Consider the following 57,671-nt stretch of genomic DNA (forward strand, 5'->3'; position numbering starts at 1 on the left):
GCCAGCTTCCGAACCAGCTGGTCGATTTCAGCCTGTCTGGCTTCAATGGTCATTTTTTCTGGCTGAGAGCTTTCCTGTACAGGCGCAGAAAGAGGAACAGGAAAAGCAGCCCGTGCAGGCGCAATCAATATATACAGAGTAATAAAAAGTGAAATCGATAATCCTTTCATATAGGGTCTCCAGTCCGCTGGAAAAGTCAGAACTGCATGCAAGGATAGTTCAGGAACTACCATTCATCACTGACAAAGTGGTCAGGAATACTAACCCCACAAACAATCAGCCCCCATCGTATTATCAATGCCATCTCCCATACCCTGAAAACAAATTGCCAGTAGCTGCACTGCCTAATGATTTCCCAATTCAGTTTATACATCCACGAATGTAAAAGTGGCGCAAAAAGACCTTTTTTCTCCTCTACAGCATGGATAAGATTCAAACCAATCCTTTGTGTTGTGGGTTAATAAATACTGGCAGGACGCTGCGATAAAAGGGGAAAGCAGGCTGTACTCCATTTACAGTGTTACTGGATTCATCACTGCCAGCCTGACAAACCCTGTTACAAGGTCAAAATGCAATTAATATGTGGCATATTTGCCACTTTTTTTTGCCTGATTGTTTTCGCATAAATTCTAACTTTATTTTTAACTTTCTAATTAGCCAATATGAAAAAAATTGTCATTAAATCTACCACATGTGCTTTTTTAGGCCTGCTCTTATCGGGCTGCGTTGGCAGTAATGCTGTTACCGGGAAAGTAACTGAATTCAATATAAAGACAGTTGATAACCGCTATGCCCGTGCGGGTGTTAACTTTCTGCTGGCTCCGGTTTATGGCATTTCAACTGCAGCTGATTATGTTGTGTTTAATGCCCTGGAGTTCTGGACAGGGAAAAACCCGATTAACGGATCTCCACATATTTTTGACACAGAGACTGAATCGTTTATTGAGGTCAACGATAAAATTGACCCAAATTTAAGAGATGCTCCAATAAAAACATCCTCCAGCCATAATGTTATTCGCTCCAGCCAAATAACAGAAATAGATGAAAATTCATTCGAAATGACCTTTAACTATGAATCGGGAGAAACTACAACACTTAAAGGAGTAAAAAGCAATGACATGGTCAGCTTTTACATGAACGAAGAGCTTGTTTCAATAACGACTATAGAAAGGCTGGAAGATTTTATTGGTAAACAGGCGTAAGTGGCTCTATTAATGAATATGCCCACATCAAATAAATTTTCACTCCTGGTGACTGCTGCTGCCATTCTTTGTGGACTGACTGTTCATTTGCAGGCCTCACCCGATACTACTCATATAAGCAGTGCTGAAGTAAAGACAGGGCTTGATCACGCTACTGACAACCCGGTCAAGTTGGAACCAATCGCAGCCTGCCTCAAGAATCCTGATGGAGAGTGGCTGCCCGGACATAATGAGTGTGAGTTTATGTCAGAACAAACCTGTCAGGAACTCAATGGTGAAATGGACGAGTGCGCTTCAGCCTGCCGCCACCACCCTGAATCAGAAATGTGCATCAGCCTGTGTGTACCAGTCTGCAAGTTCGGTGAATAATCTTACCCTCCTACGTTGACGCCAGGCTATGACGGTACTGTGGTGCCGTCATGCCACTCCATGAGCGGAATGCCCGGTTAAAATTTGATAAGTCCGTGTAACCACAGAGATGTCCGACTTCAAGAACGGGCAGATCTGTTGATGTCAGTAATAACTTCGCTTTTTCGCACCGGGCTATTCCCCGTAATCGCGACAGACTCGTACCCTGTTCCCTCAAACGACGCTGCAGGGTTCTGGAAGACATGCCAATCATCTGTGAAAACCAGAATACTGAAAACCTTGGAAGTGTTGCATAGGTTGTAATCAGTGCTTTAACCTTCGTCAGCCAGTCAAATCTTTCCAGATGATTCTGCATGGGTTCGTAGTCTTCTGCAAAAGGTAAAGGAATACCGCCAAATGGCTGACCGAAGATGATATCAGTGTGCTTTAGAGCCTCTGGACAGCTAAGTGCCAGATATTGCGGCATACTCATCCACAAAGTTTCTGGCTGCCAGTTTGCCCCAAGATAATGACGACACAAGGTAAGCAGCCCTAATGTTCTATACCACTCAATTTGATTAAAGCCGGGCATTGTGGAGGGAAAGGCACTGCGGTGGCAAAGCAGCCACTGGTTTTGATATTTTTCTGTCCAGATGTGCAGGTGGCTGCTAAATGCTGACTGGCTTATCTCAACATAGATATCGACAGCTTTCTCAAGGCAGTAAACGTCTTTCAGAGCTTTATCCAGTTGGGGAAAATGTGACAGCGTAAGGCTTTCACCAACATTAATGCCAACAGGTTCCGTAGTGCTTAAAAACAGCTTTGCCAAAAAAGCCAGAGTATTCCGGGTAGGTAACCAGTGTCCACTGTCCAGTGAGTGTTCAGGAATATGGTACTGTCTGGCAATTTCTCTCCAATGGATACCTTTGTCATCAAAATAAGTCAGAAAAGGCTGTAGATTATCATAGGTGCAGATAAACAGGGTGTCATTATCGGGAAGGGCAATCATAATCAAAAAAATGCAGTGAGGATATATTGATCATTGTACTCCTGAAGCTGGAAATAAATCTGACCTGAAAAGTAATTGGCGTAAACTGACCTGTTTAGGCTTATTCTTAAGGGGTAGATTCATTGCTCAGTATCCGCAATGAAAACAGGCCCCTTCATGAAGTTTGACCTTCCATCACTTACCTTATCCACTGTTGCCGCTGCACTGTTACTAGCCCTTTCATCCTCTATGGTGAGGGCCAACCCTGTAGAAAAAGCTCTGGAAGTAACCGGCGCTAAAGTCAATCAGCCGGTCAGTTCAGCTAAGCAGCCTTTCTCTAATGAGTTCGTTAGTGAGGCAAGAGATAACCTGAACAACTTTCACTGGCAGATGGGAGGAGACCATAGCCTTTATTACAACCTGCGGATGTCCGAATTCCTGCCCACGGCTATTGCGTCTCCGAATGATGAGTACCAGGCTTTGAGTCGAGATATTAACCCGAAGCTGGGAGAACTCAGGCAGATGACCAGTCTGGGAGAACTGACCCTTGATGAGTACATGGTTCATCCACAATTCCGTACACAGGGATTAATCCTGATACATAAAGGGAAGGTCGTCTATGAAAGTTACCCTGGCATGAAATCAACAGATCGCCATATCTGGGCATCATCTGCCAAAACCACCGTTGGCCTGATTGTGGCGATGCTGGCTGAAGAGAACAAAGTAGACCACAGCAAATCCATCACCCATTATGTACCCCAACTCAAAAAAACGGTATGGGATGATGTGACGGTACTGGATGCCCTGAACCATACGACGGGGCTTGATAATGAAGAAACGCTGGAATCGATTCTTGATCCGGATTCAGCCGTAGTCAGATTCTTCGGAGCAGGCTTTGGATCACCGAGGGAGGCTACCGGCGAAGTCGAAAGCTGGCTGGATGTTGCGAAGGACCAGAATAAGATAAACGGAGAATCAGCCGGTAAACGATTCCGCTATGCGTCATTAAATACGACAGTATTGACCCTCATGATTGAAAACATTGAAGGTAAACCATGGGTCGATGTGTTTGAGGAGCGGGTCTGGTCAAAAATGATGGCCCGACAACCTGCGCTTTTCAATCTTACACCCGACGGTACCGCCCTGCCGGTAGGGCTGATGTCATCAACGCTGGAAGACATGGCCCGATTTGGACTGCTGTTTACCCCCAGCTGGGAAACCTCAGCTGTTGAACCTGTCGTCAGTAATGAGATGTTGAATCGCATTTATAACAGTGGGAATCAGGCTTCCTACAAAGGAAGCAGTAAGTATGAAAGTGCGCCTTCCATGTTTAATGATCAGGCAAAGTATCAGTCTTACCAGTTTGATTTTGTCTTTTCCGACGGAGCCATAGCAAAAAGCGGTAACTTGGGACAAATGTTGTATATTGATCCAGTCAAAGACTTTGTGGGTGTTGTATTCTCGACTAATCCCTACCATTCTGGATTTGGCGAGTTCAAAGCTGCGGCCTATATGAGAGCAGCATCCCAGATGCTGAGTACTCCCTGAGATCATCCAACGAATGATCGCATATTCGTCAGCATACTCATCTGACAAACCTGAGAAGAATAGCTCCCGGAATACATCCGGGAGCTATAGGCGTAAATAAAGCAAATATTACTTCATTTTAACAACCAGCAGGTCGTCAGCGCCTTCAGATACGGAGCCGGAAGACTTTTCCAGAGACTCAACGTCGTCCATGTTGGAGATAACTACTGGAGTGATAACGCTCTTGGCGTTCGCTTTCAGGAAATCCAGGTCTACTTCGATGATAGTGTCGCCCGCCTTAACGGTCTGACCTTCAGAAGCGATACGCTTGAAACCTTCGCCTTTCAGTTCAACAGTGTCGATACCGAAGTGTACGAACAGCTCAACACCGGATGGAGTCGCCATGCTGAACGCATGGTTGGTTTCGAAGATTTTGCCAATTTCACCGTCGCAAGGAGCAACCATTTTGTTGCCAGTCGGGTTGATTGCGATACCGTCGCCAACTACTTTCTCAGAAAATACCGCGTCTGGCACTTCTTCGATAGCTACGATCTCACCCGTCAGAGGTGACTTGATCACAGTGCCTTCATCGCCACCGAGACCCATGCTTTTCTTGATTGAATCAAACAGACCCATACTACTTATCCCACATAATAAGATGGATTGGATTTTAGACGGTTAATGACCGTTTCTGTAAATTAATGGCTGGAACCGGCACGACAGCTTTAAGCCCGACAGGTTCCTATATAGCTGCATCTATATGCACCATTAACAAAAAACGCCCCGCCAGAGCGGGGCATTTCTTTAATAACTCTCTATTTATCAGACAGTCACAATATCTGCAACCCTCAGTAGCGCATCATCAATGGCATTATGCTTGCTGATGGCTTCCTCCAGAGGCGTTGTCACGATTTTCTGGTCACGAACACCGACCATTACGCCGCTGAGACCTTCACGCAGTTTCTCAACAGCTGCAACACCCAGACGACTAGCCAGTACACGGTCTGAACAGGTTGGCTTACCACCACGCTGAATGTGACCCAGAACAGTGACCTTCACTTCGTACTCCGGGAAGCTTTCTTCGACTGCGCGACCCAGCTCAACCACACCGCCAATCTTTTCACCTTCAGACACAACAACAATGCTGGAGGTTTTACCGGCACGACCGCTGTTTTCCAGAGAATCCATCAGCTTTTCTACAGAGTGGTCTTCTTCCGGAATCAGGATCTCTTCAGCGCCTGCTGCAATACCACTGTTCAGGGCGATAAAACCAGCATCACGTCCCATGACTTCGATCAGGAACAGACGGTTATGAGAGGTTGCAGTGTCACGAATTTTGTCGATGGCTTCTACCGCTGTATTCAGGGCAGTGTCATAACCGATGGTAAAGTCAGTACCAAAGATATCGTTGTCGATAGTACCCGGCACACCAATGCAAGGCAGGCCATGTTCTTTTTCAATCAGCATGGCACCGGTGAAGGAGCCATCACCACCAATAACAACCAGTCCGTCAAGACCAGCAGCTTTGGCATTTTCAAACGCTTTGGCACGACCTTCAGGGGTACGGAACTCTGCACAACGGGCAGATTTCAGGAAAGTACCACCCTGGTTAATAATGTTGGCAACGGAGCGGGCATTAACCTCTTCCAGGTTATTTTCAATCAGACCCTTATAGCCTTCATGAATCGCTACCGGCTGAACGCCGTAGTAAATGCAGCTGCGTACAACGGAACGAATGGCAGCATTCATACCCGGAGCGTCGCCACCCGAAGTTAGAACGCCAATTTTTTTCATCTCTGCCATGGTTCTGTTCGTCTCCCTAGTCTTGAAACTTGTCTGAAACTTGCGTTAAAACTCGCGCCAGAACTCGCTCAAAAAAGCCTCTTCCGGAATAGGTGTGAAGATGACTCACAGCGCTTTCAGTGCGACAGACTTATTTAACAGTAATGATCTGCATGGTATTGGTGCCTCCTTCAACCTCTTCACTCTCACCTTTGGTCAGAATGATACGGTCGCCTGGCTCCAGCAAACCACGCTCTTTCAATTCTTTAATAGCACGGTCACTGACTTCAGAACCGTACCTGGTGCCACTGTCAAAAGCGACAGCCTCGACCCCTCGATACAGAGCGACACGGCGCTCGGTCGTTTTGTAACGGGTCAGCGCAATAATAGGCAGCTCGGTGTTAATGCGAGACACCCATAAAGGTGTTGCTCCGGATTTGGTCAGGCAGACAATGGCCTTGACCCCCAAGTTGTTCGCTGCATAGGTGGCTGCAAGCGCGATGGCTTCGTCAGTTTCTTCAAAACTGCCAACAGCTTCACGATCAACATGGGCAATCAGTTCCGGGTTTTTCTCAGCACCGACACAAATGCGTGCCATTGCCCTGACCACCTCATGAGGGCGTTTTCCCGTTGCTGTTTCACCGGACAGCATCACTGCGTCAGTGCCGTCCAGCACAGCATTGGCCACATCAAACACTTCCGCACGGGTCGGCTGAGTGTTGTGAATCATAGACTCCATCATCTGGGTCGCAGTAATCACCGGACGGTTCAGACGGCGCGCTTCATTGATCATATTCTTCTGAACACCAATCAACTCAGCATCGCCGATCTCTACGCCCAGATCTCCCCGGGCCACCATCACGGCATCGGATGCGCGTATAACCGCTTCGAGCAATTCCGGATCAGATACCACTTCGGCCCTTTCGATCTTGGACAGAATGGAAGCACTGCCACCGGCCTGATTCATCAGTGTGCGCGCCAGTTCAATATCTTCAGGATTGCGGACAAAGGATACCGCCAGGTAATCGACGCCAATATCGGCTGCCAGCCTGATATCATCCTTGTCCTTATCGGTCAGCGCATCTGCCGACAAGCCACCACCGGCCAGGTTAATACCTTTGTTGTTCGACAGCTCACCACCATCCAGAGTGGTAGTCACGATACGGGAGCCATCAATGTTTACGACCTGCAGGCTTAAACGACCATCGTCGAGCAACAGGACATCGCCCACCTTGCAGTCATTTGGCAAGTCTTTGTAGGCAAGCCCAACCTGAGTCTCATCCCCTGCATCAACAGGCAGCTCTGCATCCAGAACAAATTCAGCCCCGTCGGGCAAATGGATTTTACCGTTCTGGAAGCGCCCTATACGTATTTTTGGTCCCTGAAGATCACCCAGTATGGCGATACTGCGTCCAAGGCGGGTAGAAATGGTACGAACCTGCTCCGCACGGGTTCGGTGGTCTTCTGCATCACCGTGTGAAAAATTCAGGCGGACAACATTGACACCGGCCTCAATCAGCTTTGTTAACTGCTCATCGGTCTGAGTAGCAGGACCGAGTGTAGCGACTATCTTCGTGCGTCTGAGCTGCGTGCGTCTGAGCATGTTATCCTCTCAAGTTTGACCTGTATGTGGGTCACCTGTGTGGCAGTTTGTACCGGGACAGCTAACTCTCAACTCACGATCACTTCATGATTTATTCATGGTGACCACATGATGAATACACGATACGTCAAACAACAGAAAAAAGAAGGCAGTCTCCCTGGACAGTATAGCCCTTGACCTAACGAGCACCGTCTTCTTTTTACTACTGCTTTTACGACAAAAACACAGGCCCACAAAGAGCCTGTGTTTTTAGTCAAACATCACTTAGGCGTTCATGAAAGCCTTAGCGGTGTCCAGCATACGGTTGGAGAAGCCCCACTCGTTGTCGTACCAGGACATTACCTTAACCAGGTTGCCTTGTACGCGAGTCTGGGTCGCATCGAAGCTGGAGGAGAACGGGCTGTGGTTGAAGTCCATGGAAACCAGAGGCTCGTAGTTCACGTGCAGAACCTTGCTCATAGCTTCGGAAGACTTGGCAGCAGCAGCAACGATTTCGTTAACTTCTTCAACAGTGGTTTCGCGGCCAGCAACGAAGCTCAGGTCAACCAGAGATACGTTGATAGTAGGTACGCGAACAGCCATGCCGTCGAACTTGCCTTTCAGTTCTGGAACTACCAGACCAACAGCAGCAGCAGCACCAGTAGCGGTTGGGATCATGTTCTGTGCAGCAGCACGGGCACGATACAGGTCGCTGTGGTATACGTCGCTCAGACGCTGGTCATTGGTGTACGCGTGGATAGTGGTCATCAGACCTTTGTCGATACCCAGAGCGTCGTTCAGAGGCTTGGCGATTGGAGCCAGGCAGTTGGTGGTGCAAGACGCGTTAGAGATAACGGTCATGTCGGAAGTCAGAGTCTCGTGGTTAACACCGTAAACGATAGTAGCGTCTACGTTAGAACCAGGAGCAGAGATGATTACCTTCTTGGCACCAGCGTCCAGGTGAGGCTTACAAGCATCCTTGGAGCGGAATACGCCAGTACATTCGAATACTACGTCCACACCCAGGTCAGCCCAAGGCAGGTTAGAAGGATCACGCTCGGAGAAAGTTTTGATTTCGTCGCCGTTTACGAACAGCGCGTTCTCACCTTCTTCAACCTGAGCGTTGAAACGACCGTGTACAGTATCGTACTTGGTCAGGTGTGCATTAATTTTTGCATCGCCCAGGTCGTTGATAGCAACGATCTGGTATTCATCACGGCGACCTGCTTCATACAGTGCGCGCAGAACATTACGGCCGATACGGCCATAGCCGTTGATAGCGATTTTGATCATGACGTCTCCAATACCCTTAGTCACAGCGGACAAGCCGCTATAGCCTTTAGTAAATAGGATTTTTTGTGCGAATACAGCCTAGTGAAAATACCTACAAAACTCTATGAACACCTTGAAACACAAGGGTTTACAGATCTTGTCAGGCTCGCAAAACAAATATTCACACATCAGGACAGCGCCCGGCAGGCCGTTCACAGGATGGACAACAAACACCCAAACCCACTCCGATCATTACAGCAAAATGCACTACAAGATACAGATGTGAACACGCTATACCACCCAACTCAAAAAACTGATCCTGATCAATAAAATCAACTATTGATAAACTCCTGGGCCTGTATCGCAAACATACTCAAAAGACATCACCCTCCGGTACACTTTTGTCAGGCTTTTCGTCATCAACAGCTGTCTGCCGAAAGAGCTGTCTATCGAAAGAGCTGTCTATCGAAAGAGCATTGTTCCCAAACGACAAAAGCCGAGCTTCCCTGCAAAGCATCAGCGATAAGACAACATCATGTCGCTACCTGACACTTCCCAGTTTGCTCAGCTTATTCCAGAGGCCTGCCGGACTTAAAACGACCCAACAGGCTCCTGATAATTTCTTATTGCTTCGCCAGCAGACTGAAATATAGCCACCAATAGCAGCTATACCTAACTTTTGATGAATTTCAACGATAAATCAGTCTTTGAAAAAGCCATCAAACATCTGCAGGCAGATCCAGGAAATCCCGGACCGCAAAAGTTTTTACTTCAGGGTAGTGATGAACTCAGCCAGGTGAGATACAGCACCTTCAGCGCCTTCACCTTCACCGATAATGGTCACAGTAGAACCCTGAGTCAGGCCCAGAGTCTGCAGCTTGAACAGACTCTTGGCGCTGGCCTGCTTACCGCCTGCTTCCAGTTTAATGTCGCATTCGAAGCCTTTGGCTTCTTTTACGAACTGAGCAGCTGGACGAGTGTGCAGGCCATTTTCAGCAGTAATAACTACGTCTTTTTTAAACATTGTATTTCTCTCAATAACGTGGAGATCTTGCGAGCGATGAAGAAGCTGAATTCCAGAAGGATAAGCCAGCCTCTTCGGATGCTCAAATTAAAACCAGTGGGGTTGCACAACGGCAACCCCTTACAATTCTATTGGAATAAAAAGCGAAACGAATTGATATAGCGGTTTATCGCTATTGCTATTCTCCACGCCAATTACCCAAAACAAGCGCTAAGCCATCTCCAGCTTGATTTCACCGGCAATAATTTCAGCCTGTGGACCAAGGATTACCTGAAGATTATTGGAACCCAGCTTTACAACTCCCTTCGCCCCCATGGCTTTAAGGCCTGACTCATCAATCCTGTCACGATCTGCCAGAGTCAGTCGCAAGCGGGTAATGCAGGCAGAAACAGACTCAAGGTTATCTTTACCACCCAGCAGTGCAATGTAGTGTTTCGCCCGGTCGGAGTCCGAAACCACCCTGACCGGTTTCTGCTCAACCTCATCGTCATCACGACCCGGAGTTTTCAGATTGAACACCTTGATCGCAAAATAGAAGGTGCAGAAGTAAACCACAGCAAAGGCCAGGCCAATAATGACCAGGGTTACGGGCTTGGTGGCCAGTCCCCAGTTAAGTACCATATCAAAGGCACCCGCTGAAAAACCAAAGCCATGCAGTACTCCAAACAGATTGGTCACGACCAGTGACAATCCTGTCAGCACAGCATGAACGGCATACAGCCCTGGCGCCAGAAAGACAAACAGGAATTCCAGAGGCTCAGTGACGCCCGTAAGGAACGCGGTCAGTCCAACCGAAAAAAGCAATCCGCCCACTTTTGCGCGATTCTTCCCGGGAGCAGCAAGATACATCGCCAGGGCAGCTGCTGGCAAGCCAAACATCATAACCGGATAAAAACCAGCCATGAAGACACCGGCGGTAGGATCGCCAGCAAAGAAGCGTGGCAGGTCACCATTAACGATTTCACCTGCAGCATTGGTAAATTCGCCAAGACCAAACCAGAAAATAGAGTTAACCACATGATGCAGGCCAACAGGAATCAGGCCCCTGTTGAGTACTCCATAAACGAATTGCCCAACGGACCCGGATTCAGCAACACCGCTGGCAAAGGCATTGATACCTGACTGGATAGCAGGCCAGACAAACCCCGCAACAACAGAGGCAGCCAGGGCGATCAGCCCGGTCATAATCGGGACCAGTCGTTTACCACCGAAAAAGGCAAGATACTGAGGTAACTGGACACGATGGAATTTATTATAACTGTGACCAGCAATGATACCGGCAATAATACCCCCGAAAAACGACATGTCGATATCGGCATTAATCGTTTTGGCAGCAGCGGTTAGAACAAAGTAACCGACTGCCCCCGCCAGAACAGCTGACCCGGCATCATCTTCCGCAAGACCCGCTGCAATACCCATGGCAAACAACAGCGGCAGGTGGCTGAAAATGGCATTACCCGCCTCTGCCACAAACGCAATATCCAGCAGATCCGGCTGCCCGACACGCAACAATATGGCAGCAACAGGCAAGGTTGCAATTGGCAACATAAGTGCCTTCCCCAAACGCTGCAAATACCCTAGCACATCCACGACTTCACCTCTGCACTTCATTATTTTTACTGTCTGATCTCGTACAAAAAATGACAGAATCAGTTTTCACCCGAGAATGTAACCGGTTACACCGCCTTATTTCAAGTAATTACACGTATTTAAGTCAAACCATTAACCGGTAAGTTGATCTACAGCAAAATATTCCTTTTCAGTTATGAATTAACTATCCACATTTAATTTTGCACATTTTTTAACTAATTAATGGTTAACTCATCACTCATGATCCAGCGCCTGCTTATAACAACACTACTAACCTGTCTGGCCACTTCTGTAACAGCCAGCGCCGCGCCATCAAACCGCCCCACAGGGACAGTTAACGTACTCCACTGGTGGACCTCCCCCAGTGAAGCCGCCGCCATGGACATTTTGAAAGATCACTATGCAAAGTCCAGATTTACCTGGACTGATCAAGCTATTGTCGGCGGTGGCGGCGGCAGGGCCATGACTGTACTGAAGTCTCAAGTTATTTCAGGCAACCCCCCACATGCAGCCCAGATCAGTGGCCAGGGTATCCAGGACTGGGCCAGCCTGGGTCTTCTGGCACATATTGACGGCACAGTAAATCGCAATCAATGGACCTCTGTACTACCAGAATTTGTTTCAGAGACCATCCAGTTTCAGGGGCGTTACTACGGTGTACCCGTTGGCATTCACCGGAGCAACTGGCTATGGATCAACCCAAAAGCTTTTGAAACAACCGGGCTTGCGATTCCTTCCAGCTGGGATGACCTGATTGCCATTGCTCCCCGCCTGCGCCGTGCGGGCTTTATTCCACTGACTCATGGCGGAGAAGCCTGGCAACAGGCTGCGATTTTCGAGTCTGTCGTACTCTCGGAAGGAGGCGCCGATTTTTACCGGCAGGCTCTGGTAGATCACGACCATAAAGCCCTGACCAGCCCCACCATGATCAAGGTGTTTCGAAAACTGAAACAGATTGCCTCACTGACCCCTGACAACCGGACCAGAATGTCATGGGACAGAGCAACACAGGAAATCATTAACAATCAGGCTGCCGTGATGCTGATGGGGGACTGGGCGCTTGGGGAATTCAAAATGAATGGTCAGGTCGAAGGAGAGGATTTTTACTGCCAGCCCGCCTTCGGAACCGACAAAAAATTCATCTACAACATCGACAGCTTTGTTATGTTTAATCTCAGACGCTTCAGGGACCGTCAGGCACAGCACGGGTTGACCCACCAATTGATGGACAAAGAGACACAAATCGCATTCAACGAGAAAAAAGGCTCAATCCCTGTGCGAATGGACGCAGCAGAATATCTTCAGGGCTGCCAGCAGCAAAGTCTGGAAGACCTTCAGGCCAGCATCAAAGCCAACACTCTGGTACCCAGCATCATTCATGGAATGGCAACCAGGGAGTCTCTGCAGATACCCGCCATTAACTTTGTCAGTAGTTACATGTCCGACCCGGTCGTAACACCGGAACAGGCAGTAAAATCGCTATCTGCCGCACTGCTCTCGCCATCAAACTCGCTATCAAACTCGCTATAAAAATAGTCACCATTTATTGACGCAAAATTGACATAAGACAATGCATTCCCGATCACACTTTTGCACGAAAGAGTTCGTTACATTTCGTTTACCTCCCTTACCCAAGAGGTACGATCGTTTTGTTAATCTCCGCCCACGATAACAAACCAACACAGGTTCACAGCGGACAACAGCCTGTGTGACGTTGCCCAGACTCAATCATCACGAGGTTTCACACCATGTTGCAAAACGCCTTTGGAGTGCTGCAGAAGATCGGCCGTGCGCTGATGCTGCCTGTAGCCATTTTGCCAGTTGCCGGTATCCTGCTGGGTATCGGTGCTGCTGATTTTAGCTTCCTGCCTTCCCTGCTGAGCCAGGTGATGGAACAGGCCGGTGGTGCCGTATTTGGCAACCTGCCACTGCTGTTCGCTATCGGTACCGTACTGGGCCTGACTGACAACGACGGTGTTTCCACTCTGGCTGCAATCGTTGGCTACGTGGTTATGCTGGCCACCATGGGTCTGGTTGCAGGCCTGATGGGTGTTGAAACCAAGTCCATCATGGGCATCACCTCCATCGATACCGGCGTATTCGGCGGCATCCTGTCTGGTGCTCTGGCGGCGGTTATGTTCAACCGTTTCTTCAAGATCCAGCTGCCAGAATATCTGGGCTTCTTCGCTGGTAAGCGTTTCGTACCTATCGTTACCGCTTTCGGTGCCATCATTCTGGGTACCATCCTGGCGTTCGTATGGCCTCCAATCGGTGCGGTGATCGACTCCTTCGGTAACTACGCTGTTGAAGGCAACCCGGTAACCATGGGCTTCGTATACGGCTTCATCGAACGTATGCTGATTCCTTTCGGTATCCACCACGTATGGAACGTTCCTTTCCAGATGGAAATGGGTCAGTTTGTTAACGAAGCGGGTCAGGTATTCACTGGTGACATTCCTCGCTTCTTCGCTGGTGACCCGACTGCAGGCTTCCTGGCTGGCGGCTTCCTGTTCAAGATGTTCGGTCTGCCTGCTGCTGCTATCGCTATGTGGCACTCTGCCAAGACCAAGCACCAGAAGCGTGTTGGCGGCATCATGGTATCCGCAGCCCTGACCTCCATGCTGACCGGTATCACTGAGCCAATCGAATTCTCCTTCATGTTCCTGGCTCCGGCTCTGTACGTTGTACACGCCCTGCTGGCAGGTTTCGCTTTCGTGATTACCAACTTCCTGGAAATCAAGATGGGCGCTTCCTTCTCCCACGGCCTGATCGACTTCGCCCTGTTCTCCAGCATCGGCACCAAGTCCTTCTGGCTGATTCCTCTGGGTGCGGTATACGCTGCGGTTTACTACGGCGTATTCCGTGCGGTAATCACCAAGTTCAACCTGAAGACTCCTGGTCGTGAAGACGAAGAAAGTGGTTCTCAGGTAGAAGTAGGCCCTGAGCTGGCTGGCAAGCTGATCACCGCTTTCGGTGGCAACGCTAACATCAAGTCCATCGACGCTTGTATCACCCGTCTGCGTGTCGCAGTGGTTGACGTAAACAAGGTTGACCAGGCTGCCATCAAGGCACTGGGTGCTCGCGGTGTTATGGTGGTTGGTAACAACATGCAGGCTATCTTCGGTACACAGTCTGAGAACATCAAGACTGCCATGAACGAAGTGAACAAGTCTGGCGGCATGACTCCAGCAACAGCTTAATTAATCCTTAAACCGATTAAGTTAGCTTCAAAACGGAGGCTTCTCATAAGAGAAGCCTCCGTTTTTTTATACGCTGGAAATGCTTCATCATGGGGTGACAAAAACAAGGATGCCAGCGAGCCAGCACTATGGTAAAATATTTTACTAAAATAATTTACCACCAGGAGCAGTAATGATGAGTAGCGAGATTACCTTTCAGGACTTCCAGAAACTGGATATGTGCATTGGCCGTGTCATGGAAGTACAGCGCGTTGAAAACGCCGAAAAACTCTACAAGGTTCAGGTAGACATCGGTCGCGAGCGCCTGTACCAGACCGTAACCAGCCTGGTCGATTATTACGCCGCAGAAGAACTCATGAACAAAGAAGTGGTGGTACTCACCAACCTGAAACCCGCTAAAATGCGCGGTGAACTGTCGGAAATTATGTTGCTGTGTGCAGAAACAGAAGACAGCAGTATCTGCAAACTGCTTAAGGCCGAAGAAACAATGAAGCCCGGAACACCTGTCTGTTAAAGCTGTCCGGGTTTAACAACGAGCCTGCTCTCCCGGACAGGCTTCTGCATCAGTTATTAATCTCTTCCCTGACCACCCTTGCAGGATTTCCAACCACCACACAATGGGCTGGGACATCTTTCGTTACCACACTCCCTCCACCAACAACAGCCCCGTCGTGAATCGTGACACCAGGAAGAACCAGAACATTTGCCCCAATCCAGACATCATTTCCAATGGTTACCGGTTTGGCGAACTCTTCACCAGAGTTGCGGGTTTTGGTATCCAACGGATGCCCTGCTGTACACAGGGTAACGTTTGGCCCGATCATCACATTGTCGCCTATCACTTCAAACAGGGTTGTGAATGAAAAGGCCAGTAGCAGGAAAATAGCCAGCACAATGATGATCTGAAAGAGTGAAGGCTGAGAGGAACATTTTGGCATACAGAGCCTCCGGGGCGTTAGATAGTACGTCCGTATCCCTCGAACTGTGGTGAACACATAAAACCGAAGCCAGACCTGCCAAGATGTGACGGGCAGCTGGTGATTATGGGGTCAATAGTGGTATGACCATCGGGTTCTGAAAAAGTGCCTTGAATGGGTAGGAAAAATAGTGGCAAGCGACATTAATAGTTCGGGATGGCAGTTTTTTCCATCCGGTTGGCAGAACAAGCCTGCCACCCTGGTAGCAGGCTTGCAAAGCTTATTTATCCTTGCTCATCTTCTTTAGGTTTCCAGAACTTCCATCCCCCACTTTTCTTATGCTTCTTACTTTCCTCTGACTGCTTGTCTTGTGCGGCCCGGGATCGCTGCTGTTGTTGTTTGAGAGTTTCTATGACGTCCTTTTCAAAGGCCTCCTTAGTGGTGATCTGAGGCAACAATCCCGGGTTAAAGCTGAATAGTTCGGGCTCTGCATTGACCACTGGTCCCAGTAATCTCTGCACTTCTGTGAATACCTGCAGTTGTCCCTCCAGAATGATGTTATGGGGAGTGTGGGGACTAAACGGATATTTCATCATGAAAAACAGCGCTTGCACAATCCGGTTACGCAACCAATGACTATCAGGCGAATTGAACATTCTCAGGTTACCATCGACCACCCAGCTGACAATACAGTTGATCGAGCGTGCGTCATATCTCGGCCAAAACGCCGGTTCCACCCGTTCAAGCTCGCTCAACATGTTGTATGCCTGGTTGGTTTGTCCCAAAAAGGCGGTAAACAGTGCCGTCAAGGACACGTAGGAAGCGTAAAGGTTGCGATTTTCTTGCGGGCTGCGTTCAGACTCTGTGGAAGTTGACTGATGAAGCAGGAAATACCACGCTCTGCTTCGGGCGTAAGCCAGATTATTGCTTTGAACGTGACGGACGCCATCAAACCGCATGGAGGATATCTGGGCCAGATTCTGAAGGAATGTGAGGATGTGGCCTGCCTGAGGGTCATTGTTTTCTGCATTTAACTGAACTCTGAATGCATTTAAAGCTATGACATTAATATAGTTATACAGGGCGACAAACACTACATCGGTGAATCTGGCCACAACATCGCTGTCGGCTTCAGGATGATTGATGTGATGTTGTAATGTTCGCACCGAGTTGAGCAGAGTCTCTCCTTCAATCAGCTGCTCCCCCAGCTGCTGGTTGAAGGTTATTCTGCCCTGGCTAAGATAACGGTCCAGCATTCTGGCGTTTGCACTCAAAGCCCTGAGCAGAACCGGGTCACCAAGTTGTTGTGCAACCTGCCACAGGGCATAGTGAAGATCAATCAGTGTATAGCTGTGCGGACTCGTATGAATGGCATTCAGAGCCTCATTGACTCTCAGGTCGGTCAATGAGTCTGGCACACGCACCGGGAATACATCGGTGGTGCCGTCAGTCTGGTCTTCACCCAAAAGCTCTGTCATTAATGCGTTACGTCGTTCCTGCCAGTGAGTATTGGCTTGCCTGATGAATTCGTCCGTTACGGCAGCGTCCCCATTGGCACCCTCATCCCCATCGACAGCCTCATCGCCATCGGTTTCAGGGGGGAGGGGGACTGTGACGCCTGGTTCGGGTTGCAGATTAAGGTTTTCCATATTCGCATTAAGCTCGACCCGGGGAGGAAGCATTACATTGGCGGTATCTGAGCCAGTGCCTTTGGGGGGGATAACTGAATAGGCAGTGCCCGCTGAAAGAGAAAGCAGCAGGCTGGCGGACAGCAGCAAATGTTTGCTGCAGTGGTCAGAGACTTCGGAGAGTGACCATTTTTTTTTGAACACTTTACACATCTCACTTCGGTTGATGAATTATGAAAGCTTGATGTCCCTAAGTACTCAATCCTGAACGGATATTGTGTTTATGGTATATAGGCTGCAGCAGGTGCTTTTGAGCCTGGCGGATCAGTATAGCCAAGGACTGTTAAAACGAGACACGGTTGAATTAAAAAGCTCACTGATACAGTAGGATTGTCTGAGACACCCACCATTAAGAAGAGAAAATATGCAGGAAGTAAAAGAAAAACTGAATCTTGAAACAGCCCGGATTCCCTGGAAAGCACTGGAGCGCTTTTTTGCTCAGGGTATTGTGCTGAATGTGTCAGCGTCGCTTGATCTGGTTGAAGCGGCTTGTGCGGTGTCGATAGATGACACCCGGCAGGTACAGGCATGGCTTCAGGATGGGCAGTTAACAAAAGTCACAGACCAGCAGGCGATTCAATGGCATGAGCACAACTTTACCGCAGTCCAGAATGACGCCATTGAAGTTCATGTAAAAGTTTTTACCCACTTTAATGTTGTAACCGTAATCACAGGAAAACTGACCGTTCAGCGTCGTAGTGTCGTCGGACTTTCCAAACAGCTGACCAACCAAAGCGCTTTTTTCCCGTTCATCAAAGCATGTACTGATTTGATGGCAGAGCTTTTTCGCTTTCAGGCGATCTTCTGGCAGCCCTTCAGTGTTAGGGTTATACAACATTCCACTGATAAAACTTTTTTCTCTGTGAGTCAGCTCATTTTGGGGCAGCATATTATTCATAAGTGATGTCACTCAATAAACAAGGGGTATTTCTATAAGGCAGAACCAAAAACGGAGCCAGTACGGCTCCGCTTTTACTTCAGAAAAATGAAGTTAGCCTTTAACAGGTCGCAGTCGGAATGCGTACTGATAAGGCTTTACCTGTGGCTGATACTGCATTGGCGGCATGGAGCCCCAGGAGTTTTGACCACCGGTACCCATCTGGGTCAGGTCAATATTCCAGGTCACCAGATTGCCAGGCAACAGGTCAGCACCATGCTTGCAGGACATAGGCGTCAGGCCGGATGCCCCCATGGAACCATCGTCTGCCACAAAATCCAGCTCTGCAGCAGCAAAAGGCCAGGCACTGGTATTGAGCAGCGTGTCTTCAGCCACCACTTCCAGGCCAACACCATCCTGCTGCGTCAGCGCCACCCAACGAACATCCGTCTTGTTAGCTGTTTCCTGTGGACGTGGATAAGCATGAATCTGCTCCTGAATGGTGCCACCATACACGGCCGCCTTTGCACCCTTACGGTCTTCGTAAGTCTCTACCGGACCACGACCAAACCATTGAATAAACTGGTAGTCAGAAGACAGAGTCATTTGCAGACCAAAACGCATCATCACCGGCAGCTCTTTCTCACCCGGCGTGAATTCAGCCGCCACACGACACTCACCATCAGCAAAGACTGTGTAAGTAAGAACGTACTGGCACTCGATGGTTGGCAGGTCAAAGCGGGTAATCACCTGAACTTCCTGCGAACCGGACTGCTCCACTTCAATAGCGATCAACTGACGTTTAGCTCCGGCATCCTGCCAGATGGTCGCCCACTCAAACGCCTTAGCGCCCAGGTCGTTATCGGTCAGGCCACGCCAGAAGTTTGGTTCCAGACCGGTGCGAATCAGGTTCTGTCCGTCCACCCGGTACTCAGCCATCTGCCCTGTCTTCGTATCAAAACGAATGTCGAAGTTATGCCCTTTCAGAGAAACAGATGTTTCTGATTCCGCCAGCTTAACGCAGTGCTCTTCGTTAATCGCAGGCTGCTGGTAGGCAGGACGAGCGGTCAGGGAGAACTGATCCCATGCAGCTTCATAACCAGAACCCAGCATCGGCTCATCGTCGCGGGTTAAAGCACTCAGGGTAATCAGGTATTCCTTGTCTTCGCTGATATCCAGTCCGGACAGATCAACCACCAGCGCTTCACGCTGCCCCGGCTTTACAGAGCTAACACCCAGGGAGCCTTTAGCCACCTGAATACCGTCAGCGCTCACGTGGTATTGAATTTCAAACTTGTCCAGACCAATAAAGTCATAGCGGTTTTCAATTTCAAAACGACCAGCGGCAGCGTCAACCCCATGGAAACGAACAGGCTGATAAACCTTCTTCACTTCTGCCATGTGAGGGTGAGGCGTACGATCAGGCGCTACCAGACCATCGTTCATAAAGTTGCCGTCGGTAGGCAGGTCAGGATGATAGTCCTTACCATAGCCCCAGTATTTCTGACCCTTGTCGTTGGTCAGTTCCAGCGCGTGGTCCATCCACTCCCAGATAAAACCACCCTGCAAGCAATGACTGTCGTCAATGATCTTCCAGTAGTCATTCAGGATACCGACAGAGTTACCCATAGCGTGGGCGTACTCAATCATGATCATCGGACGACCGTCGTCTTGCTGAGCAAACTCTTTCAGGCGTTCCAGGGTTGGGTACATCGGGCAGACAATATCCGTATAAGGTGCTTCGCCAGCTGGCTCGTACTGAACCGGACGGCTACCGTCACGCTCTTTTACCCAGTTGTACATTGCTTCAAAGACACAACCCTTACCGGCTTCATTGCCCATGGACCAGATAACGATACAGGCGTGGTTTTTATCCCTTTCCACCATGGCCTGCATACGGTCAAGATGAGCCGGAATCCAGGACTCGGTATCGCCAATCTGGGTTTCAGGGCTCAGGGCCAGCGGATGAGATTCAATGTTCGCTTCGTCAACAACATACAGGCCGTACTCATCACACAGCTGGTACCAGCGGGAATGGCACGGGAAGTGACTGGTGCGCACCGCATTGATGTTATGCTCTTTCATCAGGCGAATATCGGTGAGCATGGTCTCTTCAGTGGCCACATGCCCCAGGGTTGGGTGCAACTCGTGACGGTTTACACCCTTGATTTTAATCGCCTTGCCATTGACCGTCAGTCGACCGTCAATAATTTCAATACGACGGAAACCCACTTTATGGGAAGTGGTTTCCAGAACCTTGCCGCTGCCATCACTCAGAGTCAGCATCAGGGTATAAAGATTGGGCGCCTCAGCACTCCACAGTCGAGGCTCTGCCACTTCAGCAATAAACGTCAACCGTTGTTCAGTGCTGTCAAACGCTACGCTTTGCTGCTGACTGACGACAGCCACAAAGCCGTTTTTATCGTCAAGCAACTGCGCTTTCAGGGTCAGATCCTGCGGGGCAGATTCGGCAAAATGCTTCAGGTCTACGTCGAGGTTGATTTCGCTCTGGGTAAAGGTGTTGTCCAGAGTAGCCCGACAGTCAAAGTCAAAGATACGGGTCTTATCGGTTGAATAGATAAAGACTTCACGCTCCAGACCAGACATATCCAGCATATCCTGCTTTTCCAGATAGCTGGCATTAGACCAGCGGAAAATTTCCAGGGCAATGCTGTTTTCACCTTCGCGAACATAGTCAGTGATATTAAATTCAGCCGGATTCTTAGCGTTCTGAGTGTAGCCAACACGCTGACCATTGATCCAGATAAAGGTAGCGGTTCGCGCTCCCGCCAGTTGCAGGAATATTTCCCGGCCTTCCCAGCTTTTATCCATCTCAAATGTACGACGATAGGAGCCTACGGGATTGTATTCTCTAGGCACTTCCGGCCATTCCGTCTGAAATGGAAAACGCTCATCCAGATAGATAGCTTTATCAAAGCCCTGAGCTTCCCAGTTACCGGGAACCTGAATATCGTCCCACTGGGAAACATCAAAGTTCTCTTGCTGGAATCCTTTCGGACGGGACTGGGGATTAATAGCGCAATTGAATTTCCACAGACCGTTCAAAGACAGGTAGTTGCCCGCCAGCTCCGGCTTGTTGTTCAGCGCCAGCGCTTCAACGGTGTAAGGAAATGCATTAACTCTTGGGGCTTCTTTATTAATACCGTTGATCTGGTGATTTTCCATCACCGCAGGGACATGATTGATTTCTTCGTACAGATCGATGACTTCCCGGTCACCATACACGACAGCAGACATATTTATTCCAGAAATGTTTATTTGGTTTCAGCATCCCGGTCAGAAAGTGACTGACCGGGGCTTTGAGAATTCAGAAAAAGCGGTTAGACAGCAGGCGCAGAGACCAGGGAACCCTGTTCAGACTGTTTGCGCTCAAAGCGGGCATACAGCACCCATGCCAGACCCAGATAGAAGGCCAGACCACCAAAGTTGATACCCAGTGTCAGCCATGGGTTGGCGTTTGAACCCAGGTCCTGACCGGCAAAGTAAGCTTCCCAGACGCTTGGAGCCGGGATAGAGGTCACAATGGAGGCACCGAAGAAGATCACCAGCAGCAGACCGGAAATACCCAGAGCCACGGTATTGCTTTCGGAAATCTTGAAAGAACGAGGCATATCGTTGTGTTTGATACGCAACCCCATGTAACCAATGATCAGGAAGATAATCGGAATCAGGGAGTTCAGCGCGGTCATGCTGATAACGGTTTGCATGAAGGTTTCAATAGAGTCGATACCCATGCCAGGGATCAGCATCAGTACGGTAACGATAGCGGCCTGAACCCAGAGCGCATTCACCGGGGTCCCCTGCTCATCGGTTTCCAGCAGCATGTCTGGCAGCAGACCTTTTGGCAGTTCGGAGAACATGATCTTGGCAGGAGCTGCGGTCCACAGGGCCAGGCCACCAATGGCAGTGATTGCCAGAATGACACCTACAAAATTAGCAATCCATGGGCCAACACCGATCTGGGAACCCAGCTGAATGAAGACACTGAAGATACCGTTAGTCAGGTCTACTTCATCCTGCTTAAGTACCAGAGAGGTCGCGTAAGCACCCAGGATGTACAGGCCACCGGTCACAATAGCAGCGACAATCACACCCTTAACAAAGGTTTTGTTACCACCCTTGGTGTCATTCACATAAACACCAATACTTTCAGCACCACCGAGGGCAAACAGCAACCAGGAAACGGTCATCAGTGTTCCCCAGCTGTTGATTTTCGGCATAATGCTCTGGAAAGTGATTTCCTGGGCAGGCTCATGACCCAGCACCAGAACGGAGATGAGCGCAAAAGCGATAAAGACAAACCCCATGGTCAGTGCCGCAGTACCTGCAATAGTGGTCAGGCGGGACAGCCACTTAACGCCTTTGGTGCAGACCCAGGTGTTGATCCAGAACAGGGCGATACAGGAAAGCGCCAGAGTCATACCAGCGTTGTCGCCAAAGATATTACGACCAAACAACCCCCAGCTGCCGTATACCAGAATATTGGAGGTCGCTGTCGCGAAGTAGAAAATATTGGCGAAGAAATAAGTCCAGGAAGCAAAGAATGCCCACTTAGGACCCATGGAAGACTCCACCCAGCTGTATACGCCGCCTTCCTTGCCTTCGTTGGCACTGGCGTATTCTGACATCATCAGCACCAGCGGCAGGAAGTACACCAGCGTACCCACAAACCACAAGGTCATACTGGAAGGACCAATCATAGCGTACTGGTTAATTACATTTCGAAAGCCAAAGACGGCGGTCATCACCATCATGACCAAGGCACCAAAGCCTATTACTTTCCTGTTATCTGACATCAATAATCCCCGGACAACTATAGGCAAAATGTGTTTTAGTAAAATTTTACTTGTAACTCTAACCGGATATTCACCAGAAATAACTGATTCAGATCAAAAATCACCAACAGTTCAGAAAGATACTGAACATATCATTCCTTTATTGATCACATCTGATGAAATGAAACAAAAACCCAGCAACCAGAGTTCTTAGTCAGGGAGTCTGAAAAAAATAAGACTACTGTCTTTTATTTTCAGTCATGTCTGAAGGAAGCCGGAGCTACAAAACACCAGCCGGAGTGGTCTGTGACGGTATTCTTCCCTGATATCGGTACACAGTGGTTAGCGAGTTGTTCCCCGGCTCTTTAGCCGGGCCGGTATGGTGAGGGTCAGTGGAATATCACGCTCTTCCCTGATCTGTTCTGACAGCAGGTTCACCCCCTGAATCCCCATCACTTCTGAGTGGATTCTGAATGTAGACAAAGGAGGAAAGGTAAACCTGGCCGTCGGTATGTCATTGACACTAATCAACGCCACATCATCAGGCACTTTTATCTGGCACTCGTGCAGCGCCCGCAGTACGCCAATGGCAATAGAGTCTGATGCAACAAAGACAGCTTCAGGCAGAGACTTTTTAACCATTTCCTGCGCCAGTTTGTAGCCTGAAGAACTTGAAAATTCGCCACGATAAACATCACGCGGTGAAACCACCCCTTTTGCCTGACCATAATCCAAAAAAGCCTCTTCACGCTTATCAACCACATCAACAGCATCACTGCCGCCAATAAAACCCAGCTTTGAATAGCCTTCATTAATAAAAAGATCAACAGCCTGACGGCTGATTCTGGCCAGATCGGTATAGACACAATCAACCTGCCCCTCAAAGCGGGCGCTATCTATACACACAACATAATGAAAGCGTTCCTTTAACTGTTGCAGCAAAGTATCTGGCGCACAGCCAACCAGCAGCACACCACTACAGGCACCGGTATCCGATTCCGGATCAAATCCATAACTCTCATTCAGGGTGATATTCAGCTTTTTGCACTGGCTCTCGATGCCGTAGCGGATAGACAAATAGTAGGGGTCGTGGAGTTCACTTTCATGACTGTAATTGTAAACAGCCAATATATTCAGGGCCTCTTCCTGGCTGTTTCTTCTTTTACGTGTACTTTTATACTGCAGCTGCTCGGCCACTTCCAGGATCTTGTGGCGGGTTTCATTTTTTACACTGATTGTCGGATCATCATTTAACACCCTGGATACCGTTGAAAGCGAAACCCCTGCTTCAAGTGCAATTTCTTTTAGCGTGGCCATATAAACTCCTGAGAACAAAACTGCCTTTATACCATAGGCAAGAAATTTTCCTAAAAAAAACCATCAAGTCAGTAGAACCTCTTTATTTCAGCAAAAAAACAACGAAATAAGAAAGATTTCGACACAAATACTTTAAGTAAAAATAACTAAAACAAAGATAACCTTAATAATCAATTTCACTATTTCGACACCTGAATACGAACGAATTCCAAAAAACTTCCACAAGGGGAAACGCCTGAACCCGACATTAGATTCAACCTCTACTCTCAAAAGAGAATCACCCTCAATACCCTGTAAACAATTGATATCAAAAGAAATATTTCAATGCAAAGGCTTGATACTTCTGACATTTGCGAGCATTGGTAAGAATAAAAATCCGCATTCCCGCCAAAACACCTCATGCTTTCACCTACCAAAAAAACACAAACTACCAATCAAATATTACTAAAAATTGACAAAGATCATATAAGTACATCGAAATTTCGCATAAGCTCCTGCCGGCTTTTGTAAGGAAATATTTCGGCACTTAACACCACCTTTCGGTACGTAGCTTTACGTTTCTGCATCTGTTTTTTTGCTGAGTTCCTGTTTACGCATTCGATTTCAGTTGTGTCAGCTGCCTGCTACCTGCTCAAAAAACAGGGCGGTCAGCTTTTGCCTGAAAAAAGTTCATTCAACACATTGGTTAGGCTTCTATCAGCTATGCGCTTTAAGAAAAGTTTACTGGCGGCATCGATCATTACATCGATGGCACTGACAGGTTGTACTGACAACAGTAAAGATGACGGAATCACGGTTGATCGTTCTCCCCTGAACCCTCTGGGTAAGATCGCCCTGCAGTATGACAACGTACTGAATCGTACCGGTAACCCAATGGCACTGCGTGACCAGGACGGCTACAGCAACATTGCCTACAACCCTCTGTTCGACAATGGTAGCTGGCACGGCTTCCTGCTGCCGGGCAGCGCTGCTACTTACGGCAGTTTTACTGGTCCTTCCATTATCGCGGAAGAGTACAATGTGCTGCTGGGCAAATATATGGACCAATTGTCCCTGACCGACAGCGAAGGCCGTGTTTACGACCTGACATCCGCCAGAAGCCCTCAGCTTATTTCCTACCCTGGCGCGCTGTACCAGCGTTATGACCTGGGTGATATTGAAGTGGCTATGGAAATGCGTTTTGTTGATCAGCGTGTTTCCCTAGTTAAGACAACCGTTCTGAACAAAACCAACTCCGATAAAGAGCTGAGCTTTAACTGGGCGGGTGAACTGACCGAAGACCTGCGTCGCAGAGAAGGTGCAAGCGACGGTGACACAGTAACCGGAAAATACGGTGAACAGTTCCGCACCTTAACCGCCACCAACCACGGTATTAATGTTCGTCTGGACGAACAGCGTGACACCTGGGTAATGATGACCCAGAACGATGCGACCTTTATGATTCGTCGTACACTTGGCGCAGCATCCAATCTGATCGACCCACTCAAGTACGAGTCCAAGTCCGCACCGGTGACCATCGCTGCTGGTGGTTCTACCTCTGTCTGGTCAACCCAGGCTTACGGTCATGACGCAGACGAAGTCGCAGCCATTGAACAGCGCACCACCCGTATCCTGAACAACCCGGAAGGCTACTTCCAGGAATCTGCGGATCGCTGGGAAGGCTACCTGGTCAACGGCCTGACCAACGAAAACGCCACCGAACAGCAGACCCGTCTGGCGGTTAAAACCATCCAGAACCTGCACACCAACTGGCGTTCCCCTTACGGCTTCCTGAAAACTTCCGGTGTAACCCCTTCCTATACCGCACCATGGTTTGCCGGTGGTGTATGGCCATGGGACAGCTGGAAGCACGTTTACGCCCTGGCGCACATCAACCCTGACCTGGCGATGGACAACGTTCGTTCCATGTTTGACTATCAGGTGTTAAACAATGAAGACAAACAAGACACTCTGCGTCCACAAGATGCTGGCATGATCATCGACGTTGTGTTCCCGAACATGCAGGGGCTTCGTAAAGACAAGCCTTTCAACGGAGACTGGGATTTCTATAACAAAGTCACAAAAGGTGAAGGCCGACATCTGGACGGTGGCAACTGGAACGAGCGCAACACCAAGCCATCCCTGGCTTCCTGGTCCGTATGGGAAACCTACCTGGGTCTGATGGAGCAAGATCGTCCAGAAGATGCGAAAGCATGGATCGAGGAAATGTACCCTCAGCTGGTTGAATACCATAACTGGTGGTACACAAACCGTGATTACAACGGCAATGGTATTGTTGAGTACGGCGCCACTATGGATCCATCTCACAATGGTGCGCTGGTAGGTGGTGAAGTTGTTGAGGGAAGTGAACTTAAATTTAAATTTACTTACTCTCGTGATCTGCCAGGAATGGAAGACGACCTGTTAAAACTGATGGAACAGTCTTGTCTTGACGCAAAAATTGGCAAGGAAGTCATCTGTTACAGCAATAAAATGTATGAAGAAATGCTGAAATGGGGTGAAGCTGACCTCTTTGCATGGGCGCAAGAAGGTGCAGCCTGGGAGTCCGGTCGCGATAACGCTGCCAACTTCGGCTACATCTACACCGCAGCAGACGAAGCCAACAACCCTGAGCGCAAGGACCAGCTGACTCCATACGCTAATGAGATGTATGCAGATATTGAAGATGAAGCTAAAAGAATGAGACTGGCCCGTGAAGACTGGACACCTCGTTTCTTCCAGATTCAGGATGAACAGGGTACCCCACTGGGTTACACCATCAACCAGGAGTCTGTTGATATCAACTCCTACCTGGCGGCTGAAAAGAACTTCCTGGCTGATATGGCTGAGCTTCTGGGCAAGCATTCTGAAGCAGTGACTTATCGCTCTGACGCACAGAAGATTGCGGACTACATCAACACCTGCATGTTTGATGAAGAAAGCGGCTTCTACTACGACTTCAAGATCACCGGCGACAAGATGGAACCTTACCAGTGTGACACGAACGGTGAGCTGCTGACCAAGCGTGGCCGTGGCCCTGAAGGCTGGTCTCCACTGTTCAACAACGTTGCCACCTATGAAAATGCGGAGCGTGTTAAGAACGTAATCATGGATGAGGATGAGTTCAACGCTCCAAAGGTTCCATTCCCAACCGCCTCCCAGACCAACCCGGCCTACGGCCCGGACATCTACTGGCGCGGGCGCGTATGGGTTGACCAGGTGTACTTCGGCCTGATGGGTCTGCAGAACTACGGCCACCACGAAGAAGTTCAGATACTGATGAACAAGATTCTGGACAACGCCGAAAACCTGCTGGAAGACGGCGCCATCATGGAAAACTACAACCCTGAAACGGGTGCGGTTCAGGGCGCGACCAACTTCGGCTGGAGTGCGGCGCACTTCTACATGATGTACCGCAACTTCATGAACAAGTCTGAGTAAATCTGACAACTTGTTTCTGAACGCCTTTTTATAAACAACTTTTAAATAACTTTTCAATAAAGAGTGGCTTGTTGCGGCCTTTACCTCTGACTGGGTACTGGCCGCACTTTTAAACCACCGGACATTGGCTACTTAACCAAACACATGAGTAAAGAAATGAAAAAGACATTACTGGCTATCGCTGTTATTACCGCTTCTTCCAGCGCTGTTGCTGGCTGGACTTCCGAAGATGGTCGTCTGTCTATTGGTGGTGATGCTGAGATTAACTTTGACGCTTTCAGCAATAAAAACGGCGTAACTGGTGCAAGCATTCCAACCCGTGACGACCGCGGTAATACTTCTACCCAGCTGAACGACGACTCCCGCATCCTGATGGATGTAACCTGGCGCGATACCCGTGAAGACGGCAGCTACATTCAGGCCACTGCACAGCCTCTGTTTAAAGCAAACGGCAATGTAGAGATGGATGATGCCTTCTTTGCTTTTGGCCGTGAAGACAGCTGGGATTTCCAGATCGGTCGCTTCGAAGCCATGGACCTGTTCCCACTGGGTAAAGATATTGCCATGTTCTACGCAGCCGGTGGTGATGAGATGGGTGGCGGCGTTTACTACTACATGGCTAAAGAAGGTCGTGGTCGTCGTGGTGACGCAGGTCAGGCAAGAATCGCAGGTCATGCAGGCAACTGGACTACCGAGATTTCCACAGTTTATGGTAATACCGCTGATGTTCTTGGCGTTGAAGAAGGCGGTAACATCAAGTCCAAGCACAACAGCTTCATGGTTCGCCCTGCTGTGAACTACCTGAGCGACAGCGGCACAGTCAGCATCAGCTTTGGTGGTGAATACGAAGCCAACAGCGACTCTGTCCTGATCAAAAACGATCAAGGTAAAGAGTTCGACCTGTCTGATCGTTATGGCCTGTCTGCTACAGCAACCCTGACCTTCGGTGATCTGGTATGGCACAACAGCGCCGCCTATCAGGACGCCAAGGAACTGCATAAAGCTCAAACCTTCAACAGTAACATTGAGTACAATGCGTTCGGTCTGGGTGCTTCTTACGCCAAGAACAAGTACACCGACAGAAACAAGGGTGAAAACTACGCAGCGCCTAAGTCCTACCTGGTTTACACCTCCTACACTGTACCAGTACTGAACTTCCATAACGCCGAAGTGACTTTCGCACTGTCCCACTCCAAGACAGAAAATGCTTACGGCACCAAAGGCAATGACGAGAAAACTACAGCCTTCCGTACGCGCTTTAACTACTACTTCTAAACGAATAGTCTGAGAAAATCAGACATTCCGGAAGTCGATAACCTGACACCGACATTACACTTCAACTGTCGTCTGTGTCAGGTTATTATCCACCTCCCTTTTTCTCACCAACCAATCTATTAGGGATTATTATAATGTTGCAAAACGCCTTTGGGGTGCTGCAGAAAATCGGTCGTGCGCTGATGCTGCCTGTAGCCATTCTGCCAGTTGCGGGTATCCTGCTGGGTATCGGTGCTGCTGATTTTAGCTTCCTGCCTTCCCTGCTGAGCCAGGTGATGGAACAGGCCGGTGGTGCCGTCTTCGGCAACCTGCCACTGCTGTTCGCTATCGGTACCGTACTGGGTCTGACTGACAACGACGGTGTTTCCACTCTGGCTGCAATCGTTGGCTACGTGGTCATGCTGGCCACCATGGGTCTGGTTGCAGGCCTGATGGGTGTTGAAACCAAGTCCATCATGGGCATCACCTCCATCGATACCGGCGTATTCGGCGGCATCCTGTCTGGTGCTCTGGCGGCGGTCATGTTCAACCGTTTCTTCAAGATCCAGCTGCCAGAATATCTGGGCTTCTTCGCTGGTAAGCGTTTCGTACCTATCGTTACCGCTTTCGGTGCCATCATTCTGGGTACCATCCTGGCGTTCGTATGGCCTCCAATCGGTGCGGTGATCGACTCCTTCGGTAACTACGCTGTTGAAGGCAACCCGGTAACCATGGGCTTCGTATACGGCTTCATCGAACGTATGCTGATTCCTTTCGGTATCCACCACGTATGGAACGTTCCTTTCCAGATGGAAATGGGTCAGTTTGTTAACGAAGCGGGCCAGGTATTCACTGGTGACATTCCTCGCTTCTTCGCTGGTGACCCGACTGCAGGCTTCCTGGCTGGCGGCTTCCTGTTCAAGATGTTCGGTCTGCCTGCTGCGGCTATCGCTATGTGGCACTCTGCCAAGACCAAGCACCAGAAGCGTGTTGGCGGCATCATGGTATCCGCAGCCCTGACCTCCATGCTGACCGGTATCACTGAGCCAATCGAATTCTCCTTCATGTTCCTGGCTCCGGCTCTGTACGTTGTACACGCCCTGCTGGCAGGTTTCGCTTTCGTGATTACCAACTTCCTGGAAATCAAGATGGGTGCTTCCTTCTCCCACGGCCTGATCGACTTCGCCCTGTTCTCCAGCATCGGTACCAAGTCCTTCTGGCTGATTCCTCTGGGAGCTGTATACGCTGCGGTTTACTACGGCGTATTCCGTGCGGTAATCACCAAGTTCAACCTGAAGACTCCTGGTCGTGAAGACGAAGAAAGTGGTTCTCAGGTAGAAGTAGGCCCTGAGCTGGCTGGCAAGCTGATCACCGCTTTCGGTGGCAACGCTAACATCAAGTCCATCGACGCTTGTATCACCCGTCTGCGTGTCGCAGTGGTTGACGTAAACAAGGTTGACCAGGCTGCCATCAAGGCACTGGGTGCTCGCGGTGTTATGGTGGTTGGTAACAACATGCAGGCTATCTTCGGCACACAGTCTGAGAATATCAAGACTGCCATGAACGAAGTGAACAAGTCTGGCGGCATGACTCCGGCAACTGCTTAATCAATCGTTAACCGATTAAATTAAGCGACATCAGAAACGGGGGCTTTTCGAAAAGCCCCCGTTTTCTTTCGAAAAGCCCCGATAATTTAACTCGCTGTTTCAACACCTAAGTACGAACAATTATCAAAACACTGACACAAGAACAACATCCAAACCCAACGTCAGACTCAATCCCTAACTTCACCAGCCAGATGCCTAAAAATCCATGTTATCAATTGAAAAAAAAGAAATAGATTATCGCCAGGGCTTAAGCCTTAAGGCTTCTGGCATCACCGGACACTATCGACAATAAGCATCAGCGCATTCGCCACAAAACCTCACACTTGCACCTACCAGCCAAGCACAAGTCACAAATCCACGATTACTAAAAATTGACGAAGATCATATTTTTTTATCGAAATCTTACATAACATTTCACCACCTTTTGTAAGGAACTGTTTCAGCACCCAGCTTTACCTGTCGGTACGTAACTCTACATCTCTACATCTGGGTTTTGCTGATTCTGTTTACGCATTCGATTTCAGTTCTTTCAGCTGCTTGCCTGCTGCTTTTCAACGGGACGGACAGCTTTTGCCTGAAAAAAGTTCATTCACGCATTCGTTAGGCCTCTATCAGCTATGCGCTTTAAGAAAAGTTTACTGGCGGCATCGATCATCGCATCGATGGCACTGACCGGTTGTACTGACAACAGTAGTGACGACGAAATCACGGTTGGTCAGCCTCCCCTGAAGCCTCTGGGTGAGATCGCCCTGCAGTATGAAAACGTACTGAATCGTACCGGTAACCCGCTGGCCCTGCATGACAAGGACGAATACGACAACGTTGCCTACAATCCACTGTACGACAACGGTAGCTGGCACGGTTTCCTGCTGCCGGGCAGCGCTGACACCTACGGCAGTTTCACAGGGCCTTCCATTATTGCGGAAGAATACAATGTGCTGCTGGGCAAATACATGGATCAGCTGTCCCTGACCGACAGCGAAGGTAAGGTTTACGACCTGACAGCCGCCAAAGCCCCTGAGCTGATCTCCTACCCTGGTGCCCTGTACCAGCGTTATGACCTGGGTGACATTGAAGTTGCTATGGAGATGCGTTTTGTTGATGAGCGTGTCTCACTGGTTAAAACCACGGTTCTGAACAAAACGGATTCTGCCAAGGAACTGACCTTTAACTGGGCCGGTGAATTAACTGAAACCCTGTATCGCGGACCGGATGGCACAGACCCGGAAACAGTAACCGGAGAATACGGCGAAGACTTCCGCACATTAACCGCCACCAACGACGGCATTAATGTTCGCCTGAACGAGCAGCGTGACACCTGGTCAATGCTAACCCAGGACGACGCAACCTTTATGATTCGTCGCGATCTTGAAACCACGCCAAATACAGTTGACTCGCTGAGCTACGAAGTTAAATCCAGCTCTGTCACTGTCGCCTCCGATGCAGCAACCACAGTCTGGACAACCCAGGCTTACGGTCATGATGCTGATGAAGTCGCAGCGATTGAACAGACAACGACAAAAATTCTGGACAATCCGGAAGGCTACTTCCAGAAATCTGCAGATCGCTGGGAAGGCTACCTGAAAAACGGCCTGACCAACAAAGACGCTACAGAAGAGCAAACCCGTCTGGCGGTTAAGACCATTCAGAGTCTGCACACCAACTGGCGCTCCCCTTACGGCTTCCTGAAAACTGCCGGTGTCACCCCTTCCTACACCGCTCCGTGGTTTGCCGGTGGTGTATGGCCTTGGGACAGCTGGAAGCACGTTTACGCTCTGGCGCACATCAACCCGGATCTGGCAATGGATAACGTTCGCTCCATGTTTGATTACCAGGTTGACGAAGATGACACCCTGCGTCCACAGGATGCCGGCATGATCATTGACGTTGTCTTCCCGAACATGCAGAGCCTGCGCGAAGACAAGCCATTTAACAATGATCAGGATTTCTACAACAAGGTCACAAAAAATGGCACCAGACACCTCGACGGTGGCAACTGGAACGAGCGGAACACCAAGCCATCTCTGGCTTCCTGGGCCGTATGGGAAACTTATCTGGGCCTGAAAGAGCAAAATCGTGAAGACGATGCGAAAGCATGGATCAAGGAAATGTACCCTCAGCTGGTTGACTACCATAACTGGTGGTACAGCAACCGCGACATCAACGGCAACGGCATTGTTGAATACGGCGCCACCATGGATCCGTCTCACAATGGTGCGCTGGTTGGCGGTGAAATCGTTGAAGGTGAAGAGCTGAAGTTCCACTTCACTTATTCCGACGACCTGAACATGTCTGAAGACCTGAAGGACATGATGGGAGAGTCCTGCCTTGAAGGTGATGACCAGGAACAAACCTGTTTCAGCACAGATATGTACGACGCAATGGCAGAATGGGGTGAGGCGGATATCTTCGCTCCGGCACAAGATGGCGTAGGCTGGGAGTCCGGCCGGGATAACGCGGCCAACTTCGGTTTCATTGATGAAGACCAGCTACAAAAGTATGCCGATGAAGAATACGGTGGCGACATGGTACTGGCCCGTGCGGACTGGACTCCGGGCTTCTTCCAGATTCAGAACAATGAAGGTGACGCGCTGGGCTACGTTATCAATCAGGAATCTGTTGATATCAACTCCTATCTGGCGGCTGAAAAGAACTTCCTGGCCGATATGGCTGAGATTCTGGGCGACGAGGCTGCTGCTGAAACCTATCGTGACGACGCAGAGAAAATCGCCGAGTACATCAACAAAAACATGTTTGATAACGCAAGCGGCTTCTATTACGACCTGAAGATCACCCGGGACGATGTAGAACCTTACGGTGTCAACGATGAAGCTGAGCTGCTAACTAAACGCGGTCGTGGCCCTGAAGGCTGGTCCCCGCTGTTTAACAATATTGCATCGGAAGAAAACGCCCACCAGGTTCGTGACGTGATCATGGACGAGGACGAGTTCAACGCTGAGGCTGTACCATTCCCAACCGCTTCCAAGAGCAACCCGGCTTACCATCCGGACATCTACTGGCGTGGCCGTGTCTGGGTTGATCAGGTGTACTTCGGCCTGCAAGGCCTGGCGAACTACGGTTTCGACCAGGAAGCCCAGGAGCTGATGGACAAGATCCTGAACAACGCCGACGGTCTGCTGGAAGACGGTGCTATCAGGGAGAACTACAACCCTGAAACGGGTGCAGTTCAGGGCGCTACCAACTTTGGCTGGAGTTCCGCGCACTTTTACATGATGTACCGCAACTTCATGAACAAGCGCACTTCTTCATGAAGTACCGCAACGTCATAAATAAGTTTGAGTAAATCTGACGACCTGTTTTTGAACGGCTTTTTATAAACAACGTTTAAATAACTTTTTAAAGAAAGAGTGGCTTTTTGCGGCCTTTATCCCTGACGGGTACTGGCCGCACTTTTAAACCACCGATTATTGATCTGTTAAACCAAGCACATGAGTAAAGAAATGAAAAAGACATTACTGGCTATCACCGTTATTACCGCTTCTTCCAGCGCAGTTGCTGGCTGGACTTCTGACGATGGTCGACTGACCATTGGTGGCGATGCCGAGATGAACTTTGACATGGTTGACAACAAAAACGGTGTCAACAGTCCAACAATAAAAGACAACAATGGTAACACTAACACCCAGCTAGCTGACGACTCCCGCGTCATGCTGGACGTGACCTGGCGTGACGCCCGTGAAGACGGCAGCTTTGTTCAGGCCACTGCTCAGCCTCTGCTGAGAGCAGACGGCAACGTTGAACTGGATGATGCCTACTTCGCATTCGGTATGGACAAGGACTGGATGTTCCAGATTGGTCGTTACGAAGCCATAGATCTGTTCCCACTGGGTAAAGATACTGCTGTTTTCTATGCGGCTGGCAGTGATGAAATGGGTGAAGGTGTTTATTACTACATGGCAAAAGAAGGCCGTGGTCGACGTGGTAAAGCGGGTCAGGCAAGGGTTACCGGTCAATTTGGCAACTGGACTTCTGAAGTTTCTACCGTTTACGGCGACACCACAGAGATTGTCGGTAAAGCAGAAACTGATGCTGAGTCTAAAAGCAATAGCTTCCTGGTTCGCCCTGCCATTAACTACCTGAGTGATGATGGAAACGTTAGTATCAGCTTTGGTGCCGAATATGAGATGTCAGACGACTCCGTATACAAGACCGAAGGTGGTACAACCCGCGACCTGGCTGACCGTTACGGCCTGTCCGCTACAGCGACCCTGACCTTCGGTAAACTGATCTGGAACAACAGCATGGCTTATCAGGATGCTGAAGAACTGTGGAAGGCAACCACCTTCAACAGTAACATCATTTACAATGCTTTTGGCCTGGGTGCGTCTGTTGCTAAAAACGATCACGTAGACAGCACTAAGTCAGATACCGATTCCTTCGTCGTTTACACCGCTTACACCGTACCAGTACTGGACTTCCATAACGCCGAAGTGACTTTCGCACTGTCCCACTCCAAAACAGAAAATGCTTACGGCACCAAAGGCAATGACGAGAAAACTACAGCCTTCCGTACGCGCTTTAACTACTACTTCTAAACGAATAGTCTGAGAAAATCAGACATTCCGGAAGTCGATAACCTGACACAGACATTACACTTCTACTGTCGTCTGTATCAGGTTATTATCCACCTCCCTTTTTCTCACCAACCAATCTATTAGGGATTATTATAATGTTGCAAAACGCCTTTGGGGTGCTGCAGAAAATTGGCCGTGCGCTGATGCTGCCTGTAGCCATTCTGCCAGTTGCGGGTATCCTGCTGGGTATCGGTGCTGCTGATTTTAGCTTCCTGCCTTCCCTGCTGAGCCAGGTGATGGAACAGGCCGGTGGTGCCGTCTTCGGCAACCTGCCACTGCTGTTCGCTATCGGTACCGTACTGGGCCTGACTGACAACGACGGTGTTTCCACTCTGGCTGCAATCGTTGGCTACGTGGTTATGCTGGCCACCATGGGTCTGGTTGCAGGCCTGATGGGTGTTGAAACCAAGTCCATCATGGGCATCACCTCCATTGATACCGGCGTATTCGGCGGCATCCTGTCTGGTGCTCTGGCGGCGGTTATGTTCAACCGTTTCTTCAAGATCCAGCTGCCAGAATACCTGGGCTTCTTCGCTGGTAAGCGTTTCGTACCTATCGTTACCGCTTTTGGTGCCATCATTCTGGGTACCATCCTGGCGTTCGTATGGCCTCCAATCGGTGCGGTGATCGACTCCTTCGGTAACTACGCTGTTGAAGGCAACCCGGTAACCATGGGCTTCGTATACGGCTTCATCGAGCGTATGCTGATTCCTTTCGGTATCCACCACGTATGGAACGTTCCTTTCCAGATGGAAATGGGTCAGTTTGTTAACGAAGCGGGTCAGGTATTCACTGGTGACATTCCTCGCTTCTTCGCTGGTGACCCGACTGCAGGCTTCCTGGCTGGCGGCTTCCTGTTCAAGATGTTCGGTCTGCCTGCTGCGGCTATCGCTATGTGGCACACGGCTAAGACCAAGCACCAGAAGCGTGTTGGCGGCATCATGGTATCCGCAGCCCTGACCTCCATGCTGACCGGTATCACTGAGCCAATCGAATTCTCCTTCATGTTCCTGGCTCCGGCTCTGTACGTTGTACACGCCCTGCTGGCAGGTTTCGCTTTCGTGATTACCAACTTCCTGGAAATCAAGATGGGTGCTTCCTTCTCCCACGGCCTGATCGACTTCGCCCTGTTCTCCAGCATCGGCACCAAGTCCTTCTGGCTGATTCCTCTGGGAGCTGTATACGCTGCGGTTTACTACGGCGTATTCCGTGCGGTAATCACCAAGTTCAACCTGAAGACTCCTGGTCGTGAAGACGAAGAAAGTGGTTCTCAGGTAGAAGTAGGCCCTGAGCTGGCTGGCAAGCTGATCACCGCTTTCGGTGGCAACGCTAACATCAAGTCCATCGACGCTTGTATCACCCGTCTGCGTGTCGCAGTGGTTGACGTAAACAAGGTTGACCAGGCTGCCATCAAGGCACTGGGTGCTCGCGGTGTTATGGTAGTTGGTAACAACATGCAGGCTATCTTCGGCACACAGTCTGAGAATATCAAGACTGCCATGAACGAAGTGAACAAGTCTGGCGGCATGACTCCGGCAACCGCTTAATCAATCGCTAAACGATTAAGCCACTTCATAAACGGGGGGCTTCTCGAAAGAGAAGCCCCCCGTTTTTTTATCGATATAAAAGTGGTGAGTGAAAAAGTCAGATGTCGTAAGGAATGATGAGGGTAACTTCGAGCCCACCCTGCGGATGGTTACGAAGGTTCAGCTGCCCTCCGTGAGTACCCACCAGGTGTCGTGCAGTGATTAGCCCCAGACCGTTACCGCCGGGATTGCAGGCCTCACCGTGTTCGAAGCGGCGATAGGGCTGAAAGACTTCTTCTTCCATACCTTCTGGCAAGCCAGGTCCCTGATCCCTGATAACAATCCGGTTATAACTATCTTCCACAGAAAGGGAGATATCTGCATTGCCACCATAGACCACTGCGTTATCAATCAGGTTTTCAAGGCAACGCCTTAACGCCAGCGGTTTACCGGTCACAATCTCGTACTCATGACACTTAAGGCTGATCTTCTGTCCAACAGACTGACCAGCCCGGGCGATACTCTCCAGCACCTGTTTCAGATCAACACTTTCGGGGTTTTCATGGATATCAGTATCCCGAACCATCTGAAGAGCACTTCGCACCATCATGTCCAGATGATCAATATCTTCAACAAACCCCTGTCGTTCATCGTCGTCATCCAGCATCTCTGCCCGTAGCCGTAACCGTGTTAACGGGGTTTTCAGGTCATGGGAAATTCCGGAAAACAGCTGTTTCCGGTCATTCAGGAAGTGCTGAATATTCCTCTGCATGCGATTAAATGCACTGGCCGTGGTTTTAAACTCTCTTGCCCCTTTTTCGGGCAGATACACGGGCTCAAAGCTTCTGCCAAAATTTTCAGCCGCCCTGGATAACTGCCCCACCGGTTGCGTCAGAACATAGATCATCCAGCTGCCAAATATCAGCAAAACCGTTAACCCGAACAAATAAACCAGTTGCAGATCCATTGGCAGGGAAGACGACATAATGGCGGAATCTGGCATCAGGGTAGCAAGGTACAACCACTCATTGTTTGAAACCGGCACCTGTATCACCAGAATCGGCAACGACAGCGGCTCAACAATCAGTGCATGCTGACCCCAGCTTTCGGTCAGCTCCGTCAGGTAGGTCTCGTTATTAAACACCCGCAGTGTTTCCGGTGCCGAAAACGCAATGCTGATATCACCATTGGCATGGAAGGCATCAAGAGTATCCTGAAAGCCATTAATCACAATACCCTGACTACGGGTTCTGGGCAGTTCGTCGATCTCGATAAAGTCACGGTTGAGCGTCACAAAATAACGCGTTCCACCCATATCCCGTAACTGATCCAGAATGATGTGTCGATAACGGTTTGGCAGGGAGTCAAAGTATTCAATAGTAGACGACACCCGCATAGCCATATTGGATACAACGTTTTCCAGCGCCTTCTCCTGTGTCGTCCGGCTTTGATAAGTCCAGACAAAGCTGATGACCAGTTGCGAAGCAAACACCAGCAGCAGCATAAACATAAAGAACCGCCCCGGCAGAGAGTCAGGCAGCAGGACGCGACTCAGGGAAGAAAGCCTGCTCCACCACTTTCTGGTCGTTTTACTGCCAGCAGCTCCGGAAGAACCACCCCGGCCTGCCGTTGCTTCGGCATCAACATCAACAAACTCAGACAAACAGCTATTTCCTCATGCAGGCACTTTATCAACCCATTCGACTTCAGTCGTCAGGATGTAACCCTGCCCCCTGACCGTTTTGATCAGTTCCGGCGCACGGGCATTTTCACCCAGACACTGTCGTAGGCGGCTGACATTCACATCAATAAAACGATCCATGGGTGCCGAGTTGCGCTTGCGCGTTACTTCAGCAATGCTCTCACGACTCAACACTTTGCCCTGATTGCGGATAAACAGCATCAGCAGGTTGTAGTCAGCCCCCGTCAAAGGTACAGGTTCACCTTCAGGTGAGGTCAGCTCACGGGTTACCTTATCCAGACAGAAACCATTGAAAACCGCATAACGCCCTGTTGTTTTTGGCTCAGCCACCTGCTCGCTGCGGCGGAAAATCGCTTTAATGCGTGCCAGCAGTTCGCGAGGGTTAAACGGCTTGCCCAGATAATCGTCAGCGCCCATTTCCAGACCAATGATTCTATCCATTTCATCAGAAACGGCTGTCAGCATTATTACCGGTGCTTTTGAAAAAGTACGCAATTCCCGGCAGACATCAAAACCATCCATACCCGGCATCATGATATCCAGCACGACAATAACCCGTGACTCATCCTCTCCGGCAGAACGCCACTCCTGAAACTCCTGTAAAAAGCTTTCACCGCTGTTGGCGGCAATGACGTTATAACCATTCTTTTTCAGATAGCTGGCCAGCAGATCACGAATCGAGTCATCGTCGTCTACAACAAAAACAGTGCTAGAATCAACCATAAGCAACCAAATCCCAATATACTGCAACATTATGTCTCGGGTAGAGACTGTAACATAATGATTTAGCTCAATTTTAGATAAATTGATCCAACACTGTCATACACATATCTCTCATCGACCCCGTACTAATGCACAGATAAAATGTAGAAACCACTGCGCCTCTGAATGAAGCACGAAAAGCGACAGCTTAACTGTTTTTACAGATGAATGTTAGGGGAGGAAGCTTTGCGTTCAGGGTTAAAGTTGTTATCGTTTTAACATCAAACAGAACCCATCACTCATACGACAGAAAATGAATAAAAAAACATTTCTGACTGAAGTTGCCAGCCAGCTTGAAGCCATTTACAAAGCCAGCAAGTCGGGGCTGAAACCAGGCGCAAAGGCACGCCATCGCTGCGAAGGCTTTATGCACGCCGGAGAGTTCATGGGGGTAGCCTCCAGAGAAGAACTCTCTGCACTGATGGAACAGTGCCATCAAAAAGTCTTTGGTGAATCCATTGCAGAAAGGGAGGCACAGAAAAAGCGGCAACAGAAATGGTCGTCAGAAAGTGTTGATTACAGCGAATTCGAAAGCCCGGCTTTTGACCGCAAGAGGTAATACTTTTGTTACTTTCCCTCAACCCACGCTGCCACCCGACTATTCAAGGAGGAGCCATTTATACCAGAGCCTCTAATCCTCAATTGTCCGAGTTCACTCCAAGGGTATTACTGCGGATCACGCTGAGACATTTACGTACATGAAGGGGCTCTATCCATCTTGTCACAATCATGCATCCTTGCAAAAATGCCACTGTGATAGCTAGTTGCCCCATTTGAACTGACTATTATCTGAAAGTATTCGTGCTTTTAAGGCTGGTGAAAGGCAATTCTCTTCAGTTTTAATTGGAGCATTTTTGAAAAACAGATGCTGTTGATCTGAAAAGCCAATCAAGAAAAGCAGCCAGTTATTTTTTTATACTATGATAATTTACGATTCTAAAAAGTGGAATTCTCTTTTCACCACCTTATTCAAGACCTATAAATACAGCTACAACATGCGCCAGCTGTTAAGGTTTATTTTTTATACTACTTTGTATGCTATCAGCGCCACTCTGCTGAATATGCACTATCTGGCTGATCTATATCAGATCGATACAGATTTCTTTTCATTGATCGGTGTTATTCTATCCCTGTTTCTGGTGTTTCGCTTAAACTCCGGGTACTACCGCTGGTGGGAAGGAAGAAAAGCATGGGGAGCACTGGTAAACGATTCCCGATCCCTTTCTTTGAAGCTAGATTCAATCATCCCAATTGAAGACATGAATAAAAGAAGATATTTTGGAAGGCATATTTCCAATTTCTGCATGTCACTCGTTCTTCATTTAAGAGACAGCACAGACCTCAACAAGTACCATCTGGAAAAAAGTGACAAGGCTGATGAAATTGCTGAGTTCAAACATCATCCAAATAAGTTTGGCTCCAAGCTCTTTAGAGAACTGGAGGCCATGCATAAAAACAATAATATTTCAGATTTCGACAAATATTTTTGCAATAAGCTGGTACAGCGATTCATCGATACACTAGGCACGTGCGAACGAATTAAAAAAACACCCATTCCATTTTCACACAGCACTTTCATTAAGCTATTTATCGTAATTTACATTATAATTTTGCCCTTTGGTCTGGCCAATGTATTTGGCTACTTAACCATTCCAGCTGTAATGGTAATGGCTTTTGCCATGATAGGTATTGAAGTCATTTCAGAGGAAATCGAAAATCCATTCGGGACCGATGCCAATGACCTGCCTATCGGATTCATTACCGATACAATTACCGAGAATGTATTTGAAGTATTAGGAATCGATCACGAAATTGGCTACACGGCTAAAAAATACTCTCTGGCCGAAGAGGCCGAGATAATACATTAAATTACTTATACCAATCAAAATAATTAGCTTCGTTATGAGCATGACTTTCTGGGCGGTTAGGCAAGGCGGTGTGAGGAGTCATAGCCGTAGCTATGGCGACGATCACCAACGCAGAATAACCGCCCAGAAAGTCAGCGCAATAGAATAGCTAATTATTGCGATTGGTATTACACAGGGCCGGGAGTGATTAAAAGCGCAATGATTGCTAATCATGGAGATCAAAAAACCTGATTAGCAATATATATTTTAGCTTCGATTTTCTGATACAAAAAAAGAGCGGGATGAGAATTCATCCCGCTCTTTTAATTGCTTCAGATTACTGTGTTACAGCATTTCTGTGCATTACTCGCCGTAGTAAGCTTTCTTCAAAAGCTCTTCCAGCTCGGTCACCAGCGGCATACGCGGGTTAGCGGTAGTACACTGATCTTCAAATGCAAAGGCAGCCAGCTCTGGTACTTTAGCCAGAAACTCTTTCTCACTGAAGCCCATTTCTTTCAGGGAGCCTGGCATATCAACCTTCTTCATCAGATCACGAACCGCATTGGCCAGAGACTTAACGCCTTCATTAGTCGTACTGTGAGGCAGACCCAGAGCCTTGGCGATTTCGGTGTACTTCTCGTGCGCAATGTAGTGATCGTATTTCGGGAAAGTCGCTACCTTGGAAGGCTTGCTGTTACCGTTATACTCAATCACGTGCGGCAGCAGCAGGGCATTGGCCAGACCGTGAGGAATCTTCATCTCGTGGCCCAGCTTGTGCGCCATGGAGTGGTTGATTCCCAGGAACGCGTTGGCAAACGCCATACCCGCAATACAGGAAGCATTGTGCATCTTCTCACGAGCGCGCTTGTCGGCAGACTCGTAAGACGCTGGCAGGTAATCGAAGGTCAGCTGAATCGCCTTCATTGCCAGAGCGTCAGTGTAGTCAGACGCCATTACCGATACAAAAGCTTCCAGAGCGTGAGTCAGCACGTCCAAACCTGTATCAGCAGTCACCTTCTTAGGTACAGTGGCGACCAGATTCGGGTCCAGAATTGCTACATCCGGTGTCAGCTCGTAGTCTGCCAGCGGGTACTTGATGCCTTTTTCCTTGTCGGTAATTACCGCAAAGGAAGTCACTTCAGAACCGGTACCGGAAGTGGTTGGAATAGCCACCAGACGTGCCTTTTTGCCCAGTTTAGGGAACTTGTACACACGCTTGCGGATATCCAGGAACTTCTGCGCCATGCCTTCGAAGTCAGCTTCTGGCTGCTCGTGGAACAACCACATGCCTTTCGCCGCGTCGATTGGAGAACCTCCACCCAGTGCGATAATCACGTCCGGCTGGAAACGGTCCATATCTTCGGCACCGGCACGAATAGTGGCCAGAGACGGATCAGGCTCTACCTGGTTGAAGACACGCACCTGTACCGGAATCTGACGACGGTTCAGATGATATTGAATCTTGTCAACATAACCCAGACTCTGGATGGTTTCGTCGGTCACAATGAATACACGAGAGATGTCTGGCATCTTCTCAAGGTACTGCAGGGAGTTCGCTTCGAAGTAAATTTTACGGGGAAGCTTAAACCACTGCATACTGACACGACGCTTAGCTACGCGTTTAATGTTAATCAGGTTAACAGCGGAAACGTTGGACGTGGTGCTGTTACCACCGTAAGAACCACAACCCAGGGTCAGGGAAGGCATATTGGTGTTGTACAGGTCGCCAATCGCACCGTGGGTAGACGGCGAGTTAATGATAATACGGCCGGCTTTCATCGCCAGGGAGAACTGATCGATGACGTCATCGTCCTGAGCGTGCAGAACCGCCGAATGACCCAGGCCACCGAAGTTCAGCATTTTGTCTGCCAGCTCAATACCGTGCCGGGAGTCACGGGCTTTCAGAACACCCAGTACCGGAGACAGTTTCTCGCGAGACAATGGGAACTCTGGACCCACACCTTCAATTTCAGCGGCAATCACACGAGTTTCCGCCGGAATCTTAATACCCGCCATTTCTGCAATCACAACCGGCTTCATGCCGACGATCTTGCTGTTAACATGACCGTCAACAATCACGACTTCCGCCAGCTTTCTGGTTTCTTCAGGTTTAGTGAAGTAAACGTTCAGCGCCTTCATCTCTTTGATAAACTGCGGATAGACGGCTTCGTGAACAATTGCAGCCTGCTCGGAGGCACAGATCATACCGTTGTCGAAGCTCTTGGACATGACCAGGTCGTTGGTCGCCTGCTTCAGGTCAGCCGTACGGTCAATGACACAAGGCACGTTACCCGGACCTACACCCAGGGCAGGCTTACCGGAAGAGTACGCAGCGCGAACCATGCCGGAACCACCTGTCGCCAGGATCACAGAGATGTCCGGATGAATCATCAGTTTCTGGGTCGCTTCCAGAGAAGGCTTTTCTACCCACAGAATGCAGTCTTCCGGCGCACCTGCTTCAATAGCAGCGTCACGCAGAATACGGGCAGCTTCGCTGGAACACTTCTGGGCAGACGGATGGAAAGCAAAAACAATCGGGTTACGGGTCTTGGCGGAGATAATAGACTTGAACATCGTGGTCGAAGTCGGGTTGGTCACCGGCGTAATACCGCAGACGATACCCACTGGCTCTGCAACCAGCATGAAGTCTTCTTCCTGATTATCTTCAATAACACCGACAGTTTTGTCGTATTTGATAGAGTGGTGGATAAATTCGGTCGAGAAGATGTTTTTGGTCACCTTGTCTTCCAGAATACCACGGCCGGTTTCTTCAACCGCCATGCGCGCCAGTTCCATGTGCGCTGCCTGACCAGCAAGAGCCATCGCCTTGGTGATACGGTCGATCGCTTCCTGATCCAGCTCCAGGTATTTTTCACGAGCGGCTTTCGCTCGATCCAGCAGAGCGTCGAGTTGCATCTCAACCTCTGTTTTACCGGTTTCTTTCTTTACTGCTTTGGCTGACTGCTTGTCAGTGGCCATTTGCATTACCTCATACTTGTCATCGAAATCCTTCCAAGCCTGGTTCGTTCATTCAGGCTTTAGCAGGTATGCACGCCGTGCCATGTTATTCACAGCTATCTTGACGTGTTACCGCTTTCCGGAGCGGGTCGTTGCCTGCTCCTTTTTATATTTCGTTATTGGCAGCTCTTTATTTTCAGAACTGCCCTGCAGTCCGCAGTGGGGGTTGCCTCTGCGCCTGTCAAGTTTAAGGTGATTACCATTACCGCATTTCAAACCGCCTTGAACGGTTTATCAGATAAAACGCCTAACGTCGTTTGAAATCTGGAAATAGCAATACATAAGTACAATAAAGTGTCAGTCTCTGGCTTGAGGAAGCCTGCCTGCTGGCAGGCTTCTCATCAGGAACACATGCCTCAATGTATGAGCCATGTGTTAATCCTGCAACTCAAACTCAGTGCCTGGCGATAAAGTCATTCAGCAGAGCTTTTACGTCTTCAGTCGTAGGCTGGTTTACAGCCGCTTCAGCCATCACCTTCAGTTCTTCGTACTTGTGGCTACGCAGAACTTTCTTAACACGTGGGATAGAGGTCGCGCTCATGGAGAATTCGTCCAGACCCAGACCCGCCAGGATCAGGGAAGCACGCTCGTCACCGGCCATCTCACCACACATACCGGTCCACTTGCCCGCTTCGTGGGAACAATCGATAACACGCTTGATAGCACGCAGAACAGCCGGAGCCATTGGGTCGTACATGTCAGCGATCATTTCGTTACCACGGTCAACCGCCAGAATGTACTGGGTCAGGTCGTTGGTACCGATGGAGAAGAAGTCCATTTCCTGAATCAGCAGGTCAGCTACCATAACAGCCGCTGGTGTCTCAACCATGATGCCCACTTCAACGGTGTCGTCGAAAGCGATGCCTTTGCTGGTCAGTTCAGCTTTAACGTCAGCAACGATCTGCTTCAGACGACGGGCTTCCTCAACCGAGATAACCATTGGGAACATGATCTTCAGCTTACCGAAAGCGGATGCTCGCAGGATGGCACGCAGCTGAGTGTTCAGGATCTCAGGCTTGTCGAAGCACATACGGATCGCACGCCAGCCCAGGAACGGGTTCAGTTCCTGTGGCAGATCCAAGTAAGGCAGGTCCTTGTCACCACCGATATCCAGGGTACGGATAACCACCGGACGGTCAGACATAGCTTCAGCCACTGCCTTGTACGCGTCGAACTGCTCTTCTTCGGTAGGCATCTGGGTACGGTCCATGAACAGGAACTCAGTACGATACAGACCTACACCCTCAGCACCGTGGCGGTTTGCACCTTCGGTGTCTTTCACGGTACCGATGTTGGAGCAGATTTCGAACTGCTTGCCGTCAACGGTAGTGCATGACAGGTCTTTCAGTTTGGACAGTTCTTTACGCTCTTCGTCCAGCTGCACCTGCAGGGTCTTGTAAGAATCGATGGCAGACTGGTCAGGATTCACCAGTACCTTGTTGTTGATGGCGTCCAGAACAACAGTGTCACCGTTCTGGATGCTGTCAGTCGCTACCTTGGCACCAACGATGGCTGGCAGTTCCAGGGAACGGGCCATGATCGCAGAGTGAGAAGTACGGCCACCAATGTTAGTGATAAAGCCCCATACGCGCTCCAGATCGATCTGGGACGTTTCAGACGGAGTCAGGTCATCTGCAATGATGATGGTGCCGTGAGCCACATCTTCCAGAGACGCCATGTCGATACCCAGCAGGTTCTTGATCATACGACGACCAACGTCCTTGATATCAGCAACACGCTCACGCAGGTAAGGGTCGTCCAGCTCGGCCAGCATCGCAACGTTCGCTGCAATGGTTTCACTCAGTGCCGCGTCAGCAGGCTTCAGGCCCTTGATCGCTTCAACAACTTCTTCTTCCAGCTCTTCGTCAGTCGCTACCAGGATATGACCTTCGAAGACTTCAGCTTCTTCTTCGCCCAGCTTGGCAGCCGCTTTGTCGCGGATTGCCTCCAACTGTTCAACCGTTTTAGCGATAGCATCTTTGAAGCGCGCGATGTTTGCGTCTACTTCAGAGCTGTCCAGTACGCCATCGCTGATTTGAAATTCAGCTTCTTTAAGGACAAATGCTTTACCAATGGCAACGCCGGAGGAAGCAATGATGCCTGAGAACATAAACCACCCACATTTATATCAATCTAAAACCGATGCTTGCATATAACAAAAACATTTAACACAAGACATCAGTAATATTTAATCATTTAGTTTCTAACAGAGTTCCTGAACAATCACCTGACCATGCACAGACTTTGACATTAAATCACATTTAACATTTTCAAATGGAATAAAGCATCGAAACTGTCAGAAGCAATCAATCAATTCCAAGATAGTGCAACATTTGATAAAGCGCTCTGCAAAACACTCATCAAACAAATAGCCAAACAAAAAAACAAATACACTCAAATTCAAACATCGAGATATATGAATTGTCACTTCATATAATGTTTTTTCATTTAAAACGTGAAGCCCAAACAAACCCCGCTCGAATTTATCTAGCCGGAGAAAATTACAACACCGTTATGTGAATTTCCCTGACCTGAATCAGTATTTCCCTGCCACCAGTCCAGAAGGCGTCATGATTGCTGCAAAGCCGCTGTGCTGCTCACCCCGTAGCTACCCCGGAGTAGCAAGCATACGTAACAATACTCACCCGCAACACTATAAGAGCAACGTGGCATTTGTATATAATTGCCAAATGTCGCACAATAGCGGGATGGCGTTGCCATGCTTTCGTAATCATCTTCCTTTGAATGGTGACTGCGGTAATAAATACCTCTGTATTTATACACTGTTACCATCGTAACAGGTAAGAGCAGGTCGAATTATGAAACAATTTTTCAATAATTAACAGATTGAGAAAGGCTTCTTTACATCGTTTCTGGTCTTTTGATTAAAAAAAGCAATTAAAATGGCAATCAGAATGTTAATAATGACTGTGATTACTCAACCACGGTCAAATAAAAACATTCGCTCCCAGTTCAATTCAACCGGACGCCTGTCCGGTTGAAAAAACTCGATGAAGCAAACCCTTCAGGGATGCATCACAACTGTTACCACTGACCGAGGAAACGTTTATGGCTCTGGTATCTATGACTGAAATGCTGAACAAGGCACGCGAAGGCAAATACGCCGTAGGCCAGTTCAACATCAACAACCTGGAATGGACTCAGGCTATCCTGACTGCTGCTCAGAAGACTAACGCTCCAGTTATCCTGGGTGTATCTGAAGGCGCTGCTCGTTACATGGGCGGCTTCAAGCTGATCACCGCTATGGTTGGCGCGCTGATCGAAAGCATGGAAATTACTGTTCCTGTTGCTATTCACCTGGACCACGGCTCCAGCATCGAGAAGTGTAAAGAAGCGATCGACGCTGGCTTCACTTCCGTAATGATCGACGGTTCTCACGGCCCATTCGAAGGCAACGTTGAGATGACCAAGACCGTTGTTGAATACGCTCACGCCCGTGGCGTTTCTGTTGAAGCTGAGCTGGGTGTAGTTGGCGGCCAGGAAGACGACGTTATTGCTGACGGCGTTATCTACGCTGACGCTCAGGAGTGTAAAGAACTGGTTGAGCGCACTGGCCTGGACTGTCTGGCTCCGGCTCTGGGTTCTGTTCACGGCGAATACGCTGGCGAACCAAACCTGGGCTTCACTGAAATGCAGGAAATCAACGAACTGACTGGCGTACCTCTGGTACTGCACGGTGGTACTGGCATCCCAACTGCTGACATCCAGAACGCTATCAGCCGTGGTACTGCAAAGATCAACGTAAACACTGAAAACCAGATCGCCTGGACCAAGATGGTTCGCGAAGTTCTGGCAAACGACGCTAAAGTTTACGACCCACGCAAGGTTATCGGTCCTGGTAAAGAAGCGATCGTTGAAACCGTAATGGGCAAGATCCGCGAATTCGGTTCCGAAGGCAAGGCGTAAGCTCTGACTTCTGTCCAGCAGCCACCTGGCTGCTGGATGCCTCTCCGGACATCCGCTCCAATCTCTTCCCCCCCCCTTTTTTTACCGATTAACTTTGCTGGCAAAAAAGTCAGTCACGCTACCAGGATGCGAACCAGTCCTCTTCAGGCTAAAAGACTCATAGCCATTCGAAGTTCGCACCATTGCTGCTTTCCACTTGTATTTCCTATCACTCTGCGAAGTATTGTTAACCAGCATGATAAAATCATCAATGTTCAGGAAATACTGCTCTTTCTGATTGACCAGCAGCAGAAAAAGCCCTCCCCCTATATAGATGACACACAGATGATATCTATTATAAATCCCTGTAGCAGATTCAACCGATTCCTCCATAAGCCAGACCTGCCCAACTCGCAGTGCATTTATCTGAGACACCAGCGCCACCTGATCAACGGCCTCCCCAAGAAAATACCCATCTTCAGTCCGATAGTTCTCATCATCAGACTCATACCTTCTGGGAAACTGATAAGCATTTGCAGGAGGCGAAAAACCAAGTACATAATCAGCAACCATAAAGCGGGCAGCCTGAGATGATTTCAACAGAGCCTCCCCCTTTTCAGGCTGATCCCAGAAGCTCAGAATCCGACGCCATACATCACGAACCGTCCTGTCGAACAAATCATCAGAATGAACCAGACACGGGCTTTTACTCAATATTAATGCCTTTTTTTCAGGGGTAAGTGTTTGAAAAAAAGACGCCTTGATGTCTTCAAAATAGGCGTACACCACACGACCATCGGGAGCCGTATAAGCTACCTGAACAGGTCTTTGGGGCCTGCAACTCAGAGCCCCGAAATCAATATTCATATAACGTTTTGACTTCGCAGAACCACAGCGCGACTCATGCAGAAACCGAAAAGTGTAAATTATTGCGTGGTTCGAATATTCAGGCAAATAACTCCCCACAGACCGAACCATCTCCTCGGGACCATTGGGCGTCTTGCTGCCTGACAGGCACCAGCACCGGTTATCGTTTATCTGGTCAGCTCTCAACAGACCGGCAAACAGCAAAAGGGACAGAAGCACCACTGATTGAGTCGTTTTTTTGATCGTGAGTGCTTTTTCATAACAGTTCACACATACCCCCAACTGCAAACCACCGTTCAACCCGGATCAACCGACCGAGCGGTCAGGCTACCTTAACGAACATCCGACAATATAGCCTTCTTACCGTATAGTGCCTGCCTTTTCATACCTGCCAGCCCCTGCTCATAAACCATTCAAATCCTTTTGCCTTTTTAGAACAGTTGAACTTTGCATCCATCAACCAAGGTGGCGATAATATAAACAGTCCTCCATAGCTCAAACGCCCCTCTATAACCTTTTTATCAATAAAAAAGGAGCAAGCCATGGCACTGATCAGCCTCAGACAGCTTCTCGACCACGCTGCCGAGAACCGTTACGGCGTCCCTGCCTTTAACGTCAACAACCTGGAACAGATGCGCGCCATCATGGAAGCAGCCGACGAAACGGATTCGCCGGTCATTGTTCAGGCTTCCGCCGGAGCCCGGAAATACGCTGGCGCCCCCTTCCTGAGACACCTGATACTGGCGGCCATTGAAGAGTTTCCACACATTCCCGTAGTCATGCATCAGGATCACGGCACCAGCCCCGCCGTCTGTCAGCGTTCAATACAACTGGGCTTTTCTTCTGTCATGATGGACGGCTCACTGAAAGAAGATGGTAAAACCCCTTCCAGCTACGAATACAATGTTGAGGTGACCCGCCGAACCGTTGAAATGGCTCATGCCTGTGGAGTTTCTGTAGAAGGGGAACTAGGCTGCCTCGGCTCTCTGGAAACCGGTGAAGCAGGTGAAGAAGACGGCGTTGGCGCCGCGGGTAAACTGTCCCATGACCAGCTACTGACCGACCCCGACGAAGCTGCAGAGTTTGTTCAGGCCACCCATGTCGATGCCCTCGCCATCGCCTGCGGTACCAGCCATGGTGCCTACAAATTCACCCGTCCTCCGACTGGCGACATCCTTGCCATTGACAGAATCCGCGAGATACACAAACGCATACCCAACACCCACCTGGTGATGCACGGTTCTTCATCAGTACCACAGGACTGGCTCAAGATTATTAACGACAACGGTGGAGAAATACCGGAAACCTACGGCGTTCCTGTCGAGCAGATCCAGGAAGGCATTCGCCATGGGGTACGCAAGGTCAATATCGACACCGATCTGCGCCTGGCATCAACAGGGGCCATTCGCCGTTTTATGCAGGAAAACAAATCAGAGTTTGACCCACGCAAATACCTTACTGTCGCCACCCGGGCAATGAAAGACATCTGCCTTCAGCGCTATCAGACTTTTGAAACGGCAGGCAATGCTTCAAAAATCAGGGCATTAAGCCTGGAAACCATGTTCGACCTCTACAACAAGGGCAACCTTGACCCCAAAATCCAGTAATCCGGATAACCGGTTGCCAGGAGTCCGACCTGTGCAACCGGTTTCATGCGCCAGGTCATATCAGCACCGCCTGCAAAAGTGTTATAACGTCTGTCATCATCCCGACCTCTATAAATTTCAAAATAAACCGGAGAATGTCAGATATGCTGTATGGACTGGATATCGGCGGCACCAAGATGGAGCTGACTGCCTACAACGACCGCTACGAAAGAACGTTCAGCAAACGCATCCCAACACCTGTCGACAACTACGACTCTTTCAGACAAAGCATACAGACCCTGATTCAGGAAACCGATGAGCAACTCAACGTAAGGGGCTGTGTCGGCATTGGTATTCCGGGCTTTATTGAACCGGATTCCGCAAAAGCAGTGATTGCCAACATCCCATGCGCCAATGGTAAAAACCTTCAGTCCGACCTGGAATACATACTGAACCGACCCATTAAAATAGAAAACGACGCCAACTGCTTTACTATCTCAGAAGCTATTGGCGGTGCCGGTGAAGGTTTTGACACCGTGTTCGGAGTTATTCTTGGCACAGGCTGCGGCGGCGGAATTTATGTACAAAAACGGATTTATGCCGGTCGCAACAATCTGGCTGGCGAATGGGGCCATACCCCTCTACCCTTTCAGGCACTGGAACTGGGAGGCCCTGACTTCCCCGTTATCGATTGCGGCTGTGGCCTGCGGGGCTGTCTGGACAATTATCTGTCAGGCCGGGGACTGGAAATCATTTATAAGCACTTTTCAGGCAGACATGCTGAAGGCAAAGAGATTGTGCAACTCTATCGCCACCAGGATAGCGACGCCGAAAAGGCCGTCAACCTTTACTCAGAACTTCTTGCCTGTGGGCTCGGAAGCCTGACCAATATCCTTGATCCGGGCGTCTTTGTTGTGGGCGGAGGACTGTCTAATTTTGATGAACTTTATGACCTGATCCCACCACTGATGAAACAATACACGCTTAAGATTGGCAAACTACCCGAAGTGCGAAAAGCCCGGTTTGGTGACGCTGGCGGCGCTCGTGGGGCCGCCATGTTAAATCATTAACCGTTATAACCATGCGGTAGCAGGAATAACTGCTACCCATTTGCGCGAAACAATCTGAACAAAAATAATTCTTTTTTACAATCAACAAATACTAACTACGCTTACCTCTGATTACACATAAGATATCAAAGGGATAAAGCATTATGGCGCTCTTTCCGAAGTGTCTGCGGCGAATTACAACATTAATTCTCGTGTTAAATGCAGCCACTTCCGGCTTCGCCTTTGCTCATGATGGTCATAATTCAGCCATCAATTTCCAAAAAGTCAGCAAAAAACATATCGACTGCCATACATCAATGCAGTCAATCATCCAGACAAACCAGGATTATCTGCCCCCAGGTATGCGATGCATCACCACGACGGAAACACCAACAGAAACTATCGTTGAACAATCAACCGTCACCAGCCACGGCATTGAATACGATTGCTCATTTACCCCTGCCGATCATAGTAATGGTACGCTGCTCAGCAGTTGCAACGGCATAGTGCAAGCCAATATACCTAATTCCACCCCAGCAAAACGCCATTATCATGCACCAGGGCATTTTGTACTTGAAAGACACTTGTCAGAAAAAGCTGCCGAAGTCCCCAGCCAAACCCTCCTAAACATCCTGATCACCAGCAAAAGGCTTATTATTGACTATGCTTATTACCCTCTTGGGAACGCCTTTGAGCTTTACTGCCATATATGGAAAAAACCATTCAAAATATGGAATCGCTATTCCAGCAGTCTTATGACCGTTGCCAGTCAAGTAAAAACAATAAACAGCCTCGGTGTTCGCCATCAGAAAAACCCTGTCCAGCGACTATGGATCAATATTCTTGATAGCTCAAAGCTTGTTTTACTCAATGCATGGAATGTGTATGAAATCGTCAAGCACTTTGTACATTTCTCCAACATACAACACACTCACGAGTTTTCAGAAAGAGAAACCACCATCCAACTGGGCAGCGCCTCCCTTGAACTTTACGAAGAACATGAAGATTTTCTGGATGCCTTAAAAAGCATGCCTACCATCGCCAGAGACAGCCTTGAAGACTTAGCCCTGTACTCACTCATTGTATACAACGGCTATGAAGCAATAAATGGGATGCCAGAAGGTAAATCTATCACCAGTTATCTTTATGAGCTTGCCCAGAATGGAGTGCTTTATCTGCTGAATGTTCCCAGTAGTCGATACAGAGATTACAACAACCACTTAAAAGCCCCCACGGGGATCTCTTCTCAGCCACCAGTCAGAGGGCCTGAATTAACAGTCCCTCTGGTAAGAAGCTACCATGACATCCGGTATTACTGATGAAATATCCAGCCTTATCAGAGTTTGCCCCATAAATTTCAGGCATAAAAAAACCAGTCACACTGGACTGGTTTTTTGTATATTGGAGCGGGAAGCGAGACTCGCCCTTGCTATAAAGAGACGACCCCAACCCTGCCAGAAGCTGCCCCATAAATTTCAGGCATAAAAAAACCAGCCACACTGGACTGGTTTTTTTGTATATTGGAGCGGGAAACGAGACTCGCCCTTGCTATAAAGAGACGACCCCAACCCTGCCAGAGGCTGCCCCATAAATTTCAGCCATAAAAAAACCAGTCACACTGGACTGGTTTTTTGTATATTGGAGCGGGAAACGAGACTCGCCCTTGCTATAAAGAGACGACCCCAACCCTGCCAGTGGCTGCCCCCATAAATTTCAGCCATAAAAAAACCAGTCACACTGGACTGGTTTTTGTATATTGGAGCGGGAAGCGAGACTCGCCCTTGCTATAAAGAGACGACCCCAACCCTGCCAGAGGCTGCCCCATAAATTTCAGCCATAAAAAAACCAGTCACACTGGACTGGTTTTTTGTATATTGGAGCGGGAAACGAGACTCGAACTCGCGACCCCAACCTTGGCAAGGTTGTGCTCTACCAACTGAGCTATTCCCGCACAAGTATTTAACGACTCTACAGTCCTATCCTTTAGAAAAGAATAGTGGCATCCCGTAGGGGACTCGAACCCCTGTTACTGCCGTGAAAGGGCAGTGTCCTAGGCCACTAGACGAACGGGACACATTCTACAACCAGAGTAAAACTCTAACTGCTGAAATTTGGTGGAGCCTAGCGGGATCGAACCGCTGACCTCAACACTGCCAGTGTTGCGCTCTCCCAGCTGAGCTAAGGCCCCAAACCTTGTTTGCTGCATTATGCCGTTTTTTCATTTGAAATCAAGTATTTGTTGATCTCTTTTGACAACATCGTTGGCAGCGAACGAGGCAAAATAATAGGGATTTGCGTTATCACTGTCAACCGCTAGTTGCTTTTTAAGTTATCTGGTTTTGCCCCCCAGGCTTTCAGAAAATTCAGATAGTTTCCGCGTAGCTTATCCCTTAACCCGTTACCATCAGGGCTTCGATAAACAAATCTTGCGCGCTCAAGAACCTTCGAATCCACAGGCGTACGAAAGTCAGGCATCTCATCACCGATAACGCTGATAATCCTCTTTGCCACATCTTCCGGACTGGCACCTTGCGCAAGGCGATCCACCATCATGCGTTTCAGATTACCCGTCTGCGCTCCAGCACCATCCCCCTGCACTTTCGCTGACCCAATAACAGCACTTTTTCCAATATTGGTATTAGTAGCCCCAGGCTCAAAAACCACGACTTTGACCCCATAGTCCTCAAGATAAGAAGACTGCCCAAGCGACATAGTTTCAATAGCAGACCTGGTTGCCGAATAAGACTCCATCAACCCTCTTGGCTCAAAAGCCTGTGAACTGCTGATATTCACAACCAGTCCGGATTGACGTTTGCGCATATAAGGCAGGACAGCACGAGTCGCCCTTGCATAGCCGACCACATTCACATTTAACATATCCAAAAGCTGGTCCGGCTCAACACTCTCCACAGAGCCAACAACCATATAGCCTGCATTATTAACCAGAACATCAATTCCCGACTCCCGGTCTCCAATCATTTTTATTGCAGCATCCACTGAACGCGTATCAGCCGGATCCATTTTAATCAATGAATAACCGTTATAGTCACCAACCAGACCAGTCTGCCGCGTAGTGCCATAAACCTTATAGGCTTTATCAGCTGCCAGCTCTTCCACCAAGCTTTTGCCAATACCAGAAGAAGCTCCGGTTACAATGACAACCTTTGCCGCATCATTAGCCTGCAGCAAGCTTCCCAGCAATAACAACCCAAGCAGCCAAAAACGCATCTTCATTCTTTGGTTCTCATTTGTAATTTTTGATAAAGAAAATAGCAGTGATTAAAGAAGCTGGCTGAGATAAAGGAAAATTAACATTTCTGAAACGCAAAAAGCCCAACGCATTTAAGCGTCGGGCTTTCTGTAGAGAAAAATGGCATCCCGTAGGGGACTCGAACCCCTGTTACTGCCGTGAAAGGGCAGTGTCCTAGGCCACTAGACGAACGGGACACAACTCTGTGTCTTTATGTTTTAGAACATAAAGCCTAATCTGGAGCGGGAAACGAGACTCGAACTCGCGACCCCAACCTTGGCAAGGTTGTGCTCTACCAACTGAGCTATTCCCGCATAAGTATTTAACGACTCTACAGTCAAAAATGGCATCCCGTAGGGGACTCGAACCCCTGTTACTGCCGTGAAAGGGCAGTGTCCTAGGCCACTAGACGAACGGGACACAATTCTGTGCCTTTATGTTTTAGAACATAAAGCCTAATCTGGAGCGGGAAACGAGACTCGAACTCGCGACCCCAACCTTGGCAAGGTTGTGCTCTACCAACTGAGCTATTCCCGCATAAGTATTTAACGACTCTACAGTCAAAAATGGCATCCCGTAGGGGACTCGAACCCCTGTTACTGCCGTGAAAGGGCAGTGTCCTAGGCCACTAGACGAACGGGACACAATCTCTTGCTTCTTTATGTTTTAAAACATAAAGCCTGATTTGGAGCGGGAAACGAGACTCGAACTCGCGACCCCAACCTTGGCAAGGTTGTGCTCTACCAACTGAGCTATTCCCGCGTTGAAGATTTTTAAGACCTCTTCGAAGTCTGGGAAACGAGACTCACTCTCTACCCAGAGGCGACCCCAACCTTGGCAAGGTTGTGCTCTACCAACTGAGCTATTCCCACATAAGTATTTTGAGACTCTTCAGTCTTGAAAATGGCATCCCGTAGGGGACTCGAACCCCTGTTACTGCCGTGAAAGGGCAGTGTCCTAGGCCACTAGACGAACGGGACACAATCTCTTGCGTCTTTATGTTTTAAAACATAAAGCCTGATTTGGAGCGGGAAACGAGACTCGAACTCGCGACCCCAACCTTGGCAAGGTTGTGCTCTACCAACTGAGCTATTCCCGCATTGAAGATGTTTTGAGACTTCTTCGAAGTCTGGGAAACGAGACTCACTCTCTACCCCGGAGGCGACCCCAACCTTGGCAAGGTTGTGCTCTACCAACTGAGCTATTCCCGCATAAGTGTTTAACGACTCTACAGTCAAAAATGGCATCCCGTAGGGGACTCGAACCCCTGTTACTGCCGTGAAAGGGCAGTGTCCTAGGCCACTAGACGAACGGGACACAATCTCTTGTGTCTTTATGTTTTAGAACATAAAGCCTGATTTGGAGCGGGAAACGAGACTCGAACTCGCGACCCCAACCTTGGCAAGGTTGTGCTCTACCAACTGAGCTATTCCCGCAAAGTGGAAGCAATTTAACGACATCTTCAGGTCAAAACGTAATCAGTAATTACCATTAGCTGACTGCGTTAAAGGAAGTGGCATCCCGTAGGGGACTCGAACCCCTGTTACTGCCGTGAAAGGGCAGTGTCCTAGGCCACTAGACGAACGGGACGCAAAATCATCTTCATACTTACCGTATAAAGATGCTCTTTTTCATAAAGAGTGGTGGAGCCTAGCGGGATCGAACCGCTGACCTCAACACTGCCAGTGTTGCGCTCTCCCAGCTGAGCTAAGGCCCCAATAGTCATGAACTTGCATAACAAAAGCGTTTATCCAGAAGGCTGTGCAACTCGTTGTGAGTGGCTGCCCCCGAAACGCAGGGCGAATGATATGGATGCCCCCCTATCCTGTCAAGCATCACTTATGAAAAAACTCATGGTCGTTTCAAATAGTTATAAACAAAGCCTTGCCATATGCGCTCTGCAATCGGGAATCTAATTTGTTCTTATATTTTGAATGACGCGGGGAAGAGACCGACATACCGTCGATCTCTTTTTTCACTCCAACTTCTATATAGAAGCAATAAGCGACATCAGGACTCTTCTGTACCAAGCGCTTTAAACGCTTTCTCCAGTCGCTTGCCTTCTTTCTTGGATACACCACCTAGAACAGCAACGGCATGACGCAGACGAGCACGGGTCATATCTGCGCCCAGAATTTCCATGGAGTCCATAACTGACCAGGAGTTTGGTGTTCCGGCAATCGCAACAAAGATAGGATGGTTAAAATCACCCAGTTTCAGACCCATCTCCTTGGAGAGTGTTTTGATCTCGTTAAAGATATTGCTCTTGTTCCACTGACGCAGCTGCTCAAGACGCCACAGGGTAAACTGCAGAACCTTTTTCACTTCAGCTTCTTCCAGCTTTTTGTGGGCAAAATCTTCAGCTGTCAGATCCAACATACCGGAGAACATGAAAGCCGCCATTGGCGCAAAGTCGCTCAGTCGCTCAACACGACCCTGGGCAAATGGCAGGAACTTCATAATGAAATCTTTATTCAGCAGCCAGTTGTGCAGACGATCCGCAAACTCTTCAGTACTCAGGTCTTCACGAATCCAGCTGGCATTCAACCAGGACAGCTTTTCCTGATCGAAAATAGGGCCGCCCAGAGATACACGACTGATGTCGAAGCTTTCCATCATTTCCTTCAGGCTGAACTTTTCCCGCTCATCAGGCATGGACCAACCCATACGACCCAGGTAGTTCAGCAGGGCTTCAGGCAGATAACCTGCATCACGATAGTACGTAATACTGGTAGGATTCTTGCGCTTGGACAGTTTGCTTTTGTCCGGGTTACGCAGCAGCGGCATGTGACACAGCGCCGGCATTTCCCAGCCAAAGTATTTATACAACAGTTGATGTTTAGGTGCAGAGTTAATCCACTCTTCGCCACGGATAACGTGAGTGATTTCCATCAGATGGTCGTCTACTACGTTAGCCAGGTGGTAAGTTGGCATACCGTCGCCTTTCACCAGCACCTGCATATCCACCTGAGACCAGTCGATTTCGATAGTGCCACGCAACATATCTTCAACCTTACAGGTACCTTCTGCAGGAATCTTCATGCGTAGAACATGCTCTTCACCCGCTGCCAGTCTGGCCTGAACCTCTTCTTCGCTCAGGTGCAGGCAGTGGCCATCATAACCCGGTGCCTGCTTGTTAGCGGTCTGCTCTGCACGCAGGGCATCCAGCCGC

At 49.0% G+C, this 57,671-nt stretch carries 39 protein-coding genes, 17 tRNA genes and 1 pseudogene (2 of these 57 running past the window's edge); 19 read left to right on the forward strand and 38 right to left on the reverse strand.

The features are described 5' to 3' along the window. Positions 1-170 carry the beginning of a hypothetical protein gene (locus V5J35_RS05610; protein ID WP_354010319.1) on the reverse strand. The gene continues 616 nt to the left of window position 1, outside the view, so 170 of the gene's 786 nt are visible here — the first part of the coding sequence; its start codon is at positions 168-170; its stop codon lies off the left edge, out of view. 492 nt (positions 171-662) lie between these two features. On the opposite strand from V5J35_RS05610, the gene V5J35_RS05615 reads away from it, so the two are divergent. Both V5J35_RS05615 and V5J35_RS05620 read left to right on the forward strand, forming a co-directional pair. After that, positions 663-1,202 carry a DUF3332 family protein gene (locus V5J35_RS05615; RefSeq protein WP_354010320.1) on the forward strand — a complete coding sequence of 180 codons (540 nt, stop codon included), beginning with the start codon at positions 663-665 and terminating at the stop codon, positions 1,200-1,202. 12 nt (positions 1,203-1,214) lie between these two features. After that, positions 1,215-1,571: a hypothetical protein gene (locus V5J35_RS05620; protein WP_354010321.1), complete on the forward strand. Its 357-nt coding sequence runs from the start codon at positions 1,215-1,217 to the stop codon at positions 1,569-1,571. A 10-nt stretch (positions 1,572-1,581) separates the two neighbouring features. On the opposite strand, the gene V5J35_RS05625 is transcribed toward V5J35_RS05620, so the two are convergent. Further along, entirely contained in the window at positions 1,582-2,559 is a 978-nt protein-coding gene (locus tag V5J35_RS05625) for a helix-turn-helix transcriptional regulator (protein WP_354010322.1), read from the reverse strand. A 156-nt stretch (positions 2,560-2,715) separates the two neighbouring features. Between V5J35_RS05625 and V5J35_RS05630 the strand changes: the two genes are divergently transcribed. Then, a complete protein-coding gene (locus V5J35_RS05630; RefSeq protein ID WP_354010323.1) occupies positions 2,716-4,086 on the forward strand; it encodes a serine hydrolase domain-containing protein in 1,371 nt (456 codons plus the stop codon). A gap of 108 nt (positions 4,087-4,194) precedes the next feature. Here the strand turns inward: V5J35_RS05630 and crr are convergent, their stop codons facing one another. The 6 genes from crr to nagE form a co-directional block, all read right to left on the reverse strand. Next, a complete protein-coding gene (gene crr / locus V5J35_RS05635) occupies positions 4,195-4,701 on the reverse strand; it encodes a PTS glucose transporter subunit IIA (RefSeq protein WP_354010324.1) in 507 nt (168 codons plus the stop codon). A gap of 186 nt (positions 4,702-4,887) precedes the next feature. Beyond that, positions 4,888-5,868, reverse strand: a complete 981-nt coding sequence (pfkA, locus tag V5J35_RS05640) for a 6-phosphofructokinase (protein ID WP_354010325.1) — start codon at positions 5,866-5,868, stop codon at positions 4,888-4,890. Positions 5,869-5,998: 130 nt separating this feature from the next. After that, positions 5,999-7,450, reverse strand: coding sequence for a pyruvate kinase (gene pyk / locus V5J35_RS05645; protein ID WP_354010326.1), 1,452 nt, complete (start codon positions 7,448-7,450; stop codon positions 5,999-6,001). 264 nt (positions 7,451-7,714) lie between these two features. Then, complete coding sequence (gene gap, locus V5J35_RS05650; protein ID WP_354010327.1) at positions 7,715-8,722, reverse strand: type I glyceraldehyde-3-phosphate dehydrogenase; 1,008 nt, start codon at positions 8,720-8,722, stop codon at positions 7,715-7,717. A gap of 745 nt (positions 8,723-9,467) precedes the next feature. Beyond that, a complete protein-coding gene (locus tag V5J35_RS05655) occupies positions 9,468-9,725 on the reverse strand; it encodes an HPr family phosphocarrier protein (protein ID WP_354010328.1) in 258 nt (85 codons plus the stop codon). Positions 9,726-9,935: 210 nt separating this feature from the next. Continuing rightward, positions 9,936-11,273 (reverse strand): N-acetylglucosamine-specific PTS transporter subunit IIBC, encoded by a 1,338-nt coding sequence (gene nagE / locus V5J35_RS05660; protein ID WP_419095777.1) that lies wholly within the window; start codon positions 11,271-11,273, stop codon positions 9,936-9,938. 282 nt (positions 11,274-11,555) lie between these two features. On the opposite strand from nagE, the gene V5J35_RS05665 reads away from it, so the two are divergent. The 3 genes from V5J35_RS05665 (at position 11,556) to V5J35_RS05675 (ending at position 15,029) form a co-directional block, all read left to right on the forward strand. Next, positions 11,556-12,845, forward strand: coding sequence for an ABC transporter substrate-binding protein (locus V5J35_RS05665; RefSeq protein WP_354010330.1), 1,290 nt, complete (start codon positions 11,556-11,558; stop codon positions 12,843-12,845). Between the two features lie 218 nt (positions 12,846-13,063). Next, entirely contained in the window at positions 13,064-14,515 is a 1,452-nt protein-coding gene (gene ptsG / locus V5J35_RS05670; RefSeq protein ID WP_354010331.1) for a PTS glucose transporter subunit IIBC, read from the forward strand. Between the two features lie 172 nt (positions 14,516-14,687). Then, positions 14,688-15,029, forward strand: a complete 342-nt coding sequence (locus V5J35_RS05675) for a tRNA-binding protein (protein ID WP_354010332.1) — start codon at positions 14,688-14,690, stop codon at positions 15,027-15,029. 49 nt (positions 15,030-15,078) lie between these two features. Here the strand turns inward: V5J35_RS05675 and V5J35_RS05680 are convergent, their stop codons facing one another. Together V5J35_RS05680 and V5J35_RS05685 are read right to left on the reverse strand one after the other, a co-directional pair. After that, positions 15,079-15,453 carry a DapH/DapD/GlmU-related protein gene (locus V5J35_RS05680; RefSeq protein ID WP_354010333.1) on the reverse strand — a complete coding sequence of 125 codons (375 nt, stop codon included), beginning with the start codon at positions 15,451-15,453 and terminating at the stop codon, positions 15,079-15,081. A 263-nt stretch (positions 15,454-15,716) separates the two neighbouring features. Next, positions 15,717-17,264: a hypothetical protein gene (locus V5J35_RS05685; protein WP_354010334.1), complete on the reverse strand. Its 1,548-nt coding sequence runs from the start codon at positions 17,262-17,264 to the stop codon at positions 15,717-15,719. A gap of 220 nt (positions 17,265-17,484) precedes the next feature. Between V5J35_RS05685 and V5J35_RS05690 the strand changes: the two are divergent. Continuing rightward, positions 17,485-17,703 (forward strand): annotated as a pseudogene (locus V5J35_RS05690) (DUF2288 domain-containing protein); the annotation flags it as partial. On the opposite strand, the gene V5J35_RS05695 reads toward V5J35_RS05690, so the two are convergent. The 4 genes from V5J35_RS05695 to ebgR form a co-directional block, all read right to left on the reverse strand. Beyond that, the gene (locus tag V5J35_RS05695; protein WP_354011371.1) at positions 17,668-18,018 is read right to left on the reverse strand and encodes a maltose acetyltransferase domain-containing protein; all 351 of its coding nucleotides are present in this window, start codon (positions 18,016-18,018) and stop codon (positions 17,668-17,670) included. The pseudogene V5J35_RS05690 and the gene V5J35_RS05695 overlap by 36 nt on opposite strands. 93 nt (positions 18,019-18,111) lie before the next feature. Continuing rightward, positions 18,112-21,255, reverse strand: coding sequence for a glycoside hydrolase family 2 TIM barrel-domain containing protein (locus V5J35_RS05700; RefSeq protein WP_354010335.1), 3,144 nt, complete (start codon positions 21,253-21,255; stop codon positions 18,112-18,114). 83 nt (positions 21,256-21,338) lie between these two features. Then, complete coding sequence (locus V5J35_RS05705) at positions 21,339-22,814, reverse strand: amino acid permease (RefSeq protein WP_354010336.1); 1,476 nt, start codon at positions 22,812-22,814, stop codon at positions 21,339-21,341. A gap of 321 nt (positions 22,815-23,135) precedes the next feature. Continuing rightward, complete coding sequence (gene ebgR / locus V5J35_RS05710; RefSeq protein ID WP_354010337.1) at positions 23,136-24,110, reverse strand: transcriptional regulator EbgR; 975 nt, start codon at positions 24,108-24,110, stop codon at positions 23,136-23,138. 702 nt (positions 24,111-24,812) lie between these two features. On the opposite strand from ebgR, the gene ygjK (V5J35_RS05715) reads away from it, so the two are divergent. The 6 genes from ygjK (V5J35_RS05715) to ptsG (V5J35_RS05740) all read left to right on the forward strand — a co-directional run bounded on the left by ygjK (V5J35_RS05715) (position 24,813) and on the right by ptsG (V5J35_RS05740) (position 36,533). Beyond that, positions 24,813-27,530, forward strand: coding sequence for an alpha-glucosidase (gene ygjK, locus V5J35_RS05715; protein ID WP_354010338.1), 2,718 nt, complete (start codon positions 24,813-24,815; stop codon positions 27,528-27,530). Between the two features lie 156 nt (positions 27,531-27,686). Then, complete coding sequence (locus V5J35_RS05720) at positions 27,687-28,805, forward strand: carbohydrate porin (RefSeq protein ID WP_354010339.1); 1,119 nt, start codon at positions 27,687-27,689, stop codon at positions 28,803-28,805. A 134-nt stretch (positions 28,806-28,939) separates the two neighbouring features. Continuing rightward, complete coding sequence (ptsG, locus tag V5J35_RS05725) at positions 28,940-30,391, forward strand: PTS glucose transporter subunit IIBC (RefSeq protein WP_354010331.1); 1,452 nt, start codon at positions 28,940-28,942, stop codon at positions 30,389-30,391. A 617-nt stretch (positions 30,392-31,008) separates the two neighbouring features. After that, positions 31,009-33,663, forward strand: coding sequence for an alpha-glucosidase (gene ygjK / locus V5J35_RS05730; protein WP_354010340.1), 2,655 nt, complete (start codon positions 31,009-31,011; stop codon positions 33,661-33,663). Positions 33,664-33,852: 189 nt separating this feature from the next. Beyond that, on the forward strand, positions 33,853-34,947 hold the full coding sequence (locus V5J35_RS05735; RefSeq protein WP_354010341.1) for a carbohydrate porin: 1,095 nt from the start codon (positions 33,853-33,855) through the stop codon (positions 34,945-34,947). Between the two features lie 134 nt (positions 34,948-35,081). After that, on the forward strand, positions 35,082-36,533 hold the full coding sequence (gene ptsG, locus V5J35_RS05740) for a PTS glucose transporter subunit IIBC (protein WP_354010342.1): 1,452 nt from the start codon (positions 35,082-35,084) through the stop codon (positions 36,531-36,533). A 97-nt stretch (positions 36,534-36,630) separates the two neighbouring features. On the opposite strand, the gene V5J35_RS05745 is transcribed toward ptsG (V5J35_RS05740), so the two are convergent. Continuing rightward, the gene (locus V5J35_RS05745) at positions 36,631-38,175 is read right to left on the reverse strand and encodes an ATP-binding protein (RefSeq protein WP_354010343.1); all 1,545 of its coding nucleotides are present in this window, start codon (positions 38,173-38,175) and stop codon (positions 36,631-36,633) included. A gap of 12 nt (positions 38,176-38,187) precedes the next feature. Then, the gene (locus V5J35_RS05750; protein WP_354010344.1) at positions 38,188-38,937 is read right to left on the reverse strand and encodes a response regulator transcription factor; all 750 of its coding nucleotides are present in this window, start codon (positions 38,935-38,937) and stop codon (positions 38,188-38,190) included. A gap of 292 nt (positions 38,938-39,229) precedes the next feature. Here V5J35_RS05750 and V5J35_RS05755 point away from each other — a divergent pair, with 292 nt between their 5' ends. Then, positions 39,230-39,535, forward strand: coding sequence for a hypothetical protein (locus V5J35_RS05755; RefSeq protein ID WP_354010345.1), 306 nt, complete (start codon positions 39,230-39,232; stop codon positions 39,533-39,535). Between the two features lie 361 nt (positions 39,536-39,896). Then, positions 39,897-40,844 carry a bestrophin family protein gene (locus V5J35_RS05760; RefSeq protein ID WP_354010346.1) on the forward strand — a complete coding sequence of 316 codons (948 nt, stop codon included), beginning with the start codon at positions 39,897-39,899 and terminating at the stop codon, positions 40,842-40,844. A gap of 342 nt (positions 40,845-41,186) precedes the next feature. Here the strand turns inward: V5J35_RS05760 and adhE are convergent, their stop codons facing one another. Together adhE and ptsI are read right to left on the reverse strand one after the other, a co-directional pair. Beyond that, a complete protein-coding gene (gene adhE, locus V5J35_RS05765) occupies positions 41,187-43,802 on the reverse strand; it encodes a bifunctional acetaldehyde-CoA/alcohol dehydrogenase (protein WP_354010347.1) in 2,616 nt (871 codons plus the stop codon). 433 nt (positions 43,803-44,235) lie between these two features. Next, entirely contained in the window at positions 44,236-45,951 is a 1,716-nt protein-coding gene (ptsI, locus tag V5J35_RS05770; RefSeq protein WP_354010348.1) for a phosphoenolpyruvate-protein phosphotransferase PtsI, read from the reverse strand. A gap of 959 nt (positions 45,952-46,910) precedes the next feature. On the opposite strand from ptsI, the gene fba (V5J35_RS05775) reads away from it, so the two are divergent. Next, positions 46,911-47,768: a class II fructose-1,6-bisphosphate aldolase gene (gene fba / locus V5J35_RS05775; protein WP_354010349.1), complete on the forward strand. Its 858-nt coding sequence runs from the start codon at positions 46,911-46,913 to the stop codon at positions 47,766-47,768. A gap of 81 nt (positions 47,769-47,849) precedes the next feature. Here the strand turns inward: fba (V5J35_RS05775) and V5J35_RS05780 are convergent, their stop codons facing one another. Further along, a complete protein-coding gene (locus V5J35_RS05780) occupies positions 47,850-48,614 on the reverse strand; it encodes a hypothetical protein (protein ID WP_354010350.1) in 765 nt (254 codons plus the stop codon). A 542-nt stretch (positions 48,615-49,156) separates the two neighbouring features. Between V5J35_RS05780 and fba (V5J35_RS05785) the strand changes: the two genes are divergently transcribed. The 3 genes from fba (V5J35_RS05785) to V5J35_RS05795 all read left to right on the forward strand — a co-directional run bounded on the left by fba (V5J35_RS05785) (position 49,157) and on the right by V5J35_RS05795 (position 52,568). Next, complete coding sequence (gene fba, locus V5J35_RS05785; protein ID WP_354010351.1) at positions 49,157-50,221, forward strand: class II fructose-bisphosphate aldolase; 1,065 nt, start codon at positions 49,157-49,159, stop codon at positions 50,219-50,221. Between the two features lie 143 nt (positions 50,222-50,364). Beyond that, positions 50,365-51,270 carry an ROK family protein gene (locus V5J35_RS05790; protein ID WP_354010352.1) on the forward strand — a complete coding sequence of 302 codons (906 nt, stop codon included), beginning with the start codon at positions 50,365-50,367 and terminating at the stop codon, positions 51,268-51,270. A gap of 143 nt (positions 51,271-51,413) precedes the next feature. Continuing rightward, the gene (locus V5J35_RS05795; RefSeq protein ID WP_354010353.1) at positions 51,414-52,568 is read left to right on the forward strand and encodes a hypothetical protein; all 1,155 of its coding nucleotides are present in this window, start codon (positions 51,414-51,416) and stop codon (positions 52,566-52,568) included. Positions 52,569-53,124: 556 nt separating this feature from the next. On the opposite strand, the gene V5J35_RS05800 is transcribed toward V5J35_RS05795, so the two are convergent. The 19 genes from V5J35_RS05800 to gltX form a co-directional block, all read right to left on the reverse strand. Then, positions 53,125-53,200 (reverse strand) — tRNA-Gly (locus tag V5J35_RS05800). A 46-nt stretch (positions 53,201-53,246) separates the two neighbouring features. Continuing rightward, positions 53,247-53,322 (reverse strand) — tRNA-Glu (locus V5J35_RS05805). Positions 53,323-53,361: 39 nt separating this feature from the next. Beyond that, positions 53,362-53,437 (reverse strand) — tRNA-Ala (locus V5J35_RS05810). Between the two features lie 125 nt (positions 53,438-53,562). After that, entirely contained in the window at positions 53,563-54,483 is a 921-nt protein-coding gene (locus V5J35_RS05815; protein ID WP_354010354.1) for an SDR family NAD(P)-dependent oxidoreductase, read from the reverse strand. Between the two features lie 137 nt (positions 54,484-54,620). Then, positions 54,621-54,696: transfer RNA gene (locus V5J35_RS05820), tRNA-Glu, on the reverse strand. Positions 54,697-54,737: 41 nt separating this feature from the next. Beyond that, positions 54,738-54,813 (reverse strand) — tRNA-Gly (locus V5J35_RS05825). 30 nt (positions 54,814-54,843) lie between these two features. Next, positions 54,844-54,919, reverse strand: a tRNA-Glu gene (locus V5J35_RS05830). Between the two features lie 41 nt (positions 54,920-54,960). Then, positions 54,961-55,036: transfer RNA gene (locus tag V5J35_RS05835), tRNA-Gly, on the reverse strand. A gap of 30 nt (positions 55,037-55,066) precedes the next feature. Further along, a tRNA-Glu gene (locus V5J35_RS05840) sits at positions 55,067-55,142 on the reverse strand. A 43-nt stretch (positions 55,143-55,185) separates the two neighbouring features. Continuing rightward, positions 55,186-55,261 (reverse strand) — tRNA-Gly (locus V5J35_RS05845). A gap of 28 nt (positions 55,262-55,289) precedes the next feature. Further along, a tRNA-Gly gene (locus V5J35_RS05850) sits at positions 55,290-55,371 on the reverse strand. A 32-nt stretch (positions 55,372-55,403) separates the two neighbouring features. Then, positions 55,404-55,479, reverse strand: a tRNA-Glu gene (locus V5J35_RS05855). 43 nt (positions 55,480-55,522) lie between these two features. Beyond that, positions 55,523-55,598: transfer RNA gene (locus V5J35_RS05860), tRNA-Gly, on the reverse strand. A 31-nt stretch (positions 55,599-55,629) separates the two neighbouring features. Next, a tRNA-Gly gene (locus V5J35_RS05865) sits at positions 55,630-55,708 on the reverse strand. Between the two features lie 32 nt (positions 55,709-55,740). Then, positions 55,741-55,816 (reverse strand) — tRNA-Glu (locus tag V5J35_RS05870). A gap of 43 nt (positions 55,817-55,859) precedes the next feature. Then, a tRNA-Gly gene (locus V5J35_RS05875) sits at positions 55,860-55,935 on the reverse strand. Positions 55,936-56,013: 78 nt separating this feature from the next. Then, a tRNA-Glu gene (locus V5J35_RS05880) sits at positions 56,014-56,089 on the reverse strand. Positions 56,090-56,140: 51 nt separating this feature from the next. Then, positions 56,141-56,216 (reverse strand) — tRNA-Ala (locus V5J35_RS05885). Positions 56,217-56,509: 293 nt separating this feature from the next. Next, positions 56,510-57,671 carry the 3' portion of a glutamate--tRNA ligase gene (gltX, locus tag V5J35_RS05890; protein WP_354010355.1) on the reverse strand. Its footprint extends 332 nt past the window's final position, so only the last 1,162 of its 1,494 coding nucleotides appear in the window; its start codon lies off the right edge, out of view; it ends in the stop codon at positions 56,510-56,512.

The organism is Endozoicomonas sp. NE40, from assembly GCF_040549045.1.
GTDB lineage: Bacteria > Pseudomonadota > Gammaproteobacteria > Pseudomonadales > Endozoicomonadaceae > Endozoicomonas_A > Endozoicomonas_A lisbonensis.

Coding starts and splice junctions, on each gene's coding strand:
- V5J35_RS05615 (WP_354010320.1), top strand. CDS start 663: ATGAAAAAAATTGTCATTAAATCTACCACATGTGCTTTTTTAGGCCTG.
- V5J35_RS05620 (WP_354010321.1), top strand. CDS start 1,215: ATGAATATGCCCACATCAAATAAATTTTCACTCCTGGTGACTGCTGCT.
- V5J35_RS05625 (WP_354010322.1), bottom strand. CDS start 2,559: ATGATTGCCCTTCCCGATAATGACACCCTGTTTATCTGCACCTATGAT.
- V5J35_RS05630 (WP_354010323.1), top strand. CDS start 2,716: ATGAAGTTTGACCTTCCATCACTTACCTTATCCACTGTTGCCGCTGCA.
- crr (WP_354010324.1), bottom strand. CDS start 4,701: ATGGGTCTGTTTGATTCAATCAAGAAAAGCATGGGTCTCGGTGGCGAT.
- pfkA (WP_354010325.1), bottom strand. CDS start 5,868: ATGGCAGAGATGAAAAAAATTGGCGTTCTAACTTCGGGTGGCGACGCT.
- pyk (WP_354010326.1), bottom strand. CDS start 7,450: ATGCTCAGACGCACGCAGCTCAGACGCACGAAGATAGTCGCTACACTC.
- gap (WP_354010327.1), bottom strand. CDS start 8,722: ATGATCAAAATCGCTATCAACGGCTATGGCCGTATCGGCCGTAATGTT.
- V5J35_RS05655 (WP_354010328.1), bottom strand. CDS start 9,725: ATGTTTAAAAAAGACGTAGTTATTACTGCTGAAAATGGCCTGCACACT.
- nagE (WP_419095777.1), bottom strand. CDS start 11,273: ATGTTGCCAATTGCAACCTTGCCTGTTGCTGCCATATTGTTGCGTGTC.
- V5J35_RS05665 (WP_354010330.1), top strand. CDS start 11,556: ATGATCCAGCGCCTGCTTATAACAACACTACTAACCTGTCTGGCCACT.
- ptsG (WP_354010331.1), top strand. CDS start 13,064: ATGTTGCAAAACGCCTTTGGAGTGCTGCAGAAGATCGGCCGTGCGCTG.
- V5J35_RS05675 (WP_354010332.1), top strand. CDS start 14,688: ATGATGAGTAGCGAGATTACCTTTCAGGACTTCCAGAAACTGGATATG.
- V5J35_RS05680 (WP_354010333.1), bottom strand. CDS start 15,453: ATGCCAAAATGTTCCTCTCAGCCTTCACTCTTTCAGATCATCATTGTG.
- V5J35_RS05695 (WP_354011371.1), bottom strand. CDS start 18,018: ATGAATAATATGCTGCCCCAAAATGAGCTGACTCACAGAGAAAAAAGT.
- V5J35_RS05700 (WP_354010335.1), bottom strand. CDS start 21,255: ATGTCTGCTGTCGTGTATGGTGACCGGGAAGTCATCGATCTGTACGAA.
- V5J35_RS05705 (WP_354010336.1), bottom strand. CDS start 22,814: ATGTCAGATAACAGGAAAGTAATAGGCTTTGGTGCCTTGGTCATGATG.
- ebgR (WP_354010337.1), bottom strand. CDS start 24,110: ATGGCCACGCTAAAAGAAATTGCACTTGAAGCAGGGGTTTCGCTTTCA.
- ygjK (WP_354010338.1), top strand. CDS start 24,813: ATGCGCTTTAAGAAAAGTTTACTGGCGGCATCGATCATTACATCGATG.
- V5J35_RS05720 (WP_354010339.1), top strand. CDS start 27,687: ATGAAAAAGACATTACTGGCTATCGCTGTTATTACCGCTTCTTCCAGC.
- ptsG (WP_354010331.1), top strand. CDS start 28,940: ATGTTGCAAAACGCCTTTGGGGTGCTGCAGAAAATCGGTCGTGCGCTG.
- ygjK (WP_354010340.1), top strand. CDS start 31,009: ATGCGCTTTAAGAAAAGTTTACTGGCGGCATCGATCATCGCATCGATG.
- V5J35_RS05735 (WP_354010341.1), top strand. CDS start 33,853: ATGAAAAAGACATTACTGGCTATCACCGTTATTACCGCTTCTTCCAGC.
- ptsG (WP_354010342.1), top strand. CDS start 35,082: ATGTTGCAAAACGCCTTTGGGGTGCTGCAGAAAATTGGCCGTGCGCTG.
- V5J35_RS05750 (WP_354010344.1), bottom strand. CDS start 38,937: ATGGTTGATTCTAGCACTGTTTTTGTTGTAGACGACGATGACTCGATT.
- V5J35_RS05755 (WP_354010345.1), top strand. CDS start 39,230: ATGAATAAAAAAACATTTCTGACTGAAGTTGCCAGCCAGCTTGAAGCC.
- V5J35_RS05760 (WP_354010346.1), top strand. CDS start 39,897: ATGATAATTTACGATTCTAAAAAGTGGAATTCTCTTTTCACCACCTTA.
- adhE (WP_354010347.1), bottom strand. CDS start 43,802: ATGGCCACTGACAAGCAGTCAGCCAAAGCAGTAAAGAAAGAAACCGGT.
- ptsI (WP_354010348.1), bottom strand. CDS start 45,951: ATGTTCTCAGGCATCATTGCTTCCTCCGGCGTTGCCATTGGTAAAGCA.
- fba (WP_354010349.1), top strand. CDS start 46,911: ATGGCTCTGGTATCTATGACTGAAATGCTGAACAAGGCACGCGAAGGC.
- V5J35_RS05780 (WP_354010350.1), bottom strand. CDS start 48,614: ATGAATATTGATTTCGGGGCTCTGAGTTGCAGGCCCCAAAGACCTGTT.
- fba (WP_354010351.1), top strand. CDS start 49,157: ATGGCACTGATCAGCCTCAGACAGCTTCTCGACCACGCTGCCGAGAAC.
- V5J35_RS05790 (WP_354010352.1), top strand. CDS start 50,365: ATGCTGTATGGACTGGATATCGGCGGCACCAAGATGGAGCTGACTGCC.
- V5J35_RS05795 (WP_354010353.1), top strand. CDS start 51,414: ATGGCGCTCTTTCCGAAGTGTCTGCGGCGAATTACAACATTAATTCTC.
- V5J35_RS05815 (WP_354010354.1), bottom strand. CDS start 54,483: ATGAAGATGCGTTTTTGGCTGCTTGGGTTGTTATTGCTGGGAAGCTTG.